53 protein-coding genes (2 of these 53 running past the window's edge) are annotated in these 56,317 nt (G+C 71.7%); 32 read left to right on the forward strand and 21 right to left on the reverse strand.

What is annotated here, in order from left to right:
- The 7 genes from NOCA_RS10315 to NOCA_RS10345 all read left to right on the forward strand — a co-directional run.
- A protein-coding gene (locus tag NOCA_RS10315; RefSeq protein ID WP_011755219.1) for a F0F1 ATP synthase subunit B crosses the window boundary here: on the forward strand, window positions 1–519 show its 3' portion. The gene continues 51 nt to the left of window position 1, outside the view; the window shows 519 of its 570 coding nt (coding positions 52–570); its start codon lies off the left edge, out of view; it ends in the stop codon at window positions 517–519.
- Window positions 519–1,346: a F0F1 ATP synthase subunit delta gene (locus NOCA_RS10320; protein ID WP_011755220.1), complete on the forward strand. Its 828-nt coding sequence runs from the start codon at window positions 519–521 to the stop codon at window positions 1,344–1,346. The genes NOCA_RS10315 and NOCA_RS10320 overlap by 1 nt, the downstream gene beginning before the upstream one ends.
- Before the next feature lie 54 nt (window positions 1,347–1,400).
- Window positions 1,401–3,044, forward strand: coding sequence for a F0F1 ATP synthase subunit alpha (gene atpA, locus NOCA_RS10325; RefSeq protein ID WP_011755221.1), 1,644 nt, complete (start codon window positions 1,401–1,403; stop codon window positions 3,042–3,044).
- Window positions 3,045–3,046: 2 nt separating this feature from the next.
- Complete coding sequence (locus NOCA_RS10330) at window positions 3,047–3,958, forward strand: F0F1 ATP synthase subunit gamma (RefSeq protein ID WP_011755222.1); 912 nt, start codon at window positions 3,047–3,049, stop codon at window positions 3,956–3,958.
- A 4-nt stretch (window positions 3,959–3,962) separates the two neighbouring features.
- Window positions 3,963–5,417 carry a F0F1 ATP synthase subunit beta gene (gene atpD / locus NOCA_RS10335; protein ID WP_011755223.1) on the forward strand — a complete coding sequence of 485 codons (1,455 nt, stop codon included), beginning with the start codon at window positions 3,963–3,965 and terminating at the stop codon, window positions 5,415–5,417.
- A gap of 1 nt (window position 5,418) precedes the next feature.
- Window positions 5,419–5,820: a F0F1 ATP synthase subunit epsilon gene (locus tag NOCA_RS10340; protein ID WP_011755224.1), complete on the forward strand. Its 402-nt coding sequence runs from the start codon at window positions 5,419–5,421 to the stop codon at window positions 5,818–5,820.
- An 80-nt stretch (window positions 5,821–5,900) separates the two neighbouring features.
- Complete coding sequence (locus NOCA_RS10345) at window positions 5,901–6,350, forward strand: DUF2550 domain-containing protein (protein WP_011755225.1); 450 nt, start codon at window positions 5,901–5,903, stop codon at window positions 6,348–6,350.
- A gap of 77 nt (window positions 6,351–6,427) precedes the next feature.
- On the opposite strand, the gene NOCA_RS10350 is transcribed toward NOCA_RS10345, so the two are convergent.
- Window positions 6,428–7,726, reverse strand: a complete 1,299-nt coding sequence (locus NOCA_RS10350) for an ISL3 family transposase (RefSeq protein ID WP_011755226.1) — start codon at window positions 7,724–7,726, stop codon at window positions 6,428–6,430.
- A gap of 211 nt (window positions 7,727–7,937) precedes the next feature.
- On the reverse strand, window positions 7,938–9,392 hold the full coding sequence (locus NOCA_RS10355; RefSeq protein WP_011755227.1) for an FAD-binding oxidoreductase: 1,455 nt from the start codon (window positions 9,390–9,392) through the stop codon (window positions 7,938–7,940).
- A gap of 37 nt (window positions 9,393–9,429) precedes the next feature.
- On the opposite strand from NOCA_RS10355, the gene NOCA_RS27525 reads away from it, so the two are divergent.
- Window positions 9,430–10,209, forward strand: coding sequence for an AfsR/SARP family transcriptional regulator (locus NOCA_RS27525; RefSeq protein ID WP_274378277.1), 780 nt, complete (start codon window positions 9,430–9,432; stop codon window positions 10,207–10,209).
- Window positions 10,210–10,319: 110 nt separating this feature from the next.
- A complete protein-coding gene (locus NOCA_RS10365) occupies window positions 10,320–11,486 on the forward strand; it encodes an MFS transporter (RefSeq protein WP_011755229.1) in 1,167 nt (388 codons plus the stop codon).
- A gap of 38 nt (window positions 11,487–11,524) precedes the next feature.
- Here NOCA_RS10365 and NOCA_RS10370 read toward each other — a convergent pair whose 3' ends face one another.
- Complete coding sequence (locus tag NOCA_RS10370; protein WP_011755230.1) at window positions 11,525–12,100, reverse strand: cob(I)yrinic acid a,c-diamide adenosyltransferase; 576 nt, start codon at window positions 12,098–12,100, stop codon at window positions 11,525–11,527.
- Window positions 12,101–12,334: 234 nt separating this feature from the next.
- On the opposite strand from NOCA_RS10370, the gene NOCA_RS10375 reads away from it, so the two are divergent.
- From NOCA_RS10375 to NOCA_RS10400, 6 genes are all read left to right on the forward strand, one after another.
- On the forward strand, window positions 12,335–12,643 hold the full coding sequence (locus NOCA_RS10375; protein ID WP_011755231.1) for an STAS domain-containing protein: 309 nt from the start codon (window positions 12,335–12,337) through the stop codon (window positions 12,641–12,643).
- 67 nt (window positions 12,644–12,710) lie between these two features.
- Window positions 12,711–14,753 carry a protein meaA gene (locus NOCA_RS10380; RefSeq protein WP_011755232.1) on the forward strand — a complete coding sequence of 681 codons (2,043 nt, stop codon included), beginning with the start codon at window positions 12,711–12,713 and terminating at the stop codon, window positions 14,751–14,753.
- A 31-nt stretch (window positions 14,754–14,784) separates the two neighbouring features.
- Complete coding sequence (locus NOCA_RS10385) at window positions 14,785–14,967, forward strand: hypothetical protein (protein WP_011755233.1); 183 nt, start codon at window positions 14,785–14,787, stop codon at window positions 14,965–14,967.
- A 47-nt stretch (window positions 14,968–15,014) separates the two neighbouring features.
- A complete protein-coding gene (locus NOCA_RS10390; protein ID WP_011755234.1) occupies window positions 15,015–15,539 on the forward strand; it encodes a ferritin in 525 nt (174 codons plus the stop codon).
- A 123-nt stretch (window positions 15,540–15,662) separates the two neighbouring features.
- Window positions 15,663–16,721 carry a phosphatase PAP2 family protein gene (locus NOCA_RS10395; RefSeq protein ID WP_011755235.1) on the forward strand — a complete coding sequence of 353 codons (1,059 nt, stop codon included), beginning with the start codon at window positions 15,663–15,665 and terminating at the stop codon, window positions 16,719–16,721.
- Entirely contained in the window at window positions 16,718–18,529 is a 1,812-nt protein-coding gene (locus tag NOCA_RS10400; protein WP_011755236.1) for a hypothetical protein, read from the forward strand. The genes NOCA_RS10395 and NOCA_RS10400 overlap by 4 nt, the downstream gene beginning before the upstream one ends.
- 22 nt (window positions 18,530–18,551) lie before the next feature.
- Here NOCA_RS10400 and NOCA_RS10405 read toward each other — a convergent pair whose 3' ends face one another.
- The 3 genes from NOCA_RS10405 to NOCA_RS10415 all read right to left on the reverse strand — a co-directional run bounded on the left by NOCA_RS10405 (window position 18,552) and on the right by NOCA_RS10415 (window position 22,137).
- Entirely contained in the window at window positions 18,552–19,130 is a 579-nt protein-coding gene (locus tag NOCA_RS10405) for a hypothetical protein (RefSeq protein ID WP_011755237.1), read from the reverse strand.
- Window positions 19,120–20,940 carry a right-handed parallel beta-helix repeat-containing protein gene (locus NOCA_RS10410; protein ID WP_049774301.1) on the reverse strand — a complete coding sequence of 607 codons (1,821 nt, stop codon included), beginning with the start codon at window positions 20,938–20,940 and terminating at the stop codon, window positions 19,120–19,122. The genes NOCA_RS10405 and NOCA_RS10410 overlap by 11 nt, the downstream gene beginning before the upstream one ends.
- 141 nt (window positions 20,941–21,081) lie before the next feature.
- Window positions 21,082–22,137 carry an alpha/beta hydrolase gene (locus tag NOCA_RS10415; protein WP_140404169.1) on the reverse strand — a complete coding sequence of 352 codons (1,056 nt, stop codon included), beginning with the start codon at window positions 22,135–22,137 and terminating at the stop codon, window positions 21,082–21,084.
- 84 nt (window positions 22,138–22,221) lie between these two features.
- Between NOCA_RS10415 and NOCA_RS10420 the strand changes: the two genes are divergently transcribed.
- Window positions 22,222–23,154, forward strand: coding sequence for an FAD-dependent oxidoreductase (locus NOCA_RS10420; RefSeq protein ID WP_011755240.1), 933 nt, complete (start codon window positions 22,222–22,224; stop codon window positions 23,152–23,154).
- Here the strand turns inward: NOCA_RS10420 and NOCA_RS27955 are convergent.
- Entirely contained in the window at window positions 23,129–23,455 is a 327-nt protein-coding gene (locus NOCA_RS27955) for a DUF952 domain-containing protein (RefSeq protein WP_041546457.1), read from the reverse strand. The genes NOCA_RS10420 and NOCA_RS27955 overlap by 26 nt on opposite strands.
- Before the next feature lie 258 nt (window positions 23,456–23,713).
- On the opposite strand from NOCA_RS27955, the gene NOCA_RS27730 reads away from it, so the two are divergent.
- Window positions 23,714–23,965, forward strand: a complete 252-nt coding sequence (locus NOCA_RS27730; RefSeq protein WP_041546458.1) for a hypothetical protein — start codon at window positions 23,714–23,716, stop codon at window positions 23,963–23,965.
- A gap of 176 nt (window positions 23,966–24,141) precedes the next feature.
- Here the strand turns inward: NOCA_RS27730 and nucS are convergent, their stop codons facing one another.
- Window positions 24,142–24,816, reverse strand: a complete 675-nt coding sequence (gene nucS / locus NOCA_RS10435) for an endonuclease NucS (protein ID WP_083768289.1) — start codon at window positions 24,814–24,816, stop codon at window positions 24,142–24,144.
- Between the two features lie 66 nt (window positions 24,817–24,882).
- Window positions 24,883–26,430, reverse strand: coding sequence for a methyl-accepting chemotaxis protein (locus NOCA_RS25725; protein WP_011755242.1), 1,548 nt, complete (start codon window positions 26,428–26,430; stop codon window positions 24,883–24,885).
- A 171-nt stretch (window positions 26,431–26,601) separates the two neighbouring features.
- Between NOCA_RS25725 and NOCA_RS10445 the strand changes: the two genes are divergently transcribed.
- The 4 genes from NOCA_RS10445 to NOCA_RS10460 all read left to right on the forward strand — a co-directional run bounded on the left by NOCA_RS10445 (window position 26,602) and on the right by NOCA_RS10460 (window position 31,152).
- Window positions 26,602–28,419: a 3-hydroxyacyl-CoA dehydrogenase family protein gene (locus tag NOCA_RS10445; protein ID WP_140404170.1), complete on the forward strand. Its 1,818-nt coding sequence runs from the start codon at window positions 26,602–26,604 to the stop codon at window positions 28,417–28,419.
- A gap of 139 nt (window positions 28,420–28,558) precedes the next feature.
- Window positions 28,559–30,040: an MFS transporter gene (locus tag NOCA_RS10450; protein WP_011755244.1), complete on the forward strand. Its 1,482-nt coding sequence runs from the start codon at window positions 28,559–28,561 to the stop codon at window positions 30,038–30,040.
- A gap of 57 nt (window positions 30,041–30,097) precedes the next feature.
- Window positions 30,098–30,337, forward strand: coding sequence for a hypothetical protein (locus NOCA_RS10455; protein WP_011755245.1), 240 nt, complete (start codon window positions 30,098–30,100; stop codon window positions 30,335–30,337).
- A gap of 47 nt (window positions 30,338–30,384) precedes the next feature.
- On the forward strand, window positions 30,385–31,152 hold the full coding sequence (locus NOCA_RS10460) for a hypothetical protein (protein ID WP_011755246.1): 768 nt from the start codon (window positions 30,385–30,387) through the stop codon (window positions 31,150–31,152).
- Window positions 31,153–31,345: 193 nt separating this feature from the next.
- On the opposite strand, the gene NOCA_RS25730 is transcribed toward NOCA_RS10460, so the two are convergent.
- Complete coding sequence (locus NOCA_RS25730) at window positions 31,346–33,253, reverse strand: S8 family serine peptidase (protein ID WP_011755247.1); 1,908 nt, start codon at window positions 33,251–33,253, stop codon at window positions 31,346–31,348.
- Between the two features lie 2 nt (window positions 33,254–33,255).
- Here NOCA_RS25730 and NOCA_RS10470 point away from each other — a divergent pair, with 2 nt between their 5' ends.
- On the forward strand, window positions 33,256–34,101 hold the full coding sequence (locus NOCA_RS10470; RefSeq protein ID WP_049774302.1) for an endo alpha-1,4 polygalactosaminidase: 846 nt from the start codon (window positions 33,256–33,258) through the stop codon (window positions 34,099–34,101).
- The gene (locus tag NOCA_RS10475; protein ID WP_011755249.1) at window positions 34,092–34,898 is read left to right on the forward strand and encodes an alpha/beta fold hydrolase; all 807 of its coding nucleotides are present in this window, start codon (window positions 34,092–34,094) and stop codon (window positions 34,896–34,898) included. The genes NOCA_RS10470 and NOCA_RS10475 overlap by 10 nt, the downstream gene beginning before the upstream one ends.
- Before the next feature lie 47 nt (window positions 34,899–34,945).
- Here the strand turns inward: NOCA_RS10475 and NOCA_RS10480 are convergent, their stop codons facing one another.
- Window positions 34,946–35,488: a CGNR zinc finger domain-containing protein gene (locus NOCA_RS10480; protein ID WP_011755250.1), complete on the reverse strand. Its 543-nt coding sequence runs from the start codon at window positions 35,486–35,488 to the stop codon at window positions 34,946–34,948.
- Window positions 35,489–35,527: 39 nt separating this feature from the next.
- Here NOCA_RS10480 and NOCA_RS10485 point away from each other — a divergent pair, with 39 nt between their 5' ends.
- The gene (locus NOCA_RS10485; protein ID WP_049774303.1) at window positions 35,528–36,511 is read left to right on the forward strand and encodes an EamA family transporter; all 984 of its coding nucleotides are present in this window, start codon (window positions 35,528–35,530) and stop codon (window positions 36,509–36,511) included.
- A 136-nt stretch (window positions 36,512–36,647) separates the two neighbouring features.
- Here NOCA_RS10485 and NOCA_RS10490 read toward each other — a convergent pair whose 3' ends face one another.
- The 5 genes from NOCA_RS10490 to mce all read right to left on the reverse strand — a co-directional run bounded on the left by NOCA_RS10490 (window position 36,648) and on the right by mce (window position 41,245).
- Window positions 36,648–37,811: an AI-2E family transporter gene (locus NOCA_RS10490; protein WP_011755252.1), complete on the reverse strand. Its 1,164-nt coding sequence runs from the start codon at window positions 37,809–37,811 to the stop codon at window positions 36,648–36,650.
- The gene (locus NOCA_RS10495; protein WP_148217932.1) at window positions 37,808–39,073 is read right to left on the reverse strand and encodes a hypothetical protein; all 1,266 of its coding nucleotides are present in this window, start codon (window positions 39,071–39,073) and stop codon (window positions 37,808–37,810) included. Before NOCA_RS10495 ends, NOCA_RS10490 begins: the two co-directional genes overlap by 4 nt.
- Window positions 39,070–39,249 carry a hypothetical protein gene (locus NOCA_RS27045; protein ID WP_087530580.1) on the reverse strand — a complete coding sequence of 60 codons (180 nt, stop codon included), beginning with the start codon at window positions 39,247–39,249 and terminating at the stop codon, window positions 39,070–39,072. The genes NOCA_RS10495 and NOCA_RS27045 overlap by 4 nt, the downstream gene beginning before the upstream one ends.
- Before the next feature lie 58 nt (window positions 39,250–39,307).
- Window positions 39,308–40,660: a crotonyl-CoA carboxylase/reductase gene (gene ccrA / locus NOCA_RS10500; RefSeq protein WP_011755254.1), complete on the reverse strand. Its 1,353-nt coding sequence runs from the start codon at window positions 40,658–40,660 to the stop codon at window positions 39,308–39,310.
- A 138-nt stretch (window positions 40,661–40,798) separates the two neighbouring features.
- Window positions 40,799–41,245 (reverse strand): methylmalonyl-CoA epimerase, encoded by a 447-nt coding sequence (gene mce / locus NOCA_RS10505; RefSeq protein ID WP_041546460.1) that lies wholly within the window; start codon window positions 41,243–41,245, stop codon window positions 40,799–40,801.
- 147 nt (window positions 41,246–41,392) lie between these two features.
- On the opposite strand from mce, the gene NOCA_RS10510 reads away from it, so the two are divergent.
- The 8 genes from NOCA_RS10510 (at window position 41,393) to NOCA_RS10545 (ending at window position 49,099) form a co-directional block, all read left to right on the forward strand.
- Complete coding sequence (locus NOCA_RS10510) at window positions 41,393–42,583, forward strand: acetyl-CoA C-acetyltransferase (RefSeq protein WP_011755256.1); 1,191 nt, start codon at window positions 41,393–41,395, stop codon at window positions 42,581–42,583.
- Window positions 42,567–43,538 carry a methylmalonyl Co-A mutase-associated GTPase MeaB gene (meaB, locus tag NOCA_RS10515; protein WP_011755257.1) on the forward strand — a complete coding sequence of 324 codons (972 nt, stop codon included), beginning with the start codon at window positions 42,567–42,569 and terminating at the stop codon, window positions 43,536–43,538. The genes NOCA_RS10510 and meaB overlap by 17 nt, the downstream gene beginning before the upstream one ends.
- 142 nt (window positions 43,539–43,680) lie before the next feature.
- Window positions 43,681–43,845, forward strand: coding sequence for a hypothetical protein (locus NOCA_RS27530; protein WP_158305658.1), 165 nt, complete (start codon window positions 43,681–43,683; stop codon window positions 43,843–43,845).
- Between the two features lie 5 nt (window positions 43,846–43,850).
- On the forward strand, window positions 43,851–44,363 hold the full coding sequence (locus NOCA_RS10525; RefSeq protein WP_011755259.1) for a PH domain-containing protein: 513 nt from the start codon (window positions 43,851–43,853) through the stop codon (window positions 44,361–44,363).
- Between the two features lie 70 nt (window positions 44,364–44,433).
- Window positions 44,434–44,922, forward strand: coding sequence for a MarR family winged helix-turn-helix transcriptional regulator (locus NOCA_RS10530; RefSeq protein ID WP_011755260.1), 489 nt, complete (start codon window positions 44,434–44,436; stop codon window positions 44,920–44,922).
- A gap of 176 nt (window positions 44,923–45,098) precedes the next feature.
- Window positions 45,099–46,787, forward strand: coding sequence for an acyl-CoA mutase large subunit family protein (locus NOCA_RS10535; RefSeq protein WP_011755261.1), 1,689 nt, complete (start codon window positions 45,099–45,101; stop codon window positions 46,785–46,787).
- A gap of 90 nt (window positions 46,788–46,877) precedes the next feature.
- Window positions 46,878–48,086: an acetyl-CoA hydrolase/transferase family protein gene (locus tag NOCA_RS10540; RefSeq protein ID WP_011755262.1), complete on the forward strand. Its 1,209-nt coding sequence runs from the start codon at window positions 46,878–46,880 to the stop codon at window positions 48,084–48,086.
- A 68-nt stretch (window positions 48,087–48,154) separates the two neighbouring features.
- Window positions 48,155–49,099, forward strand: coding sequence for a tetratricopeptide repeat protein (locus tag NOCA_RS10545; protein ID WP_011755263.1), 945 nt, complete (start codon window positions 48,155–48,157; stop codon window positions 49,097–49,099).
- A 198-nt stretch (window positions 49,100–49,297) separates the two neighbouring features.
- On the opposite strand, the gene NOCA_RS10550 is transcribed toward NOCA_RS10545, so the two are convergent.
- The 5 genes in view from NOCA_RS10550 to NOCA_RS10570 are tightly spaced (at most 14 nt apart) and all read right to left on the reverse strand, a layout consistent with a single transcriptional unit that may run on beyond the window.
- Entirely contained in the window at window positions 49,298–50,059 is a 762-nt protein-coding gene (locus tag NOCA_RS10550) for an NUDIX hydrolase (RefSeq protein ID WP_011755264.1), read from the reverse strand.
- 9 nt (window positions 50,060–50,068) lie between these two features.
- Window positions 50,069–52,318 (reverse strand): 1,4-alpha-glucan branching protein GlgB, encoded by a 2,250-nt coding sequence (gene glgB / locus NOCA_RS10555; RefSeq protein ID WP_011755265.1) that lies wholly within the window; start codon window positions 52,316–52,318, stop codon window positions 50,069–50,071.
- Complete coding sequence (locus tag NOCA_RS10560; protein WP_238383450.1) at window positions 52,315–53,763, reverse strand: maltokinase N-terminal cap-like domain-containing protein; 1,449 nt, start codon at window positions 53,761–53,763, stop codon at window positions 52,315–52,317. The genes glgB and NOCA_RS10560 overlap by 4 nt, the downstream gene beginning before the upstream one ends.
- A gap of 14 nt (window positions 53,764–53,777) precedes the next feature.
- A complete protein-coding gene (gene treS, locus NOCA_RS10565) occupies window positions 53,778–55,493 on the reverse strand; it encodes a maltose alpha-D-glucosyltransferase (RefSeq protein WP_011755267.1) in 1,716 nt (571 codons plus the stop codon).
- A protein-coding gene (locus NOCA_RS10570) for an alpha-1,4-glucan--maltose-1-phosphate maltosyltransferase (RefSeq protein ID WP_011755268.1) crosses the window boundary here: on the reverse strand, window positions 55,490–56,317 show its 3' portion. 1,185 nt of this gene lie beyond the right edge of the window; 828 of the gene's 2,013 nt are visible here — the last part of the coding sequence; its start codon lies beyond the right edge, outside the window — the gene reads right to left on this strand; it ends in the stop codon at window positions 55,490–55,492. Before NOCA_RS10570 ends, treS begins: the two co-directional genes overlap by 4 nt.

Genomic DNA, 56,317 nt, shown 5'->3' on the forward strand with positions numbered 1-56,317 from the left:
CTCCTCCCGCACGCGATCGAGATCGTCCTCTCGCTCGTGGTGTTCGGCCTGCTCCTCTTCGCTGTCTGGAAGTTCGTGACGCCGAGGTTCGAGCAGATCTATACCGAGCGCACCCAGGCGATCGAGGGCGGCCTGGCCGCGGCCGAGACCAAGCAGGCCGAGGCTGACGCCAAGCTGGCCGACCTCGAGCAGCAGCTCTCCGAGGCGCGGCACGAGGCGGCTCGGATCCGCGAGGAGGCTCGCGAGCAGGGCGCGCAGATCATCGCCGAGATGCGGGAGCAGGCCCAGGCCGACGCCGCGCGCATCGTCGAGCACGGCAAGACGCAGATCGAGGCGGAGCGCCAGCAGGCGGTCACCTCGTTGCGGGCCGAGGTCGGCACGCTGGCGACCAGCCTCGCCGGTCGGATCGTCGGTGAGAGCCTCGAGGACGACGACCGCTCGGCGCGTGTCGTCGAGCGGTTCCTCGCCGACCTCGAGACCATCGAGGCCTCGCAGGCCGCGGGTGGCGGGGAGAGCTGATGGTCCAGCAGCTCAGCTCGCTGCGCGGCTCCTCCGCCGAGGCACTCCAGGTGCTCGGTGAGCAGGTCGACGGCGACCGGTACACCCTCGAGGAGTTCGCGGCGCTCGCCGACGACCTCTTCCGGGCGGCCGCCCTGCTGCGCTCCGAGCCCGCCCTGCGGCGGGCGGTGACCGACGTGTCGACGCCCGCCGAGGCCAAGTCCTCGCTGGTCCACGGCCTGCTCGACGGCAAGCTCGGTGCGCCCGCCGTGGACCTGCTCGCCCAGGCCGTCGGCCTGCGATGGGTCGCGGCCCGCGACCTCGCCGACGCGGTCGAGCACCTCGGGGTGGTCGCGGCGGTGCGCTCGGCAGGACGTCGGGAGTCCGTGCGGCTCTCCGACGAGCTGTTCGTCGTCGCCCAGGTCGTCGAGGAGAACGCCGAGCTGCGCATCGCGCTCTCGGACCCGGTGCGCTCGACCGACGACAAGCGCGAGCTGCTGCGCGGGCTGCTGGCCCAGCGAGCGCTGCCCGCCACCGTCGCGCTGGTCGAGCAGGCCCTCGCCGGATCGTTCCGCTCGTTCCACGCGGCGGTCAGCGAGTACCAGAAGGTCGCCGCGGCGACCCAGGGCGAGGGGGTCGCGCTGGTGCGCGTCGCCCGTGAGCTCACCGAGGCGGAGCGGACCCGTCTCGAGCAGGCATTGAGCACCCAGTACGGCCGGCCGGTGCACCTCAACATCGAGGTGGACCCGAGCCTCCTGGGCGGCATGCGGGTCGAGATCGGCGACGACGTCATCGACGGCACCGTCGTGTCCCGCCTGGACGACGCACGACGGAGACTGGCCGGCTGAGCCGGTCAGCACCCAGACCACATCACGAGAGCCCAGGAGAGTAGGGACAGACAAATGACGGAGCTTTCGATCCGGCCCGACGAGATCCGCGACGCGCTGCAGCGGTTCGTCTCGGAGTACCAGCCCGACGCCGCCAGCAAGGAGGAGGTCGGCACGGTCGCCCAGGCCGGTGACGGCATCGCCCGGGTCAGCGGCCTCCCGTCGGCCATGGCCAACGAGCTGTTGGAGTTCGAGGACGGCACCATGGGCCTCGCGCTCAACCTCGACACCCGCGAGATCGGTGTCGTCATCCTCGGTGACTTCGAGGGCATCGAGGAGGGCCAGACCGTTCGCCGTACCGGCGAGATCCTCTCGGTCCCCGTCGGCGACAACTTCATGGGCCGCGTGGTCGACCCCCTGGGCAAGCCGATCGACGGCCTGGGTGAGATCGAGGCCGAGACCCGGCGCGCGCTCGAGCTCCAGGCGCCGACCGTGATGCAGCGCAAGTCGGTGCACGAGCCGCTCGCCACCGGCATCAAGGCGATCGACTCGATGACCCCGATCGGCCGCGGTCAGCGCCAGCTGATCATCGGCGACCGTGCCACCGGCAAGACCACCATCGCGATCGACACGATCATCAACCAGAAGCAGAACTGGGAGTCCGGCGACCCGGCGAAGCAGGTGCGCTGCATCTACGTCGCCATCGGCCAGAAGGGCTCGACCATCGCCTCGGTGCGCGGCGCCCTCGAGGAGGCCGGCGCGCTGGAGTACACCACGATCGTGGCCTCCCCGGCGTCGGACAGCGCGGGCTTCAAGTACCTCGCGCCGTACACCGGCTCGGCCATCGGCCAGCACTGGATGTACGACGGCAAGCACGTCCTGATCATCTTCGACGACCTCACCAAGCAGGCCGAGGCCTACCGCGCCGTGTCGCTGCTGCTGCGCCGCCCGCCGGGCCGTGAGGCCTACCCGGGCGACGTCTTCTACCTGCACAGCCGGCTGCTCGAGCGGTGCGCGAAGCTCTCCGACGACATGGGCGCGGGCTCGATGACCGGCCTCCCGATCATCGAGACCAAGGCCAACGACGTGTCGGCCTACATCCCGACCAACGTCATCTCGATCACCGACGGCCAGATCTTCTTGCAGTCCGACCTGTTCGCGTCCAACCAGCGCCCGGCGATCGACGTCGGTGTGTCGGTGTCCCGCGTCGGCGGCTCGGCGATGACCAAGGCGATGAAGGCGGTCACCGGCTCGCTGAAGGTCGACCTGGCGCAGTTCCGCGCGATGGAGGCGTTCGCGATGTTCGCGTCCGACCTCGACGCCGCCTCCCGCCAGCAGCTGGACCGCGGCCAGCGGCTGATGGCGCTGCTCAAGCAGCCCGCGTACTCGCCGTACCCGGTCGAGGAGATGACGGTCTCGCTGTGGCTGGGCACCAGCGGCCGGCTCGACAAGGTCCCGACCGAGGACGTGCTGCGGTTCGAGCGCGAGTTCCTCGACTTCCTGCGCCGCTCGCACGAGGGCATCCTCTCGGCGATCCGGGAGACCCTGAAGTTCGAGGACGACACCGAGTCCTCGCTCGAGGACGCCTACAACTCCTTCCTCGACCAGTTCCAGACCTCCGAGGGCGGCTCGATCAAGGTCGGCCACGAGCCCGAGGCCGAGGCGCTGGCGGACGAGGACGTCGAGCAGGAGCAGATCGTCCGGCAGAAGCGGGGCTGACGATGGCCGTATCGCTGCGCGAGTACCGCGCGCGGATCAAGTCGACGGAGTCGATGAAGAAGATCACGCGCGCCATGGAGCTCATCGCCGCGTCTCGCATCATCAAGGCGCAGCAGCGGGCCCAGTCGGCCGCGCCGTACGCCCGCGAGCTGACCCGAGCCGTCTCGGCGGTGGCGACGTACTCCAACGTCGACCACCCGCTCACCCGCGAGCCGGAGAACTCCCAGCGGGTTGCGATGCTCATCGTGACCAGCGACCGGGGCCTGGCCGGTGCGTACTCCTCGAGCGTGCTCAAGGAGGCCGAGCGACTGGCCGAGAAGCTGCGCGGCGAGGGGAAGACCATCGACGTCTACCTCTGCGGCCGCAAGGGCGAGGCCTACCACCGGTTCCGCAACCGCCCGGTCGTCCGCTCGTGGACCGGATTCTCCGACCAGCCTTCGTACGACGCGGCCCTCGAGGTCGGCACCACGCTCATCGACGCGTTCCTCGACGAGGAGGGTGAGCACGCCGTGGACGAGGTCCACGTCGTGTACACCCGGTTCCGCTCGATGCTGCTGCAGGAGCCCACGGCCGTGCGGCTGCTGCCGCTGGAGGTCGTCGAGGGCGAGGAGCGGCCGGCGAGCGACGAGGTGCTGCCGCTCTACGAGTTCGAGCCCTCCGCCGAAGCGGTGCTGGACAACCTGCTCCCGCAGTACGTCCAGAGCCGGATCTTCTTCGCCTTCCTGCAGGCGGCGGCCTCCGAGCTCGCCGCCCGCCAGAAGGCCATGAAGTCCGCGACCGACAACGCGGACGAGCTCATCAAGAAGTACACACGGATCGCCAACCAGGCCCGACAGGCCGGCATTACCCAGGAAATCAGCGAGATCGTCGGTGGCGTCAACGCGCTCGCCGACGCACAAGCCGGGAGTGAGTGAAGACATGACTGCAACGATCGAAGAGACCCAGGAGACCGGCTCCGCTGGCGTCGGTCGGATCGCCCGGGTGATCGGCCCGGTCGTCGACGTCGAGTTCCCGGTGGACTCGATGCCGGAGATCTACAACAAGCTCGAGTGCGAGCTCACGCTCGAAGGCGAGGCCAAGATCCTCTCGCTCGAGGTCGCCCAGCACATCGGTGACGGCATGGTCCGCGCGATCTCGCTGCAGCCGACCGACGGCCTGGTCCGCGGGGCGCAGGTGACGGACACGGGCGGCCCGATCACGGTGCCCGTCGGCGACGCGACCCTCGGCAAGGTGTTCAACACCCTCGGCGAGGTGCTCAACCTCGAGGAGGGCGAGACCTTCGAGGTCAAGGAGCGCTGGGGCATCCACCGCAAGGCGCCCGCGTTCGACCAGCTGGAGTCGAAGACCCAGATGTTCGAGACCGGCATCAAGGTCATCGACCTGCTCACGCCGTACGTGCAGGGCGGCAAGATCGGCCTGTTCGGCGGTGCCGGCGTCGGCAAGACCGTGCTGATCCAGGAGATGATCGCCCGCGTCGCCAAGGACCACGGTGGCGTGTCGGTGTTCGCCGGCGTCGGCGAGCGCACCCGTGAGGGCAACGACCTGATCGTCGAGATGGAGGAGGCCGGCGTCATCGGCCAGACCGCCCTCGTGTTCGGTCAGATGGACGAGCCGCCGGGCACCCGTCTGCGGGTCGCGCTGTCCGCGCTGACGATGGCGGAGTACTTCCGCGACGTGCAGGGCCAGGACGTGCTGCTGTTCATCGACAACATCTTCCGGTTCACCCAGGCGGGTTCGGAGGTGTCGACCCTGCTGGGCCGGATGCCCTCCGCGGTGGGCTACCAGCCGAACCTCGCCGACGAGATGGGCACGCTCCAGGAGCGGATCACCTCGACGCGTGGTCACTCGATCACCTCGATGCAGGCGATCTACGTGCCGGCCGACGACTACACCGACCCGGCACCGGCGACGACGTTCGCCCACCTGGACGCGACGACCGAGCTCTCCCGTGAGATCGCCTCGCTCGGCATCTACCCGGCCGTGGACCCGCTGACCTCGACCTCGCGGATCCTCGACCCGCAGTACATCGGGCAGGCGCACTACGACTGCGCGATCCGGATCAAGCAGATCCTGCAGCGCAACAAGGAGCTCCAGGACATCATCGCGATCCTGGGTGTGGACGAGCTCTCCGAAGAGGACAAGATCATCGTGTCCCGGGCTCGCCGGATCCAGCGGTTCCTGTCCCAGAACACCTACGTCGCCAAGCAGTTCACCGGCATCGAGGGCTCGACCGTTCCCGTGTCGGAGACGATCGAGGGGTTCAACAAGATCGCCGACGGCGAGTACGACCACGTGGCCGAGCAGGCCTTCTTCATGTGCGGCGGTCTGGACGACGTCGAGCAGAAGTGGGCCGAGATCCAGAAGAGCCTCTGACATGGCCGAGTCCGGGGAGCACCTGCACGTCGAGCTCGTCGCCGCCGACCGGACCGTCTGGTCCGGAGAGGCGGAGATGGTGATCGCGCGGACCACCGAGGGAGACGTCGGGGTGCTGCGCGGTCACGCGCCGCTGCTGTCGCTGCTCAGCGACGCGGTCGTCGAGATCTCGTCGTCCGACGGCGGTGTCGTCATCGCGGCAGTCGACGGTGGCTTCCTCTCGGTGGCCAACGACCGGGTGTCGGTGCTCTCCCAGCGGGCGCTCCTGCCCGAGGAGATCGACGTCGACGAGGCCCGGGTCGAGCTGGAGGAGGCGCGCGGCCTGATCGGCGCGAACGACGAGGCGGAGCGGCGGCTGCGCCGTGCCGAGGCGAGGATCCGGGCGGTCGAGCGCGCGTCCTGACCGACCTCGCGTCGGTCGCGCAGTACTGCCCGCTAGGGTGAGCATCCCGGGGATGCACGTGGTCTGACGAAGGGGCTTGGATGCCGGTATGGCAGTGGCTGCTCGACGCAGCCGGTGTGCTGCTCGGCTTCGTCCTGCTCTACGGCCTCGGCCTGGTCTTCCGCCGCCGCCTGCTCTCCCGGCATGGCGGCACGTTCGAGCTCAGCTACCGCGTCCGGTCCACGAGGACCGGGCGCGGTTGGCTTCTCGGGCTCGGCCGCTACTCGGGTGAGTCGTTGGAGTGGTTCCGCTACTTCTCGCTGTGGCCGCGTCCCAAGCGGGTGCTGCTGCGCTCCCGGCTGGTCTTCACCGGTCGGCGCGCCCCCGAGGGCGCCGAGCAGATGTCGCTCTATCCCGACCACGTGGTGATCTCCTGCACCACCCCCGACGGCGTGATCGAGCTCGCCATGTCGCCCGCCTCGCTGATGGGCTTCCAGTCCTGGCTGGAGGCGGGACCGCCGGGCACCGACTGGACCCGCGGCCGCACCTGAGCCACGACTGAGTGCCGAGTCGGCGCAACATGCCCGCGAGAAGGCGCCGAGTCGGGCTCTCCTGTCGTTTGTGTGGGTCATGTTCGGCCCGGTAGTGCGGGTGTGTGGCCGCTGAGGGTGAGCATCAGGAGGCTGATCAGGGCGTCGGGGTCCTTGATGCCGAACGCGATCCGGTTGCGGAGTCGGATGCGGGTGTTGACCGATTCGCTGATCGCGTTGGAGAGGCCGTGCTCGATCGCGGCCAGGATCGGGCCGCGTTGCTCGGCGACCATGCGGGCGAGGTCGACAAACTGGGCGATACGACATCGCCGTGCCGAGCGGCACCAGGCGTCGATCGCGATGCGGGCTTCGGCGGCCGGCAGTCGCAGGACGGCGCGGAGGCCTTCCTTGAGTTGGTAGGCCCGCCACAGTCGGGGGTCGGTCTTGGCGATCCAGTCCAGTCGGGCCTGCTGGTGGGTGGTGAGGTTCTCGGGGTTCTTCCACAGCGCGTACCGCGAACGGGTCAAGATCCGCAGCCGCTGGTAGGCGGGGAACTCCTCCTGGACGTCGGCGGGTGCGCGGCCGCGGCCGCGGGAGTTGGCCCGGGCGATCCGACGGGTCTCGCGCCAGACCTCGAGCCGGACCTCGCCGAGGGCGTCGTTGGCCCACTTCACCACGTGGAAGGGATCGGCGACCCGGACCGCCTGCGGGCAGTTCTTAGCCGTCGACTTGGCGATGTAGGGCGCGGCGTCGGCGCTGATGTGGGTGATCTGTGCGCACCGGTGCGGCCCAAGGGCATCGAAGAACGACTGGACGGTCGCGGTGGTGTTGCCCTTGCCGACCCACACCAAACGACCGGTGTCGTGATTGACGACCGCGAGCAGGTAACGCTGATGACGGCGCCAGGACACCTCGTCGATCCCGATCCGGGTCAACCCGTCGAGCAAGTCGACCCGGGCGGCGATCTGGTTCCAGACCCGGGTCAAGATCCCGCTCACGGTGCGCCACGACACCCGCATCAGCTCAGCCACCGTGGACAGCGAGGTCTTGGTGACCAGCCAGGCGACCTGATCCTCGAACGCGTGCGTCGCCCGGGCTCGATGGCGAGCCCAGGGCACGTGCGCGACGACCACGCCATGCGCGCGGCACCGCACCCGTGGCGAGTCGGCTTCCAGGTAGACCCGCACAGTGGCGCTATCCAGGGCACGCCACCGCCGCCGACCGCGCCCAGCGTCGTACCCGGCCGCCGGCGCGCGACACCGCCCACACCGGCCCCGGCGACGCGCCATCGGCCGAACAGCGACCACGAGCACCCGTTCATCGCGATCGAGCTCGACACCCTCGATCACGGTGTCTTCGAGCCCGAGCAGGCACCGCCATAGGCTGACATCACGCACGCCGCTCTCCTTGACGCCGGTTCTGGTTCCTAGACAGCTCCAAAACCTAGGCAGAGAGCGGCGTGCGCCCGTCTACGGCACGCTCAACCCACCCACACATTCAGCAGGAGAGCCCGAGTCGGCGCGTCCTGCCCGGGTTGCCCGCCGGAGGTGGGCAAGATGCGCCGACTCGGCGTGCGGGGGCGGGCAAGACGCGCCGACTCGGGGTGGCTCAGGCAGTGGGCGCTCCGTTCTCGTACAGGCGCGGCACGGGGTGGTTCGCGGCGAAGATCCCGTGCGGGTCGACCGCGCTGCGGATCCCGGTGAGCTGGGTCCACACATCCGACCCGTACGCCGAGCGGGTGTCGACCGGGTTCTCGGCGAAGTTGAGGTACTGCCGGCCGTTGTCGAACGGCGCGAGCGCCTCGGTCAGCCGGACCGCGTCCGCGTGGGCCTGGGCGCCGATCTCCGGGGTCGCCGCGATGCCGCCACCGAAGGTGACGAACTGCGCGTCGAGCCGGTTCAGCACGCCGCCGCCCTCGTGCGGGCGACCGAGGGCCCCGCCGAGCTGTCGCAGCTCGGCCATCAGCAGGGACGTCCGGGCGTCGGGGCCGGCCTCGGCGATGAACGCGTCGACGGCGGCGTCCGGGAAGGACGCGAGCATCGCGCTGTCGGAGGCGAACGGGGCGCCGCCCTCGGGGTCCATGTGCAGCCGGACCAGCGACTTGGCCGGCACCCGGGCGAACGTGTCGAGCTCGGGCCGCAGCGCGCGGAGCCCGGCCAGCAGCTCCTCGCCGCGCTCGTCGGAGCCGAGCACGGCGCCGTCGATCACGGCCAGCTCGCGGCCGCGCAGGAAGTCCGGCAGGTCGGGCATCTCCGGCAGCCGCATCGCGCGGAACGAGGTGGTGATCTCGTCGGGGGCCGTGGGCGCCCAGGCCGCCCACTCGCGCAGGACCGGCTCGATCCGGGTGAGGTCCCACATCAGGATCCCGGCGTACGCCGTCTCGATGTCGTACATGCGGAACTCCAGGGCGGTGACGACGCCGAAGCTGCCGCCGCCGCCGCGGATCGCCCAGAACAGCTCGCGGTTCGTGGTGTCGTCGGCGCGCACCAGGCTCCCGTCGCCGATGACCAGCTCGACGGCGGTCAGGCTGTTGGTCGCCAGGCCGAGCTTGCGGGCGTACCAGCCGATGCCGCCGCCCAGGGAGTAGCCGGCGATGCCGACGTCGGGGGAGGAGCCGTGCAGCACGGCCTTGCCGTGGGCGGCCGCGGCGTCGACGGCGGGCTCCCAGATCGCGCCGCCCTCGACGCGGACGATGCCCCGGACCGGGTCGGCGATCGCGGTGCCCAACTCCGACGTGCGGACCAGGACGACGTCGTCGAGGCCCTGCGCGGCGAGCGGGCCGGCGTTGTGGCCGGTGCTCTGCGGGGCGACCCGGAGGCCGGCCTCGGCAGCGACCCGGACCACGGTCGCCACCTCGGCGGCGGTGCGGGGCATCGCGACCGCGGCCGGGCGCTGGTCGATGGCAACGTTCCACGGCAGCCGGGCGGCGTCGTACCCGGGATCGCCGGGCAGGTGGACGCGGCCGCCGATGAGGCCGCGGAGGGCCTCGGCGGCCGGGGTGGTGCCGGTGTCCGACCCGGTGGTCGGTCCGGTGCCGTGCTGCGTGTCGAGCTCGATGGTCATGGTGGTGACTCCTGTGTGGGTGATCGGTGGCAGGACCATGCCGGTCGCCACTTGGAGTCGGCTTCGAGTCGACTTGGAGCCGGTGAGACCCGCGAGGGGCGTGCCTTCCCTGTGCTGCGGGCGTGGAGGTCCGCGTCCTCGGCCCGGTCGAGGTGAGGCTGGCCGGCCGGCCAGTGGATCTCGGCACCCCCAAGCAGCTGCCCTGGTGGCCGCGCTGGCGCTCTCGCGCGGCTGGCCGGTCTCGGTCGACGCCATCGTCCAGCTCCTGTGGGACGACACCGCGCCGCCGGGCGTGACCGCCACCCTGCAGGCCTACGTCTCGCAGCTGCGCCGGGTGATCGAGCCGGAGCGGCAGCGTCGCGCTCCGGCGACCGTGCTGGTCACGGTGGCCCCGGGCTATGCCCTGCGGGTGCCCGACGACACCCGCGATGCGCATCGGTTCGAGCAAGCCGTCACGGCCGCCCACCGGCGGTGGCAACCGCTGGCCGGCGGCGGGCGGTCGCCGCTGGGTGCGGCGGTGCTGGCCGAGACAGTCGAGGAGCTCGACGCCGGGCTGGCGCTCTGGCGCGGCACCCCGTACGCCGAGCTGGCGGACGCCTATGCGCGCACGGCGGCGTACGCCGGCCACTGCTGCTCGGCCGGATCCGGGCTCGCGGTCGGCCCGGTCGACGCGTTCTTGGCGATGGCTGCCGCCGCGACCGGCGAGCGGGACCTGGCCGCCCGGCACGCCGAGGACGCGCTGGTGCTCGCCGAGGCCTGGGAGATCCCGTTGGTCGCCGCGTGGGTCCGCGAGCAGCGCGCGGTCTACGACTACTGACCGCGCCGCTCGACCGGGCGACCTGCCGACAGCACCGACCGGACGGTGTCTTCTGGACCGGTCAAGTCGCCGGTTTGGAGCACCGCCCGCCGATCGGGTTGGCTGGTTCCGTGCCCGCCGTCCTCCCCGCCCGCAACGCCGTCGCCGTCGTCTTCATCCTCAACGGCTTCTGCTTCGCGTCGTTCGTCTCGCGGGTGCCCGACATCCGCAGCACCCTGGACCTCAGCAACGGCCGGCTCGGGCTGCTGCTCCTGGCGATCTCGGCCGGTTCGGTGCTGGCGCTGCCCTCCGCCGGACGCCTGATCGACCGGGTCGGGCCGGCCGGCGCCGTCCGGCTCGGGGCGGCGTCCTGCGCCGTCGGCCTCACCGCGGCCACGATCAGCATCGGGGCCTGGCAGACGATGTCGACGGCCGCGGTCGGACTGTTCCTCTACGGCGTCGGGACCGGGGTGTGGGACGTCGCCATGAACGTCGACGGGGCGGCCGTCGAGCGGCACCTCGGCCGCACCGTGATGCCGCGCTTCCACGCCGGCTTCAGCTTCGGCACCATCGCCGGCTCCGCCCTGGGCGTGCCGATGGCCGCCGCGCACGTGCCGCTGGAGATCCACGTGACCGCGGTGGTGCTGCTGTCCTTCGGCGCCGTCCTGGTGGCCGCCCGCTACTTCCTGCCGCCACCGCCCGAGGCGGAGGTCGCGGCTCGGGCCCGCTCGGCCTGGCTCGAGCCGCGCACGCTCGCGATCGGGGTGATGGTCCTCGCGTTCGCGCTGACCGAGGGCAGCGCGAACGACTGGCTCGCCCTGGCGCTGGTCGACGGGTACGACACGGCCCACTGGGTCGGCGTCGCCGGGTTCTCCCTGTTCGTCACCGCGATGACGGCCGGCCGGCTGGTCGGCTCGACCGCGCTCGACCGGTTCGGGCGGGCGCCGGTGCTCTGGGGGACCTCGGCGACCGCGCTCGTCGGCGTGCTCCTCGTGGTCTACGGCCACTGGGCACCGCTGGTCGTCACCGGGATCCTGCTGTGGGGCCTGGGCGCCTCGCTGGGCTTCCCGGTCGGCATGAGCGCGGCCGCCGACGACCCGGTGCGCTCCGCGGCGCGGGTCAGCGTGGTCTCGACGATCGGCTACGCGGCGTTCCTCACCGGCCCACCGTTCCTCGGGTGGCTCGGCGACCACGTCGGCACCCTGCACTCGCTGCTGACCATCGCGGTGCTGATGGCGCCGGCAGCGGTGGCGGTGCTGGCCACCAGGCCGCCGGCCCGCGACCGGCAACCAGCGTGAGCCTCGATCGAGGCTGAGCCCGGGCTCGGGGCCTGGGGTCAGTCGCGCTCGCCGCCCGGCACCCACAGCACGTCGCCGTTCTCCCGGTTGGCGTGCCGGGCGAGGATGAACAGCAGGTCTGAGAGCCGGTTCAGGTAGGTGATGGCCAGCAGGTTCATCGTCTCGCCGTGCACCTCGTACGCTGCCCAGGCGGAGCGCTCGGCCCGCCGTACGACGGTGCGGGCGACGTGCAGCAGCGCGGCGCCGGGGGTGCCGCCGTTGAGGATGAACGACCGCAGCTTGGAGAGGTCCTCGTTGTAGTGGTCGCACCAGCCCTCGAGCCGGTCGACGTAGGCCTGCTCGATGCGCAGCGGCGGGAACTCCGGGTTCTCGACGACCGGGGTGCAGAAGTCGGCGCCCACGTCGAACAGGTCGTTCTGGATCCGGGTCAACACCGCCGTGACGTCCTCGCCCAGCCCGCCCTGCGCCAGCGCTAGGCCGACGTGGGCGTTGGCCTCGTCGACGTCGGCGTACGCCGCCAGGCGGAGGTCGGTCTTCGTCGTCGTGCTCATGTCGCCGAGTCGGGTCTGCCCGCCGTCGCCGGTGCGGGTGTAGATCCGGGTGAGGTTGACCATCCTCCGATCCTAGGGGTGGGGGTGCATGACCCCGATCACACCCGGGTACACCTCGGTCGAGCGAGCGAGCGGACGCGACACGGCGGAATTACCGGGGCCACGGACGCAACCTCGGCGCCGTCACGAGCGTCATAGTGAGTGACAAGCACACCATCGAGGCCAGCACTGACCAGCACTGATCCAGCACTGATGGAGCGACCGGGACTCTCGGATCCCGGAGGACGGGGCACCAGCATGGACATCACCACGGACGGTCCGACACTTCTGCTCAGCGGTGACTTCGACGTGCGCAGCACGTGGGAGGCCCGCAACGCGCTCTACGAGCTCATCGAGGAGCGCGACGAGGACATCGTCGTCGACCTGACCGACGTGACCACCATCGACATGACCGCCCTGAAGGTGCTCGCCGTCGCGACCCGTCAGGCCGGCCGCGAGGGTCACCACCTCACCCTGCGCGGGTGCGGCCCCGCCGTACGCCGGATGCTGCACCTGTCCCGCCTGATCCGCGTCGTGCAGGTCGAGCGGGTCGCCGTCTCGGCGTGAGCCGTGTCGGATAACCCACACCGGTGGGCGGTTACCAAGCGGTAGACCGTCTCCTACCCTCGGACCCATGACTGAGAAGGACGGCGCTCCGACGGATCGTGGCCCCGAGGGTCGTGCCCCGAAGGACCGACCCTGGGTGATGCGCACCTACGCCGGGCACTCGACGGCGGCGGCGTCCAACGCGCTCTACCGGACCAACCTCGCGAAGGGGCAGACCGGGCTCTCGGTCGCCTTCGACCTGCCGACCCAGACCGGCTACGACCCGGACTCGCCGCTCGCGCGCGGCGAGGTGGGGAAGGTCGGCGTCCCGGTGCCGCACCTGGGCGAGATGCGCCGGCTGTTCGAGGACATCCCGCTGACCTCGATGAACACCTCGATGACGATCAATGCCACCGCGATGTGGCTGCTGGCGATGTACCAGGTGGTCGCCGAGGAGCAGAACCCGGAGCTGAGCCCCGAGGAGGTCGCCGCCCAGCTCGCCGGCACCACCCAGAACGACATCATCAAGGAGTACCTCTCCCGCGGGACCTACGCGTTCCCTCCCGAGCACTCGATGCGGCTGATCGCCGATGTCATCTCGTACACGGTCCACCAGATCCCGCAGTGGAACCCGATCAACATCTGCAGCTACCACCTGCAGGAGGCCGGGGCGACGCCCACGCAGGAGCTCGCGTACGCGCTGTGCACCGCGATCGCCGTCCTCGACGCGGTCAAGAGCTCGGGCCAGGTCGACGAGGCGGACTTCGGACGCGTCGTCGGCCGGATCTCCTTCTTCGTCAACGCCGGCGTCCGCTTCGTCGAGGAGACCTGCAAGATGCGGGCCTTCGGCCGGCTCTGGGACGAGATCACCCGGGAACGGTACGGCGTCGAGGACCCCAAGATGCGTCGGTTCCGGTACGGCGTGCAGGTCAACTCGCTGGGCCTCACCGAGGCCCAGCCTGAGAACAACGTGCAGCGGATCGTGCTCGAGATGCTCGGCGTCACGCTCTCCAAGAACGCTCGCGCGCGGGCGCTCCAGCTGCCGGCGTGGAACGAGGCCCTGGGCCTGCCGCGGCCCTGGGACCAGCAGTGGTCGCTGCGTCTCCAGCAGGTGCTGGCCTATGAGTCCGACCTGCTCGAGTACGACGACATCTTCGACGGCTCGCACGTGATCGAGGCGAAGGTCGCGGAGCTGGTCGCGGGCGCCCGCGCCGAGATCGACCGGGTCCAGGCGATGGGCGGCGCGATCGCGGCAGTCGAGTACATGAAGCAGGAGCTGGTCTCCTCGCACGCCGCGCGGCGCGCGCGGATCGAGTCCGGCGAGGAGATCGTCGTCGGCGTCAACAAGTTCGAGACCACCGAGCCGTCGCCGCTGACCTCCGACCTCGACAGCGCGATCATGACGGCGGACCCCGACGCGGAGCAGGCCGCGATCGCCAGCGTCGAGGCGTGGAAGGCGCAGCGCGACGAGGACGAGGTCGCCGCAGCGCTCGCCCAGCTGGCCGAGGCTGCCAAGACCGACACGAACCTGATGGGGCCGACCCTGGTGGCCGCTCGCGCCGGAGCGACCACGGGGGAGTGGTCCGCCACGCTGCGCGAGGTCTTCGGCGAGTACCGGGGCCCGACGGGCGTCAGCGGTGCGGTCGGCGTCGCGGAGGCGGGCGCGGAGCTCGCAGCCGTGCGGGACCGGGTGCGTGAGACGGCGCAGGAGCTGGGTGGCCGGCTGCGCCTGCTGGTCGGCAAGCCCGGTCTCGACGGCCACTCCAACGGCGCCGAGCAGATCGCGGTGCGCGCCCGGGACGCGGGGTTCGAGGTCGTCTACCAGGGCATCCGGCTGACCCCCGAGCAGATCGTCGCCGCGGCCGTCGCCGAGGACGTCCACTGCGTCGGGCTGTCGATCCTCTCCGGATCACACATGGAGCTGGTCCCGGCCGTGCTCGACGGGCTGCGTGAGGCGGGGATGGGGGACGTACCCGTCGTGGTCGGCGGCATCATCCCCGAGTCGGACGGCCGCCGCCTGGGCGAGCTCGGCGTCGCGGCGGTCTTCACGCCCAAGGACTTCGGCCTGACCGAGATCATGGGCGGGATCGTCGACGTGATCCGCGCGGCCAACGGGCTGGACGAAGGTTAGGCTACCCTCACAGTTCTGGTAGGGTGCCTGCGTGCCCAAGGCCCGGAAGCTCCCGAAGACGGAGTGCTGCGCGTCGAAGACGAAGTGCGCTCGCTGCCCGCTGCGGATGCTCAAGGAGGGCACCCTGCCTGCGGGGTATACGGTCAAGAAGCGCAAGCTCGTCCGGGTGGACGGCACGAAGGTCACCAAGAAGAAGCTCGCGAAGGCTGCCTGAGCGCACCCGCCGCCCGAACACTGATCGCCGACCCCGAGGAGCACCCCGTGGCCGCACCCCGCTTCGTCGACCAGCTCAACGCCCAGATCGGCAACGAGCTGGCGGCGCACAACCAGTACCTCGCGTGCGCGGTCTACTACGACGCCCTCACGATGCCGCGCATGGCCGCGTTCTTCTACGCCCAGGCCGTCGAGGAGCGCGCGCACGCCGCGATGATGATCCAGTACCTCCTCGACACCGATGCCGAGGTGGTGATCCCGGCCGTCGAGGCGCCGGTGAACGCCTTCGCCGACGTCGTCGCGCCGGTCGCGCTCGCGCTGGAGCAGGAGAGGCGGGTCACCGAGCAGGTCAACGGGCTGCTCCGGATCGCGCGCGAGGAGGGTGACTTCGCCTCCGAGCAGTTCCTGCAGTGGTTCATCAAGGAGCAGGTCGAGGAGGTCGCGACGATGAGCGACCTGCTCGCGGTCACCACCCGCAACCGTGACGACATCGAGGACATCGAGGAGTACGTCGCCCGCGAGCAGAGCGGCGCCGAGGTCGACTCGACCGCCCCGCGCCAGGCCGGCGCCTAGTCGCACCGGCCGCAGCTGCCGCGGCGGCGACCGGCGTTCGATACGCTGCGGATGCCTGCCGCCCGGCAGTCCAGGTGGACCGTCGGTCTCGCGGGTGGGTGAGTCGTGAAGGCAGGTGGACGGGTGGGTGCTGGGATCTCCGGACGCGAGGCGCTCCGACTGACCGCGTGGGTGTGGGCGCTCACGGCGGTCTTCGCGTCCGTGGCGCTGCTGCGGTCCGAGCACCTCGGGATCCCGTTCCGCGACCCCGGTGGCGCGATGTTCCGCGGCCGGCTCGGCACGGCGTTCACCTTGCTGCTGGTGTTCGCCCTCGCCGACGCGCTGCGAAGAGCGGTGCGGCTGCGGCCCCTGGGCTGGTCGTGGTCCGACGTGGGTCGCCACCTGCGCGAGCGGTGGACGCCCCAGCGGGTGCTGCTCGTGTGCTCCGGGTTGCTCGCCTACCACGTCGTCTACATCTCCTACCGCAACCTGAAGAGCTGGGACGCGTTCAACACCCCGCTGGACCAGGAACTCCTCGCGATCGAGCGATGGTTCCTGCTCGGCCACAGCCCGGCGGTGCTCCTCCACGGGCTGCTGGGGGAGGGCCAGGCCGCCGTGGTCCTCGCGGTCGTCTACCGGTCGTTCACCTACCTGGTGCCGCTGTCGGTGGTCGGCACCCTCGCGCTGCTGCCGCGGGTGCGCGAGGCCTACGTCATGCTGTGCTCCGCGCTGTGGGTGTGGATCCTGGGGGTCGGGTCGTACTACCTCGTCCCGTCCCTGGGCCCGTTCGCCTCGGCGCCCGAGGAGTTCGCCGGCCTGCGGCCGACCGCGATCAGCGCGACCCAGGTGAAGTACCTCGCCGAGCGCGCCCACTTCCTCGCCGATCCGCACGCGGGTGACGCCTTCGTGAGCATCTCGGCCTTCGCCAGCCTCCACGTCGGGTTCACCTGCACGGTGCTGCTGGTCGCCCGGTACTACCGGTGGCGACGTACGACGCTCGCGTTGGCCACCTTCCTGTCGGTCACCATGGTCGCCACCGTGTACTTCGGCTGGCACTTCGTCGTCGACGACATCGCGGGGGTCGTGCTCGCCCTCGCAGCGTTCACGCTCGGCCGGCTGATGGTCTACCCGGTCCGGAACGGGGATCGCTCGGTCGCGGACGGCTCCCACGCCGGTGAGGACGACGTCGTGGCCTCGACATGAGCACGGTCGCCCGCTCCCTCGCCGCCGAGCCCGCCGACCTCGGCGGGGTCGCCGGCGGGTGGCAGCCCTCGCTCCGGCCGCCGCTGCGCCGCTGGTCGCGCTCGCCCGTCGCGGTGGCGGTCGTCGTCTCCGCGACCCTGCAGATCCTGTGGTGGCGGATCGTCGCCACGGGCGGGGGGGACCTCGCCGCCCAGGACGCGTGGGCCGAGTTCGCCCGGTTGCACCCCGGCAGCGCCTACAACCTGTCCTGGTACGGCGGCATGCACCCGGTGTCGTACAGCGTGCTCTCGCCGTACCTGATGGCCGCCGTCGGCGTCCGGCCCACGCTCGTCGTCGCGGGGACGCTCTCCGCCGGGCTGCTGACGTGGGCGCTCGTCGGCCGGCACGGCCGGACCGACGCCCGCGCGCTGGCCGTCGGCGGGTACGCCGCGCTGGCCCTCGTCGGCAACGCCGTGTCCGGCCGGGTCACGTTCGCGGTGGGCACGGTCTTCGCGCTCGTCGCGATCTGCCTGCTGCTCGGGTGGCCCTACCAGAGGTCACCGGTGCTCACCCTCCGGCCGGCCCGCGCCATCGCCGTGGCGGTCGCCTCCGGGCTCGCGACCGCCGCGAGCCCGGTCGCCGGGTTGTTCCTCGGCCTGGTGGCGGCGACCCTGTGGCTCGCCCGACAACGCTGGGCGGCGTACGCCCTCGGGGTGACGCCGGTCGTGGTCGTCGCGCTGTCCGCGCTCCTGTTCCCCTTCTCCGGCACGCAGCCGATGCCGTGGTACTCCACGATCCTGCCCGTGCTCGTCGGTGCCGCCGTGACCGTGACGGCACCCGCGAGCTGGCGGGCCGTGCGGCTGGCGGCCGCGCTGTACGCCCCGGCCGTCCTCCTGGTGTGGCTCGTCCCCTCGCCGATCGGCACGAACATCTCGCGGCTCGGGCTGCTGTTCGGCGGCGTGCTGATGGTGGGGGCCGCGGCCGGCGGGTGGCGGACCTCGGCCCTCGCCCGGCGCCGGGGGCCGCGGGCCGCGCGGGGGTTGCTGGTCGTGGCCGTCCTGACGGCGTCGATCTGGCAGGTCGCGACCGCCGCTCGCGACGTGGTCAACGCCAGCGGCCAGACGTCCTGGGGGCCGGACGTCGCCCCGATCCTGACGGAGCTCCAGCACCGTCGCGCCGATCGCGGCCGGGTCGAGGTGGTGCCGACCCGGAGCCACCGCGAGGCCGCGGTGTTCGCGCCCCACGTCCCGCTCGCCCGCGGCTGGAACCGCCAGGCCGACGCGGTGCGGAACCCGCTGTTCTACCGCGACCAGCCGCTCACCAAGGTCGCGTACCGGCGGTGGCTGCACCGGTGGGCCGTGCAGTACGTCGTGCTCTCCTCGGCGGAGCCCGACGGCGCGGCGGTCGCCGAGACCGAGCTGATCACGAGCGGCCTGCCGTACCTCTCGCCGGTGTGGTCGGACGAGAACTGGACGCTCTACGCCGTCCGCCGGCCCACGCCGCTGGTCAGCCCGCCGGCGAAGGTGGTGTCCTTCGGCGCCGCCCACCTGACCGTGTACACCCCGCGCTCGGGGGACGTCGTGATCCGGGTCGCGGACTCGCCCTGGCTGAGCCTGGTCGAGGTCGATCCGCTGCCACCCGCCTCCCGGTCGTCGGTCGCCTCGTGGTTCGCGGCCCCGGCGTGCCTGTCCGGGCTGGAGACCGAGGACCAGGCGAACGCGGAGGCCCATCCGCACCGGCCCGACTGGCTGGTCCTGCACGCGCCGCGAGCCGGCACCTACCGGATCTCCGCGCCGTACAAGCTGCCCAGGGGCAGCTCCTGTCCCTAGCGGTGACCAGTAGCCGTCTCGGTCATCCCGGGGGCCGGGAGGTGGCCGTCGAGTTGGGGCAGAACGCCTCGCGCGGCGAGCCGGTGTGCAGTTCCTCGGGCAGGGTGACGGTGACGTTGTCAGCAGGGAGTCCGGTGAGCATGCCGGCGCGCTCGATGCGCAGCACCACCGCGGTGACGAAGGCCCCGGCCCGCGCCGAGAGCGTCTCGCAGCCGCCCATCAGCAGGGACAGGGTGACCGGAACGGACTCGCCGGGGGACAGCCGCAGCGTCGAACGGCCGGCGGCGTCGGCCAACCCGGAGTAGGTGAACAGCCGGCTCGGCGGCTGGTCGGCCGCCAGGCCGTGGACGGTGACCGGGAACCGGTCGTCGTTGGTCAGCTCGAAGGTGTAGCGCAGCGTCCCGCCGTCGTCGTACCGGACCTGCCGCACGGTACGGTCGGCGATCTCGAACACGCCGGTCGCCTCGGTGCCGGCGACCGAGGTCGGGCCGCCTGCGCTCAACGACGGAGCGGAGCGGGCCAGGGCGAACCCGCCCGCCGCCAGCAGGCCGAGGAGTGTGACGAGGACCAGACCGATCCGTCGCCCGGCCCTAGTCCGCACGCGACCACCGGCGGCGCAGGCCCAGGACCAACGCGAGCGCGCCGGCCGTCATCGCGATCGGGGCCACCAGCACCGTGCCGGAGGCGGGCCGACCCGGAGCGGCCACGGCCCGCGCGGGCTTGCTGGGGCTGTCGAACCACTCGCACGCGGGCGGGTGCTTCCAGGTCGGGTCGCTGCGGTCGTACTGGCTGCAGCTGAGGAAGCCGGCGTCCTTCACCGTCGCGCCGGGCAGGAAGACCGAGCCGCCGTCGGCGCAGGAGGGCGGCGGAACCGTGAAGTTGTCGGTCTGGCCGGCCGAGCCGTAGTGGTTGTCCTCCCAGCAGTTGCCCACGCCCTGGTCGTCCCACCAGTGGTCCATCCCGTTCGGCTGCTCGTGGCCCTGCGGGTCGATGCCCATCTGGTTCTCGAAGGTGTGGTTGTGGTTCGACGTGTCGTAGAGGTGCGACGGGTCGTAGTCGTCGCGCAGGGGGGCGGGCACCCAGAACTGCATGGTGCCGTAGCGCCAGTTGTCGTAGATCCAGTTGTGGTCGGTCGAGTCGTAGTTGCCGCCCGCGATCAGGACGCCGGTGCCGACCGGCGTCGGCACCACCGGGCAGACCGTGCCGTCCATGTAGCCGCGCTGCTCCATCGGCTTGTCGCAGACGCCGGTGTCGACGAACTCGGTGTACCAGTTGGAGTTGTTGGAGTAGATCCGGTTGCGGTTCCAGCGCGCGTGGTCCTGCGGCAGGCCCGGGTGTCCGGGGAACAGCGAGTCGGTCGCGATGCCGGTGGCGTTGTCGTGGAAGTCGTTGTCGTGGGCCCAGATCGAGTTGCCGGCCGTGCCGGAGTAGCCCAGCGTGTTGTCGTGGCTGTTGTTGCCGCGGATCTCGATCGCGTAGCGGGTCGCCTCGAACTCCGTGTTGTCGGCGTTGAGGTCGGATCCGGAGCCCGGGTAGATGCCGGAGTCGCCGTTGTAGTACGCCTCGGAGTCCTCGATCAGGCCGTGGTCGCTCGCGAACGCGAGGACGCCGTACTCGTCGTTGCCGCGGGCGACCACCCGGTCGATGACGAAGCCGTCGGTCTCCAGGACGTAGATCGCGTTGAACTCGGCCTGCTGGAAGGTCATGTTGCTCAGGTAGAAGCCGCCGGCCCGGTCCGCGCGGATCGCGTTGAGCTTGGCGAACCGGTTGTCGACGACCACGTCGGCCGGTGTCTGCCCGGTGCCGACCAGCTGGAGGCCGCAGAACCGGCTGTCGCAGCGGATGCTGTCGTTGCCCGGTGTCCGGTCACCGAAGACCGCGATCAGGTTCAGGTTGTGGGCGCAGCGCCGCTGGTCGGCGTAGGACAACGCGATCGGGTTGGACTCGCCGGAGTCCGCGGCGGCCTGCTCGGCACCGGGGTCGGGCGAGGACAGGCTGCCGATGTACTCCGAGAACGGCAGCGGCGAGGTCGACGAGGTCTGCAGGTGCGAGCAGTAGTCGCTGCGCTCCGCGCGCGCCCACTTCGCCTCGTGGTAGGTCCCCGGCAGCACGTACACGGAGGTCTGCCGCTTGCGGACCGAGTCGATCGCGTCCTGGATGGACCGGTACCGGCACGAGTCGAGCAGCCGCTCGTTGCGGTCCTTGACCGCGCCCTCGGGAAGCGCCGCGATCAGCCGGCCGCTGTCGGACCCGCACACGACCCGCTGGCGGGGGTTGTCGAAGCCGAGGAACGACGGCCGGTGCCCGGTGCCGTCGGGGAACTGCGCGGGCCGCTCCTCGTGGGCGCCGGCGGGTGGTGCTCCGGCGAGCATCGTCAGCACGGTCGCCGCGGCGACCAGGAGGACGGCCACGCAGGCCGGGATGGGGGCCGGGGGGGAGACCGGGAGGGGGGCAGCAGCTCGGCGCGTCATCGCAGGACCTTTCCGTCGGATCCCCCAACGACCCCGCGCTTCCCGGGGTTACGCGCCGGTCATGGTGGCGCCGGCGCCCGCTCAGGAGCGCAGCCAGCGCAGCACGGCGGCCCGGACCTTGTCGGCCGAGCGCTCGAGGGGCAGCGCGCTGCCGGCGCCGGCGAAGGTGCGGGTGGTGACCGGCGTCGGGTACGCCGCGGCCTGCTGCTCGCGCGCGGCCGGCCGATTGAGCGCGTCCTCGGCCCCGTAGAGGAGGAGGACCGGCGCGTCCACCTGGGTCGCGGCCAGGTTCGAGGCCACCAGCATCGGGCTCAGGCTGCTCACGTCGCCGCACGGGTCGTCGACGCGGAGGCGGGCCGCGGTGCGCTGCACGCCGGACGGGGCACTGGCGAACATCAGCTTCCGGTAGTCGGCGCCGGTCCTGGTCAGCGGGGCGTAGTCCGGCCCGCTCAGGCAGGCGGCGCTCTGCCGCGCGGCCGTCCGGGTCGCTAGGGAGGTGGCGCCGCGGTCGGTCCAGGACATCAGCACCAGGCCGTCGACGTCGTCGAAGGTGGCCGCCTCGATCTGGGCGATGGCGGCGCCGACGGAGTGACCGTGGGTGACGACGTGCGCGGCCGCGGGCGTGGTGTCGCCGTCGGGCTCGGCGAACGTGTAGCGCCCCGAGCGGACGTGCTGGACGACCTGGTGGAGCATGTCGGCCTGCGCGCCGAGGCAGGTGGCGTCGCCGTTCGCGAGCGGGCTGGCGCCGTAGCCGAGGCGGTCGAGGACGAGCGAGGTCTCGCCGCGCCGGGCGAGCTGGCGGGCGTAGTCGTAGGCCGGGTGCCCGGGCAGGCTCCAGAACCACGAGCCGGCCGCGAGGTCGTGGACCAGCACGTTGATCCGGATCGGGCCGCTGTGGCCGAGCACGGCCGGCCGCGGCCCGACCAGGCGGCCGCGGACCTCGTAGCTCTGGTTGTCCGGCACGCAGAGCACGGACGTGGCGTTGGTGTTCTCGAGCTCGAAGACCACCTCGCGGGCGACGACGGTGGCGCGGGCGCCGGCGGCGGTGGCAGCGCCGGCCGCAGCGGCCGGCGGCGGGGGAGCCGCCAGCAGCGCGCCGAGCAGGGCGGTCAGGACTCCGAGCAGCGTCAGTCTCACGCTGTTGAACATACGTCAATAAGCCGCGGCGGCGAAATGTGAGGTTGTTCGCGCCCGGACGGCGTTTCAGGCCAGACTGCAGCCATGACGGACCGGGTGATCGTGGTCGGGGCGGGCGTCATCGGCCTGACCTGTGCGGTGCGGCTGCTCCAAGCCGGGCACCGCGTCGACGTGGTCGCCCGGGACCTCCCGCTGGAGACGACCTCCGCTGTCGCCGGGGCGTTCTGGTATCCGTACCGCGCCCTTCCACAGGACCGGGTCGCGGCCTGGTCGGCCACGTCGTATGCCGTCTTCGACGCCCTCGCCGACACCGACCCGGAGTCCGGGGTGCGGATGGTGGCGGGCACCGAGGTGTTCATGGCGCCCGAGCCCGACCCCTGGTGGGGTGCGGCGGTGCCGGGCCTGACCCGCACCCGCGACGTCCCGCCCGGATGGGTCGACGGCTGGACGTTCACCACGCCGGTGGTCGACACCGGCGTCTACCTCGCCTGGCTGGCCGGTCGCGTGGAGCAGCTGGGCGGGACGATCACCCGGCTCAACCTCTCCGCCCTGCCCTCCGGCCCCGGGCTGGTCGTCAACTGCGCCGGGCTCGGCGCCCGCCTCCTCGGCGCGGACCGGACCGTGGTCCCCGTGCGCGGGCAGGTGGTCGTGGTCGAGCAGACCGGCATCGACCGCTGGTGGCTGGACCGCTCGGGACCGACGTACGTCGTCCCCCGGGAGCACGACGTCGTCGTCGGCGGCACCGACGTCGAGGGCGAGTGGAGCCGGACGCCGTCCCCGGCGACCGCCGAGGCGATCCTCGAGCGCGCCACCCGGTTGGTGCCCGGGCTCCGTGGCGCGCGGGTGCTGCGGCACCGGGTCGGCCTGCGTCCGGTGCGCCCGGCCGTGCGGCTGGACCGGGTCGGGGACGTGGTCCACTGCTACGGGCACGGCGGCGCCGGGGTCACCCTGAGCTGGGGTGCGGCCGACGAGGTGGTCGCGCTGGCCGCGGTCAGCGCGGCGGCTCCAGGCGGGTGACGGCGACGACCGCCGGCACCCGGATCGCGCCGTACACGTGCGGGAAGGTCTCGGCGACGTCCGGTGCCGGCGGCTCCTCGGCGACGGGTACGCCGAGCAGGTCGGTGTCGATCTCGAGCAGCACCAGCGGCTCCTCGACGTCTGCGTAGAACGCGGCCAGCACCCGCTCCCACTGGTCGGCGCGGCTGGCGTGGATGAAGCCCTGCTGGGCGAGGCTCACCCCGCGGGTCGAGGTGGTGTACTCACCGGTCCGGTGGGCCCCGGCCCAGTCGGCCAGGGTCGCGACGTGGAAGATCCGCACCCGCTCATCGTCACATCGGCCGGCCGGGCCGGTCTCACGCCGGGTCGGCCAGGAAGTCGACGGTCGGCCCGAGCACCGCGGCCGAGAACATCGGGTCGTCCGGGTCGTCGTACCGCTCGGCGACCTCGGTGTCGAAGTGGTTCGCGCGCATGGTCGCCATCGTGCCCAGCCGGCCCGGTGGGTACCACCGGATATCCGCCGGCTCGGGGATCTGCGAAGCGGGGCGTGACCTGGCCGGCCCGGGCGCGTTGACCGGGTATGCACGTCACGACCCTGGTCCGTCCCACGCCGCGGCCGCAGTTCGCGGTCGAGCCGGTCGCGGGTGCCGTGCCGGCGGAGCGCCGCGACGCCGGTCGCCAGGGCCACCAGGGCCATCGGGGCAACCCGGGCCATCAGGAACCGATCGTCGTGCACGTCCCGATGCCCCGCGGCCCGTCCGACCGGTCCTCCGCGATCCGGGACGCCTACCGCCTCGAGCGCGACCGGCCCGCCGTCGACCTGTACCTCTGATCGCTGGTGCCCGCCCGCCGGGCGGTTTCCCCGGTGAACCGGGGAAACCGGAACTGTTGGGCCGAAACTTCGGGCCAGAAGTTCCAACATCCCCGGTGAACCGGGGAAACCGACCCCCGGCTACCCGACCCGGAGCCGGGCCCTGCTGCCGGGCGGACCGGTCAGGGGAGTCGGCTTCAGAACAGTCGGTGGGTCGGGTCGTCGAGGCCGCGCAGCGCGTCGTAGTCGACCACCGCGCAGGCGATGCCGCGGTCGGTGGCGAGGACCCGCGCCTGGGGCTTGATCTCCTGTGCGGCGAAGATGCCGCGCACGGGTGCCAGCAGCGGGTCCCGGTTCAACAGCTCGAGGTAGCGGGTGAGCTGCTCGACGCCGTCGATGTCGCCGCGGCGCTTGATCTCGACGGCGACGTTGCGGCCCTCGGCGTCCTTGCACATCAGGTCCACCGGCCCGATCGCGGTGGGGTACTCCCGCCGGACCAGCGTGAGGCCGGGGGAGAGGGTCGCCGGGTGCTCGGCCAGCATCTCCTGGAGGTGCTTCTCCACGCCGTCCTTCTGGAGGCCCGGGTCGACGCCCAGCTCGTGGATCGACTCGTGGAGGACCTCTTCGATCAGGATCCGCAGCGTGTCGTCGTTCTTGGAGATCACGGTCCACTCGACCCGGCCGTCGTCGGTCGTGCCCTCGCGCAGGATGCACGGCGGGGACATCCAGTTCAGCGGCTTGTACGAGCCGCCGTCGGAGTGCACGAGCACGGAGCCGTCGGCCTTGATCATCAGGACCCGGGTCGCCATTGGCAGGTGGGCGGTCAGCCGCCCGGCGTAGTCGACCTGGCAGCGGGCAACGACCAATCTCACGAGCACACCTCAGCACACCTTCGCACCCAACGGCTTCCGACCGGAGCAGCGTAAGGGACGGGGTGCTCAGAGGCGGCAGGCGCGGCGGGCGATCTCCTCGGCCTCGGTCATGGAGGCGACCTCCACCATCTGGAAGCCCAGGCCGTCCTGGCCCTCCTGCCAGCCCTTGTTCGCCAGGTCGGCCACCGCGCTGCGGGGGACGACGGTGACGAACGCCTTCATGGTGGTCCGTTCGAGGAGCGGCACGAACTCGACCCCGATCCAGTGGTTCATCTCGGCCGAGTAGGCGCCGACCGCCTCGCGGGAGTCGACGACCACCGTGCGCAGCGAGTGCTTCCGGATCAGCTCCAGCTGCATGCCCAACGCCGGCTTGACGGCCTGGTCCTGGTAGCGCAGCCAGCGCACGATCACGGCCTGCAGCTTCGGGTCGTGCGTGACCGAGACGACGCCCTCCACCTCCAGGGCGACCCCGCCGTTCGCCCCGATGTCGTGCACGACCACCACGGGTTCGGGCAGCCGGAACCGGCCGGTCACCGCGCCGAGGTCGGAGGAGAGGCCGGAGAGCTCGCCGGCGGCGCGCCGGGTGTGGGTGAGCTGCTCCATGGCCTGGGCGGTCGAGGTGGCGACGCTGCGGACGGTCTCGGCGATCTGCTGGGACCCGTCGGCGGCCTCGAGCAGGCGCCGGCTCATCTCCGCGGTCGTGGCGGCCTGCTCCTCGATCGCGCTCGAGATCGTGGCCTGGTAGTCGGCGAAGCGGCTGATGACCTCCTGGGTGCGCTCGAGCGAGGCGACAGCGGCCCGGCTGCCGCCCTGCAGGGCACCGACCTGCTCGGTGATGTCCTCGGTGGCGCGGGCCGTCTCCTGGGCCAGGGTCTTCACCTCGCTGGCGACGACCGCGAACCCCTTGCCGGCCTCGCCTGCGCGCGCCGCCTCGATGGTGGCGTTCAGCGCCAGGAGGTTGGTCTGCCCGGCGATGGCGGTGATCAGGCGGACGACGTTGCCGATCCGCTCGCTCGCGCTGTCGAGCTCGGCCATGACGGCGGCCGCCTCGGCCGCCATCGACACCGCCTCCTCGGCGACCGCGACCGCGTCGGTGACGTTGCGCGCGATCTCGGTGACCGAGTCGCTCATCTCGCGGGCGCCGGTGGACACGGCCGCGACGTTGCTGGACACGACACCCGCCGCGCTGCTGACCTCGGCCGCCCGGGTCGAGGTCTCGGCGAAGGTCTGGCCCATGGCCTCGGTGGTGGCAGCGACCGACTCGGCGGTGCCGTTGAGCGAGCCCACGGAGTCGGCGACGTCGCGCATCGCCGTCCGGGTGCGCTCGCCGACCGCGGCCAGGGCGCCGGTGAGGGGTACGTCGGCGCCGGCGCCCGGGCTGCCGGTCAGGTCGCCGGCGGCGAGCGCCTCGACGTACGCCGAGGCCCGGCCCAGGGGCGCGAGCACCCGCCGGTGCAGCAGCGCGGTGGCGGCAGCGGTCAGCACGCTGGTGACCAGCAGCAGGGCGAGCGCCGCCCGGTCGCCGCGGACGACCACGGCGGCGAGCAGCTGGAGCCCGAGGGCGACGCCCAGGAGCGTCCGGAGCGGGACAGCGGCCGACCCGTTGCGCGGCATCTGGGACCCCTTCGTTCGCGGTGGCGTCGGAGGGCAGACACCGACGTCCCTCTTTCGGCACCAGGAGCCTCGAGTTGAGCAGAAGGCACGGATTCGTGGCGCCGGTAAGTTACTGGCGGGTGAACTAAGTCACGGTGACCGGCGCGAACCCCGCGTGGCACGATGCCCCGCATGACCAGCACCTCCCCCGAGACAGCCGCTCCCGGAGCCGGGCGCGAGTTCCGCACGATCGGCGTCATCGGCCTGGGCACCATGGGTGCCGGCATCGCCGAGGTCTTCGCCCGGGCCGGCCACGCCGTGGTCGGCGTCGAGAAGGACGACGAGTCCCTGGCCCGTGGCCGCCAGTACCTCGAGCACTCGACCTCCCGCGCCGTCAAGCGCGAGAAGATGACCGAGGCGGACCAGGCCGAGCTGCTGGGGCGGATCACGTTCACCACCTCGCTCAAGGACCTCGCCGAGGCGGACTTCGTCGTCGAGGCGGTGGTGGAGTCGCTCGAGACCAAGAAGGCGATCTTCCGCGACCTCGACGAGATCGTCTCGCCCGAGACGATCCTGGCCACGAACACGTCCTCGCTCTCGGTCACCGAGATCTCGACCGCCAACGGCAGCCCGGGCCGCGTGGTCGGCGTGCACTTCTTCAACCCGGCGCCGGTGCAGGCGCTGGTCGAGATCGTGCGCACCGTCGTGACCGAGCAGAGCGTCCTCGACGAGACCACCGCGCTGGTCACCAGCCTCGGGAAGGCCCCGGTCGTCTGCGGCGACAAGGCGGGCTTCATCGCCAACACGCTGCTCTTCGGCTACCTCAACCACGCGGTCGCCATGTACGAGGGCCACTACGCCTCGCGCGAGGACATCGACGCCGCGATGCGGTACGGCTGCGGCTACCCGATGGGCCCGCTCGCGCTGCTCGACCTGATCGGCCTGGACACGGCGTACGAGATCCTCGAGACCATGTACCACCAGGGCCGCGACCGGCTGCACGCGCCGCGCCCGATCCTCAAGCAGATGGTCACCGCGGGCATGCTCGGCCGCAAGACCGGCCGTGGGTTCTACTCCTACGAGGCCGCGGACAGCCCGGTCGTCGTCGCCGACGAGCTGACCCCGTCGGTGGACCAGAAGCCCCAGCTGCGACACGACATCAAGCTGGTCGGGGTGGTCGGCACCGGCACGATGGCCACCGGCATCGTCGAGGTCTTCGCCAAGAGCGGGTACGACGTGCTCTACGTCGGCCGCTCCGCCGACAAGGTCGCGGGCGTCCGCGCCGCGATCGAGAAGTCGCTCGACAAGGCCATCCAGCGCGGCAAGCTCGAGGAGTCCGCCAAGGCGGAGGTGCTCGGCCGACTGACCGGCAGCACCTCGCTGGACGACCTCGCGCCGGTCGACATCGTGGTCGAGGCGATCGCCGAGGACCTGGCGATCAAGTCCACGCTCTTCGCGAACCTCGACGAGATCTGTCGACCGGGCGCGATCCTGGCGACCACCACCTCCTCGCTGCCGGTCATCGAGTGCGCCCAGGCCACCGCGCGCCCGCACGACGTCATCGGGATACACTTCTTCAACCCGGCGCCGGTGATGAAGCTGGTCGAGGTCGTCTCGACGGTCGTCACGTCCGACGAGGTCACCGAGACGACGCGGGCGCTGTGCGACCGGGTCGGCAAGGTCGCCGTCTCGTGCGGCGACCGGGCCGGCTTCATCGTCAACGCGCTGCTGTTCCCCTACCTCAACGACGCGGTGAAGATGCTCGAGGCGCACTACGCCACCGCCGACGACATCGACCTCGCGATGAAGCAGGGCTGCGCGCTGCCGATGGGCCCGTTCGAGCTGCTCGACGTGGTCGGCAACGACGTGTCCCTCGCGATCCAGCGCGAGCTCTACCTCGAGTTCCGCGAGCCCGGCTTCGCCCCCGCGCCGTTGCTGGAGCACCTGGTCACCGCCGGCTACCTCGGCCGCAAGACCAAGCGCGGGTTCCGCGACTACTCTGCTCGCTAGCCGCGTCTGGCGTGTCGGCTTCGCCGCCACGCCGGCCGCGGGGTCGTTCCTGGGCTGATGGTCCGACGTCGTGGTTGCGGTCCGCGCGTGGGCGGTGGGTCAGGAGTGACGGCCGTCACCGGTGGGTACGGCACCCGCCATGGCAGTCGAAACCGGTCGGATCACCACCGACATCCCCGCGCGTCTGGACCGGCTCCCGTGGGCCCGGTGGCACTGGCTGGTCGTGATCGGACTCGGCACGGTCTGGATCCTGGACGGCCTCGAGGTCACCATCGTCGGCTCGATGTCGGACGCCCTCAAGCCCGACGGCACCGGCCTGGGCATGAACAACTTCGACATCGGCCTCGCGGGCTCGATGTACGTCGCCGGTGCCTGCCTCGGCGCCCCCTTCTTCGGGCAGCTCACCGACCGGCTCGGCCGCAAGAAGCTGTTCATCGTCACGCTCGCGGTCTACACCGTGGCCACCGTGCTGACGGCGTTCTCGATGAACCCGATGTGGTACTTCGCCTGCCGCTTCCTGACCGGTTGCGGCATCGGCGGTGAGTACGCCGCGATCAACTCCGCCATCGACGAGCTGATCCCCGCGAAGTACCGCGGTCGCGTCGACATCGCCATCAACGGCTCGTTCTGGGTCGGTGCGGCCGGGGGCGCGCTGCTGACGATCCCGCTGCTCGACCCGACGATGATCGACCAGTCCTGGGGCTGGCGGCTCGCCTTCGGCCTGGGCGCGATCCTCGCCGTCGGCATCCTGGTCGTCCGGCGCAACGTCCCGGAGAGCCCGCGCTGGTTGTTCATCCACGGCCGCGAGGACGAGGCGGAGCAGATCGTCCGCGACATCGAACGCACCGTCTCCGAGGAGTCCCACCACCAGCTGCACGACGTGCACGACACGATCACGGTGCGGCAGCGCACGTCGATCGGCATCGGCCTGATCGCGAGGACGGTCTTCACCCTGTACCCGAAGCGGACGATCCTGTGCTTCTCGCTGTTCGTCGGGCAGGCGTTCTTGTACAACGCCTTCTTCTTCACCTACGGCGACACCCTGACGACCTTCCTCGGCGTGGAGCAGACCGGCTACTACATCGCGGTGTTCGCGGCGAGCAACTTCGCCGGGGCGCTGCTGCTGAGCCCGCTGTTCGACACCCTGGGCCGGGTCAAGATGATCACCGCGACCTACATCGGGTCCGGGGTCCTGCTCGCCGTGACCGGCTTCTACCTGGGCAGCTTCGACGCCACCACCCTCACGCTGATGGGCGCGATCATCTTCTTCATGGCCTCGGCCGGCGCGAGTGCGGCGTACCTCACCGCCAGCGAGGTGTTCCCGATGGAGACCCGGGCCCTGTGCATCGCGTTCTTCTACGCGATCGGCACCGCGGCCGGCGGCATCTCCGGCCCGCTGTTCTTCGGCTGGCTGATCGAGCAGGCCTCGGCGGACAAGGACATCACGCAGATCGCGGTCGGCTACTTCCTCGGCGCCGCGCTGATGATCATCGGTGGCATCGTCGAGGCGTTCCTGGGCGTCAAGGCGGAGGGCAAGTCGCTGGAGAGCATCGCCCAGCCGCTCACCGCCGAGGACACCGACACCGGTAGCACCGGCTCCACGCAGCCACAGCACGCCTGACTCAGCACACCCGATCCACCGCCCGGGTCGCTCCGGGCGGAGCAGAGGAGACACCCGATGCCGATGCCGCCGCCGAAGCCGTCGACCGAGGGCAAGCGCGACCGCCAGGTCTTCCACGAGATGGGTCAGATCGTGCGGGCCCTGGAGGTCGAGGGGCCACAGCCGCCCGAGGAGCTCGCCCGGATGGTGGGGGCGTCGTACTGGGAGCGGGACCGTTTCGACCGCGCGCTCGCGTACGCCGTCGCCGACGGGCTGGTCTACCGGACCGCGGAGGGCGCGCTGGCGGCGGCCGGCTGACGCCGGCGACCCGTTCCGGGGTTGCCGGCGCTCCGTAGGCTGGGTCCATGGATGGCCTGGTGATCCTCCTCCTGCTCGCCGCGATCGTGGCGGCGGTGGTGCTCGCGCGGCGCAGCAGCAAGGCGCGTGAGCGCGAACGCCAGCGCGCCGAGCTCGAGCCCGTGAAGAAGCTCGCCTTCGAGGACATCACCGCCCTCGGGGAAGAGCTCCAGGCACTCGACCTCGATCTCGCGGGGCACGAGCTCGGGGCGGGGGAGAACGCCGACTACCAACGCGCCCTCGACGCCTACGAGTCGGCGAAGACCGCCGGTGACGCGATGTCGCGTCCCGACGACGTCCGGCATGTCACGCAGATCCTCGAAGACGGGCGCTACGCGATCGCGTGCGTCCGCGCGCGGGTGGCGGGCGATCCGCTGCCGACCCGCCGCCCGCCGTGCTTCTTCGACCCTCGGCACGGCCTGTCCGTGACCGAGGTGCCGTGGACCCCGCCCGGTGGCGCGACCCGCGACGTCCCCGCCTGTGCCCTCGATGCCGAGCGGGTCGCAGCCGGCGCCGATCCCGACGCCCGGATGGTGATGGTCGGCGCCCAGCGGGTGCCCTACTGGCAGGGCGGGCGCGCCTACCAGCCCTACGCCTCGGGCTACTTCGGCGCCTTCACGCCGATGGACTGGATGTTCGCCGGGCTGCTGTTCGGTGGTTTCGGCGGCTTCGACGCGCTCGGTGAGGGGATCGGCGCCCTCGGCGAGGGCATCGGTGACGGGATCGGCAGCATCGGCGACGGCATCGGCGACCTGTTCGACGGGTTCGACTTCTAGTGTCGCGTCTCGGAAGTTGTTGAACGGTTGGCGTTCTCAGGGTGTGTGCATCGCAAGGCGCCGGCGCGCCGCCATACCCGCTCGTCTCGCAAGCGTCGGCAACGCAGCGAGGCGCGTGCCATGTGGGCGCGAAGCGCCCAAGAACTTGTGGGACGCGGCACTTGAGGGCCCTGCCGTCTCGAGGGGCCCTCTCCTAGCGCCGGCTGCTCCGCAGCTGGGCCACGTGCAGGGTGACGAACCGGCCCAGCAGCGAGTCGCTGTCGACGGTGTCCGGGTCGGAGGCGGCGTAGTCGCCGGTGACCTCGAACGTGTACGTCCCGGCCTCCGCGCCCTGGGGCAGCCGGACCGTCGCCAGCGCGGTGCCCGAGCCCGCGACCGGGTCCGAAGTGGTCGTCGCGATCACCTTCCCGCTGGGGTCGAGGACCTGCACGGTGTAGCTGAACAGGCTGGCGCCGACGCTGCCGCCGGACGGGAACGCCAGGCTCACGGCGAGCCCGCGGGTGCGCGCGGACACGGGCACGTCGTACGACGCGCTGTCACTGCCGCCCGCGGTCGCCGGGGGCGCCTCGTGGACGAAGAAGTCGGATCGGACGACCGCGGTGCCGTCCGCGGCGAGCACCCGGCGGTCCGCCCGGTGGGCGGCGGCACGCAGCCGCCCCTGCCAGCCGTCGGAGCGCACCAGCTGGACCGCGCGGTCGAGGTTGGCGTAGCCGTACCCGACCTCCCAGAACGGCAGCGCGGCCGGGCCGCCCGTCGCCTGGACCGGCGTCGCCGTCGCCTGCAGGGCGAGCCGCACCTGCTCCGGGCTGAGCCGGGGCTGGGCCTGCAGCAGCACCGCGGCCGCGCCGGCGATGTGCGGCGAGGCCATCGAGGTGCCCGAGGCCGAGGCGTTCTCGTCCGGTCCGCACGGCCCGATCAGGGTGCCGGCGCTGTCGCAGGTCGAGCCGATGTCGACGCCGGGGGCGGTGAGGTCCGGGTGCACCAGCCCGATCCGGTCGCCGGTGTAGGTGGTGTGTCCCTCGGTGCCGATGGCCGTGGGTTGCGAGTTGTCGTGGACCAGGCCGTTGGAGGAGAAGTCGCCGCGGTGCCGGTCCAGGGTGCCGGCCGCCACGGAGATCACCCAGGGCGACTGGGAGAACGGGTTCAGGCTCATCGGGACGTCGCCGCTGCCGGAGTTGCCGGCGGCGAACACCACGGTCACGCCACGGTCGGCCACGGCCTTGGTGGCGACGGCGACCGGGTCGGCGGGGTCGAACTGGCGGTAGCTGTTGCCCCAGGAGTTGTTGACGACGTCGATGCCGAGCAGGTCCGGCTGGTCGAGCATGTAGTCGTAGGCGGTGACGACCGCGGTCGTGAACAGCACTGCGCCGATCGCGAAGCAGGCGAGGTCGGCGTCCGGGGCGACGCCGTACCGACTGCCGTCCTCGGCCGAGGAGGAGTCGGCGGCGATGATGCCCGCGACGTGCGTCCCGTGGCCGCTGCCGAGGTCGGTGTTGCTCACCGGGCCCTGGTCGACGGGTACGACGATCGCCGGGTCGGTGCCGGCGTTGGCGTACTCGGGGCTGAGCAGGCTCACGTTGTGCACGACGTGGTCGGCGAGGTCGGAGTGCGTCGCGTCGCAGCCGGAGTCGACGACGCCGACGGTCACGCCCTTGCCGGTGAAGCCGCGGGTGCGCAGGGCCTGGGCCGCCGCCGGGCTCGACGACATCGCGTTGGTCGACGGGGTGTCGAGGAGCTGGAGCCGCTCGTCGGGGTAGACGTCGAGGCCGATGCCGGCCGTGACCGCCTGCACCATCGCGGGCACCGGGCCCTCGACGAGGGCGAGCGGCAGGTGGGACATCGGCTGCACGACGAGGCCGAGGGCCTGCAGCGCGCCGATCTGGGTGCTGGTCGGCACGGCGGCGAACGTGACGATCGCCCGGTGGTTCGGCGTACCGTCGGCGAGCAGGCGGTCCAGGCCGCGGTGCGCGCCCTGGAGGTCGGAGCCGACCGTGGCGGCCGCAGGTGCCGCCGGCGCCGCCGCGGAGGCGACGCCGGTGAGGGAGAGGACGGCCGCGAGGGCGCTGGTGAGCGCGAGCAGCCGGGTGCGCGAGGATGGCATGGATGATCCGATCTCGTGAGGTGCCCGGACAACGCCGCAACCGCGCGGCGGGTTACGTCGTCGCCCGGCTTCTGGTCGCGCTGCTTCTGGTCGACCTGCTGGTGCTCGCCCTGGTCGCGGTGATCCCGGCCACGGCCAGCGCCGACCCGCCACCCGTGACACCGCTGCCCACCGGCACCGACGTCGACTACCAGCTGGGCGGCGCCGCCGAGATGCCCGACCACGTCGGGATCGTGGTGCGGGACCGGACGGACAGCCCCGCGGACGGGCGGTACAACGTCTGCTACGTCAACGGCTTCCAGACCCAGCCGGACCAGCGCAGGTTCTGGAAGCGGCACTGGCGCCTGGTGCTGAAGGACGGCGGCGAGCCGGTCGCGGACGAGGCGTGGGGCGAGTGGCTGCTCGACGTACGAACCGAGGCGAAGCGGGCGGACCTGGCCCGTGTCGTCGGGCGCTGGGTCCGCGGCTGTGCCGCCGACGGCTTCGACGCCGTCGAGTACGACAACCTGGACTCGTTCACCCGCAGCCACCGGCTGGTCGCGCGCCGGCAGGCGCTCGCCTACGCGCGCCTGCTCGTCCGCGCGGGGCACCGGGCCGGCCTCGCGGTCGGGCAGAAGAACCTCGCGGGGTACGACGGCACCGCGATCGGCTACGACTTCGCCGTCGCCGAGGAGTGCGGCCGCTACCGCGAGTGCGCCTCGTACGTGCGGCACTACGGTGACCGGGTGCTGGCGATCGAGTACCGGCGCGCCAACTTCCGGTGGACCTGTGCCCACGTCGGCGATCGGCTGGCGGTCGTCCTCCGCGACCGTGACCTGACCCCGACGGGAGTGCACGAGTGGTGCTGAACGAGTCCGGCCCCCACCAGGGGCTGCACGTCACGAGCCTGGGGGAGCGCGGTCCGCTGGTCGCCTTCTGCCACGGGCTGTTCGGGCAGGGCAAGAACTGGACGACGGTCGCGAAGGCTGTCGCGGAGGACCATCGGGTGCTGCTGGTCGACATGCCGCACCACGGCCGCTCGGAGTGGGTCGACCACTTCGACTACGTCGACGTCGCCGACCGGGTCGCCGGCCTGTTCGAGGCGGAGGACCCGGTGGCGCTGGTCGGCCACTCGATGGGCGGGAAGGCCGCGATGGTGCTCGCGCTGCGCCACCCCGAGCTGGTCGAGCGGCTGTGCGTGGTGGACGTGTCGCCGGTCGACTACGAGGAGCGGGGCGAGTTCGCCGGCTACATCGACGCGATGCTCGCGCTCGACCTGGCCACGCTCGAGCACCGGCGCGACGCCGACGCGGCGCTGGCCGACGCGGTGCCGAGCCCGACCGTGCGCAGCTTCCTCCTGCAGAACCTGCACCACCACGCGGGGCGGTGGACCTGGCGGCCCAACCTGGCCGTCCTCGGTCGCGACCTGGAGGCTCTCGGCGGCTGGCCCGAGGACGCGCTCGCCGGACGGCCGCCGTACCAGCGCCCGACGCTGTGGATCGCCGGGCAGCGCTCCGGCTACGTCCGCGACGAGTACGCCGCGGCCATGGACCGGTGGTTCCCCCTCAACCGCCGGGTCGTGGTCAAGAACGCCGGCCACTGGGTGCACTCCGAGCAGCCGGAGGTCTTCATCGAGGTGCTGCGCCGCTTCCTCGCCCAGGCCTGACCCCGTCGAGTCGGGACTTCCGTCGGTTCATGCGTCAGAACCGACCGTCAGAACTCCCGACTCGACCGGCGGGCGCGGTAGGCGGCCACGGCGTTGCGGTTGCCGCAGGCGGTGGAGCAGAAGCGCTTCGAGCGGTTGCGGGAGAGGTCGAGGACCACGCCGTCGCAGGAGTCGTCGGCGCACACCCCGAGGCGCGACATCTCGTCCGCGCGGATCACGTCGATCATCGCCATCGCGGTCTCGACCAGGATCCGGGTCGGCAGGTCCTGCTCGGGTGCGACCGCGTGCAGGTGCCAGTCCCAGACGTCGTGGCGCACCAGCTGGGGCACCGCGGCGGCCTCGGCGAGCATCGCGTTCACCATCTCGACCGCGTGGTCGCGATCGGCGGTGAGCAGGTCGTAGAGCGCCGGCCGGATCGCTCGGACCGCGTCCAGCTCGGCGCGGTCGCGGTCGTGCCGGCCGGTGTACTCGAACTCGGCGTAGAACGCGTCCAGGTCCTCGACCCTGGTCAACGTGTCCGGCTCCAGCCTCGAGTTCGCCAGGATCGCCGCCGCCTGGAGGGACGCCTCGGTGTCATGGGTGAACGGCACGTTGACAGGTTACACGACGTGGCACTAGCGTCATGTGTCATGGCGACGTTGGCCCATGACGAGGCATCCGATCGGCTGGTGCCCGCCACGGGCGGCTCCCGGCTGCTGAGCGGGCTGGGCTTCGCGTTGCTCTCGGCCGTCTCCTTCGGGATGTCCGGCGCCCTCGCTCGGGAGCTCCTCGACGCCGGCTGGAGCGCCGGCGCGATCGTGCTGGTGCGCGTCGGCCTGGCCGCGCTGGTCGTCGTCCCGTTCGGCCTGGTCGCGTTGCGCGGCCGGTGGGGCCTGCTGCGCCGCAACGCCGGCGTGGTCGCGGTGTACGGCGCGCTGGCCGTCGCGGGGGCGCAGTTCTGCTACTTCTCGGCGGTCGCCCACATGCAGGTCGGGCCGGCGCTGCTGATCGAGTACACCGCACCCGCCGCGGTGGTGGTGTGGCTGTGGCTGCGGCACGGGCAGCGCCCCGGGTCGATCACCCTCGTGGGCGCCGCCCTCGCCGCCGCCGGGCTGGTGCTGGTGCTCGACCTGCTCTCCGGGGCCGACCTGAGCGTCCCCGGGGTGCTCTGGGCATTGGCGGCGATGGTCGGCGCGGCGACGTACTTCGTGATCTCCGCCGACGAGCGCAGCGGCCTGCCGCCGATGGTGCTGGCCGCGGCCGGGCTGGTGCTCGGTGCCGCCGTGCTCGCCGCGCTCGGGGTCGTCGGGCTGCTGCCGATGCGCGCGTCGACCGACGCCGTCACCTACGCCGGCCGCACCGTCGACTGGTGGGTGCCGCTGCTCGTGCTCGGCGTGGTGACGGCCGCCATCGCCTACACCAGCGGGATCGCCGCGGCACGGCGGCTCGGCTCGCGGCTCGCGTCCTTCGTCGCGCTGATCGAGGTCCTGGCCGGCGTGGGGTTCGCCTGGCTGCTGCTCGACGAGCTCCCGCGGGCCGTACAGCTGGTGGGCGGCCTGCTGATCCTGGCCGGGGTCGTCGCCGTCAAGCTCGGCGAGCGCACGACCGCGGCCGTCCCCACACCGGTTCCCTGACGCGGCGCCGGCTCGGAGAGGCCGCGCGGCCGGTGAACCGGAAAGTCGTGCCGTTTGGTCACCAACGGCGGTGTGGGAGCGTTCCCGGCTTGCGGTTGGTGACCAAACGACAACCGGTCGGCGCGCCGGAGACCGCTCAGCGGGCGTCCTGGCGGCGGACGACGACCTCGCGGGTGAGCATCAAGATGGCGGCGGCGGTGGGGATGGCGAGCAACGCGCCGACCACGCCGAGCAGGGCCGCGCCCACGAGCGCGGCGATGACGGTGACGGCGCCGGGGACGTCGACGGAGCGGGACATCACCCGGGGGTAGATCACGTAGTTCTCCACCTGCTGGTAGATGACGTAGAAGACGATGCAGGCGATCCCGATCCTCGGGTCCTCGGCGAAGCCGATCGCCGTCACGACGACCGCGCCGATGGTCGCGCCGATCATCGGGATCACGTCGAGCAGCGCCACCACGAAGGCCAGCGCGACGGCGTACTGCCCGAGCCCGACGATGAACAGGAAGACCAGGGACGAGATGCCGGCGCACATCGCGACGATGAAGGCGCCGGAGACGTAGCCGCCGACCCCGCGCAGCACCCGGTCGCCGAGCAGGGCGACCCGCTCGCGGCGCGAGGCCGGAGCGAGCTGGTAGAGCGCCTTCTTGGTCTTGTCGAGGGAGGCGAGGAAGTACAGCGTCAGCACGATCACGATGAAGGCGTTGGCCAGCGCGGACAGCACCGCCAGACCGATGCCGAGCACCCCGCCGAACAGCGTGCTGACGTAGTTGCCGTCGCTGACGTACTCCTTGACCTTGTCGATCACGTCGTACTCGGCGTCGAGCTCTTGGATCCGGCGGTTCTGCTGCAGGCTGTCGAGCCAGTCCGGCGCGTTGTCGGTGATCGACTGCACCTGGTCGGTGATCACGGGCACGATCGCGACGAGGAACAGTCCGAGCGCGGCGAGCGCGGCCACGATGACGGTGAGTACGGCGTACGGGCGGCGCATGCCGTGCCGCTCGAAGAACTCGACCGCCGGGTTGAGGCCCGCGGCGAGGAACAGCGCCACGACCACCAGGACCAGCGTGGGGCCGATCGAGACGACCAGCCCGCCCAGCCACCAGGCGACGAACAGGCCCAGGCCGCCGAAGAATCCCCACACGAACGGCGAGTGCCGGGAGAGCGGCGCGCCGAGCTCGCCGAGGTACTCGCCACTGCCGGCGGGGTCCGCCTCCAGGGCGGCGTCGGCCGGGTCCTCTGCCGCCTCGGTCGTGGCGGCGAGGTCTCCCTCCGGGGTGTCCCGGGGGGAGTCGGTCACGCTTCGTCCTTGGTGAAGCCGGTGATCACCTCGTGCAGCGAGGCGAGCTGGGCGGTGATGGCCTCGCGCCGCTTGGCGAGCCGCTCGACCTCGGCGCGAACGGCGGCCAGCTCGCGCTCGGCCTCGGCGTTGCCGGTGGAGGTGATCGCCTCGGCCTGGGTCCGCGCGGAGGTCACGATCTGCTCGGCCTCGCGGCGGGCCCGGCTGAGCAGGGCCTCGGCCTCGGTCGCCGCCTGGTTGCGGTGCTCGGTCGCCTGGGTCATCGCGTCGTGGGCGCGCTGCTCCGCGGCACCGGCGCGCTCCTCGGCCTCCTCGACCAGGCGCCGGGTCTCGGCGGTCGCGCTGGCGTGGTGGTCGGTGGCCTCGCGCGCCAGCCGCTCCTTCTCGACGGCGAGCGAGCGGCGGGCCTCCTGCACCTCACGGTCGGCGGCGGCCCGCATCTGCTCGGCCTCGCGCTTGGCCGAGGTGCGCAGCTCGTTGGCCTCCTGGGCAGCGGCCAGGCGGAGCTGCGCCGCCTGCCGGTTGGCCGACTCGACCAGGTCCTGCGCCTCGCTCCTGGCCAGCGCCCGCTCCTGCTCGGCGTCGGCCATCAGCCGGGAGCGGTTCTCGTCGAGCTCCTTGAGCTGGACCAGCCGCATGTCCTCGGTCTCGCGCGCGGCGTCGGCGCGCATCGCCTTCGCGTCGCGCGCGGCCTGCTCGCGGATCTCGACGGCGTCGCGCTGTGCGGTCTCGCGGACCTCGGCGGCCTCCTCCTCGGCGAGCCGCAGCATCGCGCTCGCCCGGCCACCCAGCCCGGCGTACGACGGCGCCTCGTTCTCGGCGAGCTCCTGGCGCATCCGCTCGGCCTGCTCCTCCAGCTCGAGGACCCGGCGCTCGGACTCGGTGAGGCTGGTGCTGAGCCCGGCCTTCTCGGTGGTGAGCTGGCGGACCCGGGCGTCGACCGCGTCGCGGTCGTAGCCTCCGCGGCGGACCACCGGGAAGCCCGCGGGCGCGGCGGGCGCACCGCCGCCGACCGGCTGGCCGGCGGGTCGGGACCCGCTGGGCGGCGGCACCGGACCGCGCTGGGCCGGGCGCGCCGGGGCCGGGGCCGGAGCCGCGGCGGCCGGCGCCGCGGACGGCTGCTGCGGCTGCTCGCCCTGTGCCGGACGGGACGGCTTGGGCGGGACGGTCGGCAGCACCTGGGTCGCCTCCTCGTCGGAGGGCGTCGAGGCGTGCTCCTCGGGCTCGTTGTCGTCGAAGATGGACAGTCCCTGGTCGCTCATGAAACGTGCTTCCTCTTCCCGGAGTCGGTCGTGGCCTCGTCGTGGACAGTCTTGCCGATCGGGCCCGCGCAACACACCCCGGCCTCCGACCAAATGTCGGTGACCGGGGTGGTGGCCGGCTGGGACCCGCGCAGCTCGGTCTCGGTGCGCCGGTCGCGACCTCGTCCGTCGGTCACGCGGCTGCTCGACCCGGCTGCTGCCGTCCGAGCCTGCACGAGCTCAGGCGCGGGCAGCTCACAGGTCGCGGAAGCGGTTGATCTCCTCGAGGTGGCGCGCGCGCATCTCGTGGTCGCGGACGCCGAGGCCCTCCTCGGGGGCCAGGCAGAGCACGCCGACCTTGCCCTGGTGGAGGTTCTGGTGGACGTCGAGGGTGGCCTGGCCGACGTCGTCGAGGGCGTAGGTCTTGGACAGGGTCGGGTGGATCTTGCCCTTGGCGATCAGCCGGTTGGCCTCCCAGGACTCGCGGTAGTTGGCGAAGTGGGAGGAGATGATCTTCTTGAGGCTCATCCACAGGTAGCGGTTGTCGTACTCGTGCATGTAGCCCGAGGTCGACGCGCAGGTGGTGATCGTGCCGCCCTTGCGGGTCACGTAGACCGACGCGCCGAAGGTCTCGCGGCCGGGGTGCTCGAAGACGATGTCGATGTCCTCACCGCCGGTGAGCTCGCGGATCTTGGAGCCGAAGCGCTTCCACTCCCGCGGGTCCTGGGTCTGCTCGTCCTTCCAGAACCGGTAGCCCTCCTCGTTGCGGTTGATGATCAGCTCGGCGCCCATCTTGCGGCAGATCTCGGCCTTCTCCTCACTCGAGACCACGCAGATCGGGTTGGCGCCGCCGTTGAGGGCGTACTGGGTCGCGAAGCCGCCCAGGCCGCCCGAGGCGCCCCAGATCAGCACGTTGTCGCCCTGCTTCATGTCGCCGCCGTTCTTGGAGACCAGCTGGCGGTACGCCGTGCAGTTGACCAGACCGGGGGAGGCGGCCTCCTCCCAGGTCAGGTGGGCGGGCTTGGGCATCAGCTGGTTGGCCTTGACCAGTGCGATCTGGGCCAGCCCGCCGAAGTTCGTCTCGAACCCCCAGATCCGCTGCTCGGGGTCGAGCATCGTGTCGCTGTGGCCGTCGGGGTGCTCCAGCTCGACCGAGAGGCAGTGCGCCACGACCTCGGTGCCCGGCTTCCACAGATGCACGCCGGGCCCGGTGGCGAGCACCACGCCGGCGAGGTCGGAACCGACCACGTGGTAGGGCAGGTCGTGCCGCTTGGCCAGCGGCGAGAGCCGCCCGTAGCGCTCCAGGAAGCCGAACGTGGAGGCGGGCTCGAAGATCGAGGTCCACACCGTGTTGTAGTTGATCGCCGACGCCATCACCGCGACGTAGGCCTCGCCGGGGCCGAGCTCGGGCAGCGGCACGTCCTCGACGTGCAGCGACTTGCGCGGGTCCTTCTCCTTCGTGGCGAGGCCGTCGAACATGTCGACCTCGTCCTTGTGCACCGTCACCGCCCGGTAGGACTCGGGCAGGTCGAGGCCGGCGAAGTCGGCCTCGGTGGCACTCCGCGGGTCGTCGGAGGCGGCCATGATCGCGTCGAGGATGTGCTGCACATCGGCTCCTGGTGAGGTCGGTTCGCGTCGGGGGATGGCCGGACCTTACCCACGGGTAACAGGGGGTAACACCCCCTGTGATGTGTTCCTCAGTGCGAAAACGGGGTGTGGGGGCGCGGCGCGCGCCCCCGCCGGGGGTCAGTCTGCGGGCTCGGTGGCCGGCTCGACAAGCTCGACCAGGATGCCACCCGCGTCCTTGGGGTGGATGAAGTTGACCCGCGATTTGGACGTGCCGCGCCGCGGCTCGTCGTACAGGAGCCGCAGCCCGCGCTCGCGCAGGATCGCGGCCACCGCCTCCACGTCGGTGACCCGGTAGGCCATCTGCTGGATGCCCGGACCGGAGCGGTCCAGGAACTTCGCGATCGTCGAGTTCTCGTCGAGCGGGGCCAGCAGCTGGATGTGCGACCCGGAGTCGCCGACGGCCATCATCGCCTCCCGGACACCCTGTTCCTCGTTGGTCTCCTGGTGCGCCAGGCGCATCCCGTAGACCTCCTCGTAGAACGTGATCGCGGCGTCCAGGTCGGGGACGGCCACGCCCACGTGGTCGATCGCGGTGAACAGGTGTGCCGGTACGTCGAGACTCATGGGTCCATGGTGGCAAGCGGTGCAACCGGCCCGACAGGCCATGTGACATGTGTCCCACGGGACCAAAGTCTCGGCCTCTCGCCCCTGCGATGACCCGTGGGTAAGGTCGGCCAGAGATACCCCTGTCGTACTTCCTGGAGGCTCCCCATGTCCGGTTCTGTCATCGTCGCGGGGGCACGGACCCCCATCGGACGCCTGCTCGGCGGGCTCAAGGGGCTCTCCGCGGCCGACCTCGGCGGCGTCGCCATCAAGGCCGCGCTCGAGAAGGCCGGCGTCACCGGCGACCAGGTCGAGTACGTGATCATGGGTCACGTGATCCAGGCCGGGGCCGGCCAGATCACCGCCCGTCAGGCCTCGGTCAAGGGCGGCATCCCGATGAACGTTCCCGCCATCACGATCAACAAGGTGTGCCTGTCCGGCATGAACGCGATCGCGCTCGCCGACCAGCTGATCCGGGCCGGCGAGCACGAGATCGTCGTCGCGGGCGGCATGGAGTCCATGACGCAGGCGCCGCACCTGCTCCCCAAGTCCCGTGAGGGCTTCAAGTACGGCGACACCGCCCTGGTCGACTCGATGGCCTACGACGCCCTCTACGACCAGTTCACCGACCAGCCGATGGGCACGCTGACCGAGGCCTGCAACACGGGGGCCCGCGAGCTGACCCGCGAGGAGCAGGACGCGTTCTCGGCGCGCTCCCACCAGCTCGCCGCTGCCGCGTGGAAGAACGGCGTCTTCGACGACGAGGTGGTCCCGGTCGAGATCCCGCAGCGCAAGGGCGATCCGGTCGTGATCGCGAACGACGAGGGGATCCGCGGCGACACCACGGCGGAGTCGCTCGGCAAGCTGCGCCCGGCGTTCAGCAAGGACGGCACGATCACCGCCGGCTCCTCCTCGCAGATCTCCGACGGCGCCTGCGCCGTGGTCGTGATGAGCAAGGCCAAGGCCGAGGAGCTGGGCCTCACCTGGCTCGCCGAGATCGGCGCCTCCGGTCAGGTCGCGGGCCCGGACTCCAGCCTGCAGAGCCAGCCGGCCAACGCGATCAAGAAGGCCGTCGCCAAGGAGGGCATCTCCGTGGCGGACCTGGACCTGGTCGAGCTGAACGAGGCCTTCGCGGCCGTCGGGATCGTGTCCGCCCGCGAGCTCGGGATCCCCGAGGAGCAGGTCAACGTGAACGGTGGGGCGATCGCGCTGGGTCACCCTGTCGGCATGTCGGGCGCCCGGATCGTGCTGCACCTCGCGCTCGAGCTCAAGCGCCGCGGTGGCGGGGTCGGCGCGGCCGCCCTGTGCGGCGGCGGCGGGCAGGGCGACGCCCTGATCGTGCGTGTCCCGAAGAGCTGACGACGCCGGCGCCGTCCCGGGCCTCGTCGAGCGCGCCCGCGCCGGCGAGGCCCGGGCGGTCGCCCGGCTGATCTCGCTCGTCGAGGACGAGTCTCCGCTGCTGCGCGAGGTGATGGCGGCGCTCGCGCCCCACACCGGGCACGCCCAGGTCATCGGCATCACCGGCTCCCCGGGTGTCGGCAAGTCGACCTCGACCAGCGCGCTGGTCGCCGAGCTGCGCCGCGCCGACAAGCGGGTCGGCGTACTGGCGGTGGACCCGTCCTCGCCGTTCTCCGGCGGCGCGCTCCTCGGCGACCGGGTCCGGATGCAGGACCACGCGCTGGACCGCGACGTCTACATCCGGTCGATGGCCTCGCGCGGGCACCTCGGCGGCCTCGCCTGGAGCACCCCGCAGGCGCTGCGGGTCCTCGACGCCGCCGGCTGCGACGTGGTGCTCGTCGAGACCGTCGGCGTCGGCCAGAGCGAGGTCGAGATCGCGGGCCTCGCCGACACCACGATGGTGCTGCTCGCGCCCGGGATGGGCGACGGCATCCAGGCCGCGAAGGCCGGCATCCTCGAGATCGGCGACCTGTACGTCGTCAACAAGGCCGACCGCGACGGTGCCGACCAGGTGCGCCGTGACCTGCGCTCGATGCTGGCGCTCGCCGACCGGCCGGAGGGGGCGTGGAAGCCGCCGATCGTCAAGACCGTCGCCCACCGCGGCGAGGGGCTCGACGAGGTCGCGGCCGAGATCGACCGGCATCGGGAGTGGCTGGAGTCCAGCGGCGAGCTGGAGCGGCGCCGTCGGCGCCGGGCCCGCGACGAGATCGAGGCGATCGCGGTGACGGCGCTGCGACAGCGGTGGGGCGACGTGCACGGGCGCTCCGAGCTCGACGACCTGGCGGCCGCGGTGGTCGCCGGCGAGACCGACCCGTACGCCGCGGCCGACGAGCTGCTGGGCACGCTCACCGACTGACCGGCAGCTCCACGACCGGCCAGGGCTCGCACCGAGATCCGGTCTAGACCGGCGCGCCTGCGTGCATCTCGCGCCGACGCTCGGTAGACACGACCCGGTCAACGCCGTGACTCCGGGTGTCACCGAGATGGAGCGCTTCCCCATGCGAAAAGCCGTCCTCGTCCTGCTCGCCGTGTTCGGTGTCTTCTGGATGGTCACCGACCCGCACGGGCTCGCGCAGTCCGCCCAGACCGCCGGCGGTCACGGCGCGGCACTCACCGGAGACTTCTTCACCGCGCTGATCACGTTCGTGCGAGACCTGGAGTAGCGCGGGTGCCGCGCTGGGTGGACCCCGACATCGCCCGGCACCTGCTGCGCGAGGAGGGCGAGGTCATCGTCGACGAGGTCCGGCACCACTGGTGCGCGTTCGTGCGGCCGATGGCTGAGGTCGCGGTCGCGGTGTGGCTGCTCGCGGTCATGGGTGTGGTGCCGCTGGCCGTCGCGTGGGTGCCGGAGCTGCTCTCGTTCGGGCTCTTCGGGCACGCGGCCTGGTTGGCGTTGCGCGAGCACCGGGACCGGTTCGTGATCACCAACATGCGGGTGTTCCGCGTGCACGGCGTGCTCGGCCAGAGCCTCGCCACGATGCCGCTGAGCCGGATCCTCGACATCACGGTGCGGCGGCCGATGCTCGGGCGACTGCTCGGGTACGGGCACTTCTGCTTCGAGTCCGCCGCCCAGAAGCAGGGCATCCGCGACATCCGCTACGTGTCCCGCCCCTACGCCCGCGACCTCGCCATCCAGCGGGTCGTGCAGCGTGCGGGGCTGCGCGGCGGCCGGGTCAACTGACGCCGAGCCGGGCGCGCCGCTCGGCCTCGGGATCGCCAGGGCGCGGAACCACGACGAGTAGGGTCCGGTCGTGGCCCTTCCCTTCGACCCCATCGACGAGGCCGCCCGACAGTGGGGCACGCACTGGGACCGGGTGCCCGCGATGCACGCGGTCACCTCGCTGATGCGGGTCCAACAGCTGGTCATCGGGCGCCTCGACGCCCTCTTGAAGCCGCACGGCCTGACCTTCGCCCGCTACGAGGCGCTGGTGCTGCTCGTCTTCTCCTCCCGGGGCGCGCTTCCGCTGGGCAAGATGGGCGAGCGGCTGCAGGTGCACCCGACCTCGGTGACCTCGATCGTGCGGCGGCTCGAGGCCGCGGGTCTCGTCGTACGCCGCGCACACCCGGAAGACGGGCGCGCCGTGCTCGCCGAGATCACGCCCGAGGGCCGGGCCCTGGTCGAGGCCGCCACCGCGGACCTGCTCGGCGCCGACTTCGCCCTCGGCGCGCTCTCCGAGGCCCAGCTCGGCCAGCTCTCCGAGCTGCTCCGCCCGGTGCGCCGGGAAGCCGGGGACTTCTGAGGTCTTTGGTCCGGTCGTGGTCCGCTGAGCGTGCCGGCGGTTTCCCCGGTTCACCGGGGAAACCGGAACTTATCGGCCGAAGTTTCGGCCCAACAGTGGCAACTTCCCCGGCTAACCGGGGAAACCGATGGCGGCGCCCGCTTGGCGCATTTACTAGGACGTCCTAGTATTTCTCCATGACCGAGAGCGCACGTTCCCGCTGGCAGGCCAGGTACGACGCGGCGCGCACCCGCGACGCCGACTTCACGACCCTGAGCGGGCTGGAGGTGGCGCCGGCGTACGGCACGGACGACTCCGAGTGGCCGGGCGCGTTCCCTTACACCCGCGGGCTGTACCCGACCGGCTACCGCGGCCGTACCTGGACGATCCGCCAGTTCGCCGGCTTCGGCAACGCGCGCCAGACCAACGAGCGCTACCGGATGATCCTGGGCCGCGGCGGCGGCGGGCTCAGCGTGGCCTTCGACATGCCGACCCTGATGGGCCGCGACTCCGACGACCCGCGCTCGCTCGGCGAGGTCGGCCACTGCGGCGTCGCGGTCGACTCCGCCGCCGACATGGAGGTCCTCTTCGACGGCATCGACCTGGGCGACGTCACGACCTCGATGACGATCAGCGGGCCGGCCGTGCCGGTGTTCTGCATGATGCTGGTCGCGGCGGAGCGCGCCGGCGTCGACACCAGCGTCCTCAACGGCACCCTGCAGACCGACATCTTCAAGGAGTACATCGCCCAGAAGGAGTGGATCTTCGGGCCCGAGCCGCACCTGAAGCTGATCGGCGACCTGATGGAGTACTGCGCGGAGAAGATCCCCGCCTACAAGCCGCTCTCGGTCTCCGGCTACCACATCCGCGAGGCCGGCTCGACGGCCGCGCAGGAGCTGGCGTTCACCCTCGCCGACGGGTTCGGGTACGTCGAGCTGGGGCTCTCCCGCGGCCTCGACGTCGACGTGTTCGCGCCGGGCCTGTCGTTCTTCTTCGACGCCCACGTGGACTTCTTCGAGGAGATCGCCAAGTTCCGCGCCGCGCGCCGGATCTGGGCCCGCTGGATGCGCGACGTGTACGGGGCCACCACGGAGAAGGCGCAGTGGCTCCGGTTCCACACCCAGACCGCCGGGGTGTCGCTGACCGCGCAACAGCCCTACAACAACGTCGTACGCACGGGCATCGAGGCGCTCTCCGCCGTGCTCGGCGGCACCAACTCGCTGCACACCAACGCGCTCGACGAGACACTCGCGCTGCCGAGCGAGCAGGCCGCCGAGATCGCGCTGCGCACCCAGCAGGTGATCATGGAGGAGACCGGCGTCGTCAACGTCGCGGACCCGCTCGGCGGCTCGTGGTACGTCGAGGCGCTCACCGACCGGCTCGAGGAGGAGGCGGTCGCGATCTTCGACAAGATCCTCGCGATGGGCGGCTCCGCGCTGACCTCCGACCAGCCCGAGGCGCTCGCCGCCGCGGTGCGCCGCGGGGAGAACCCGATCACCCGCGGCCTGCTGCGTGGCATCGAGGAGGGCTGGTTCATGTCGGAGATCGCCGAGGCCGCCTTCCAGTACCAGACCGCGCTGGAGAAGGGCGACAAGCGGATCGTCGGGGTGAACTGCCACGAGGAGTCGGTGACCCACGACCTGGAGATCCTGCGCGTCTCGCACGAGGTCGAGGTCGAGCAGGTCCGCGAGCTCGACGTACGTCGCCAGGGGCGCGACGACGCGGCCGTGCAGGCCGCGCTGGCCCGGATGGTCGAGGCGGCCCGCGCGGACGAGAACCTGATCGAGCCGATGCTCGACGCGGTGCGTGCGGAGGCGACCCTGGGCGAGATCTGCGACGCACTGCGCGCCGAGTGGGGGGAGTACCGCGAACCCGCCCGGTTCTGACGGCGCGCGGCGATCCCGAGACCGTCGGCCCGACGGTGCAGGACTTCCGGCCCGGGTGACGCGCTCGGACGCTCTGGTGGAATCGGAGGCGTGGATCTCGCCCGCGCACTCGCGTCCTTGCCCGCCAACCCGCGGATCGTCATCACCGGCAACCACGCCACGCCCTGGCACACGCTGAAGCTCGTCGACGACGCGCTGGACGACTACCGCCTCTGGACGCTCAACGGCCAGCCCGGCCTGCCCGACCGGGAGGGCGTGGTGCTCGAGACGTCGTTCGTCGGGCCGGCCCAGCGGCGCAACCCGCGGCTGAGCTACGTGCCCTCGCGGCTGTCGATGGTGCCATCTCTGTTCGGCAAGCAGCTGCCTCCCGACGCGGTGGTCCTGCACACGACCCGGCCGCGGGACGGCAAGCTCTCCCTCGGCGTCGAGGTGAACGTGCTCCCGGCGGCGATCGAGGCGGTACGCCGCAACGGCGGCGTCGTGATCGCCCAGGTCAACGACAACATGCCGTGGACGTTCGGGGACGCGCTGATCGACCTCGACCTGGTCGACGTGCTGGTCGACGGGGACGAGCCGATGCCGGTCGCGCCGGTCTCCTCGATCGACGCGGCCTCCGCGAAGATCGGCGAGCTGGTCGCCGCCCGGGTCTCCGACGGCTCGACGCTCCAGGCCGGCATCGGTGCGGTTCCCGATGCGACCATGCACGGGCTCACCGACCGCTCCGGGTTGCGGGTCTGGACCGAGATGTTCTCCGACAGCGTGCTGGCCCTGGAGAAGGTCGGGGCCCTGGACCGCAACATCCCGATCTCCGCGTCCTTCCTGTTCGGCTCGCCCGAGCTGCTCGAGTGGGTCGACGGCAACGAGCGGGTCGAGATGGTCCGCACCGAGGTCACCAACAGCCCGGCCCGGATCGCGCGGAACCCCAAGATGGTCAGCGTCAACACCGCGCTCCAGGTCGACCTGTTCGGCCAGGCCAACGCCTCGCGGATCAACGCGCGCATCCACTCCGGCTTCGGCGGCCAGACCGACTTCATCGTCGGCGCGATGCACAGCGCCGGCGGGCAGGCGTTCATCGCGCTGCGCTCCTGGCACCCGAAGGCCGACTGCTCGACGGTCGTGCCGATGGTCGACGAGCCGATCACCTCGTTCCAGATGAGCGCGATCGTCACCGAGCAGGGCCTGGCCACGGTGTTCGGCAACGACCAGCGCGAGCAGGCTCGCCAGATCATCGAGCACGCCGCCCACCCCAGCGTCCGTGAGGAGCTGCGCGAGGAGGCCGTCGCCCTCGGTCTGGCCTGAGCCCCGGCGCACCTGCCGCCCCGGGCCTCCGGTGAGGCCACGCCCGGCTCCTCCCTAGGATGGAGCCCATGACGCAGCAGCCGTTCTCGCGCCCTGGGGCGTTCGACCTCTCCGGCCTCAAGGGCCCGGCGACGCCCGCGCCCGGAGCACCCGGCGGAGCACCCGACGGAGCGCCCGTCGGTGGTTCGTCGTACGCCGTGCAGGTGAGCGAGCAGAACTTCCAGTCCACCATCGAGGCGTCCACGACGGCACCGGTGCTGCTGGTGTTCTACTCGCCCGGCCGGATGCCCGAGAGCGCCCAGCTCGCCACGGACCTCGCGACGCTGTCCAGCGAGTTCGAGGGCCGGTTCCTGGCCGGTCTGGTCGACATCGACGCCGTGCCGGCGATCGCCCAGGCGATGCAGATCCCGTCGGTGCCGCTGGTGGTGGCGGTGCTGGACGGCCGCCCGGCGCCGCTCTTCCAGGACGTGTTGCCGCTCGAGGAGCTGCGCGCCGCGCTGACCCAGGTGATGCAGCAGCTGACCGTCAACGGCGTCGCGGGTCGGCACCAGCCGCGGCACGCAGCTGCGGCCGAGGGCGCCGAGGGCGACGAGCCGGCCGTCGACCCGCGCTATGCCGCCGCCCAGGAGGCGCTCGGCGCGGGCGACATCGGCGCAGCGGTCGCGGAGTACCAGCGCCTCGTCGACGCCAACCCCGCCGATACCGAGGCGGTCGCCGGCCTCGCGATGGCCACCGTCCTCCAGCGCACCCAGGGCGTCGATCTCAACGCCGCGCGTGCGGCGGCGGCCGCGGCGCCCGACGACGTCGACGCGCAGACGATGGTCGCCGACCTCGACCTGCTCGGTGGGCACGTCGAGGACGCGTTCAACCGGCTGGTGGATCTGGTCCGGCGCACGGCCGGCGACGACCGCGATCGTGCTCGCGAGCACCTGATCGGCCTGTTCGGCGCGGTCGGCAACGGGGACCCGCGGGTGCTCAAGGCCCGCCAGAACCTGGCTTCCGCCCTGTTCTGAGCTGCCCAGCCTGAGCTTGCGAAGGCTGGGAATCGGCAGCTCGATACGCTCGCTGGCGCTCGCTACTCGACCAACATCGGCGAGGTGGTGCGGTTGGCCGCGAGTTTCATCGGCCGGCCGACAAGACTCGTGCCTGGACGATAAGGCTTCATCGTCCAAGCGAGAGGTTCATCGGCCGGCCGATGAAACTGGCCACGCCTAGCGTCCGCCCGACTCCGTGTACGCCGGGCCCGGGCCGGCGAGGTTGGCGACGGCGGAGCCGATCCGGCGGGCGGTGAAGTCGGCGCAGCGCTCGCGCACCTGGTCGGGCGTGCAGAACTCGGTGGCGCGGATCTCGCGGGTCTGCCGGACGATCGTCTCGGTGATCGCGGCATCGTGCTGTCCGCCGTCGAACACCAGGCACAGTGCGTCGTCCCAGCCGCTCCACGGCGGCAGCCAGTCGGTGAGCAGCAGCCGCCCGGTCTCGATGTGCAGCCCGAGCTCCTCTTCCACCTCCCGGGTGACCGCGAGCTGGGGCGACTCGCCCACCTCGACCACGCCGCCGGGCAGGTCCCAGTCCTGCTTGTAGGTCAGCTGGCACAGGAGCACCCGCTCGTCGCGGTCGCGCAGCAGCATCTGGCTGATCGCGCGCTTGCGGGGGAGGAAGGAGTTGAGGAGGGCGCGGAAGCCCTCGGGCTCGTGCACGGGCAGGTCGGTGGCGAGCCGGGCGTAGACGATCCGGTCGACGGTCCGGCCCTCGACGGTGACCCCGCGCATCACGCCCTCGCGGCGCAGTCCCGACCACGTGGCGACCCGCTGGGCGGTCTGGTCGTCGGGGTCGACCAGCGCCTCGACCCGCGCGTGCTCGACCAGCGCGGCGGCGACCTGGTGCCGGACGACGTCGACCGGCTGGTCGGGCGCCCAGGAGATCCGGGCGATCCCCTCCGCGACGGTGGTCACGGCTGTCGTCGGCTCGGTCACGGGGAGACTCTAGTGTCGTCGGCGCAACCACACCGTCGCCAGCGGCGGCACCACGAGGGTGGCGTGGGCGGGCTGGCCCGACCACTCGCCCTCGACCGCGGTGACCGAGCCGAGGTTGCCGACCCCGGAGCCGCTGTAGGTCTCCGCGTCGGTGTTGAGCACCTCGTCCCACACGCCGGCGGCGGGCAGCCCCAGCCGGTAGTCGTCGTGGGGGACGGCCGCGAAGTTCGACACGCACACCAGGTCGGCGTCGCCGCCGCGCCGGACGAACGAGAAGACGTTGCGGCCGGCGTCGTTGGCGTCGATCCAGGTGAAGCCCTCGGGCTCGTGGTCGCGGGCCCACAACGCCGGGGAGTCGACGTACGTCGCGTTCAGGTCGCGCACCAGGGCCTGCACGCCGCGGTGCTCGGGGTGGTCGAGCAGCCACCAGTCCAGCTCGCGCGACTCCGCCCACTCCGACTCCTGGCCGAGCTCGGCGCCCATGAACAGCAGCTGCTTGCCGGGGTGGGCCCACATGAAGCCGAGGTAGGCGCGCAGGTTGGCCAGCTGCTGCCAGCGGTCGCCGGGCATCTTGCGCAGCAGCGAGCCCTTGCCGTGGACGACCTCGTCGTGGCTGATCGGCAGCACGTAGTTCTCCGACCAGGCGTAGACGAGCGAGAACGTCATCTCCCCGTGGTGGTAGGCCCGGTGCACCGGCTCGCGGGCGAGGTAGTCCAGCGTGTCGTGCATCCAGCCCATGTTCCACTTGAAGCCGAACCCCAGCCCGTCGGCCGAGGTCGGCCTGGTCACGCCGGGCCAGGACGTCGACTCCTCGGCGATCGTGGTGATGCCCGGGACCCGCTTGTAGACGGTGGCGTTCATCTCCTGGAGGAACTGCACCGCCTCGAGGTTCTCGTGGCCGCCGTGGATGTTGGGCGTCCACTCCCCGGGCTCGCGGGCGTAGTCCAGGTAGAGCATCGACGCGACGCCGTCGACCCGCAGGCCGTCGGCGTGGAACTCCTCGAGCCAGTACAGCGCGTTCGCGTAGAGGAAGTTGCGGACCTCGCGGCGCCCGAAGTTGAAGATGTGCGAGCCCCACTCCTTGTGCCAGCCGCGCTGGGGGTTGGGATCCTCGTAGAGCGGCGTGCCGTCGAAGCGGGCCAGCGCCCACTCGTCGGTGGCGAAGTGCCCGGGCACCCAGTCCAGGATCACGCCGACGCCGGCCTGGTGCAGCCGGTCGACGAGCAGCCGGAAGCCGTCGGGGTCGCCGAACCGCGCGTCCGGGGCGAAGTACGACGTCACGTGGTAGCCCCACGAGCCGCCGAACGGGTGCTGCATCACCGGCATCAGCTCGACGTGGGTGAAGCCCAGGCCCGCGACGTACGCCGGCAGCTCCTCGGCGAGCTCGGCCCAGGACCAGTACCGGCCGTCGGGGTGCTTCTTCCAGGACCCGAGGTGCATCTCGTAGATGCTCATCGGGGAGGCGACCGGCGCGCGGCGCGCCCGGGCCTCGAGCCAGACGTCGTCGTTCCAGGTGTAGCCGGACTCGAAGACCCGCGAGGCCGTGTCGGCGGGCTTCTCGGCCCAGCGGGCCATCGGGTCGGCCTTCTCGCGCCACTGCCCGTCCGGGCCCAGGATCGTGTACTTGTACGACGTCCCGGCGCCGACGTCCGGCACGAACAGCTCCCACACACCGGAGGTCCCGAGCTGGCGCATCGGGTGCTCGCGCCCGTCCCAGCTGTTGAAGTCGGCCTTGATCCGGATCGCCCGCGCCGAGGGCGCCCACACCGCGAACGACGTGCCGGTCACCGGCCCGAGCGCGCCCGGATAGCGGTGCACCCGGGCGCCGAGCACGGTCCAGAGCAGCTCGTGGCGGCCCTCGTTGATCAGGTGCAGATCCATCTCGCCGAGAGTCGGCAAGAAGCGATAGGGGTCGTCGACCACGTGCTCGTCGGGGCCGTAGCTGACCGCCACCCGGTAGTCGGGCACGTCGGGCAGCGCGATCACGCCCGCCCAGATGCCCTCGTGCTCGTGGGCCAGCTCGGCCTCGCCGGAGGTGCCGGACCCGTCGCTCCACCGCACGACGACACGGGAGGCCAGGGGCCGGAGCACCCGCACGGTGACGCCGCCGTCGTGCGGATGGGGGCCGAGCACGCCGTGCGGGTTGCCGTGCTCGCCGTGCGCGACCTGGTGCAGCTCGGCGGTCGACACCGGATGCAGCGCGGGGCCGCTCGCCGGGGCCGGCTCGGAGGTGGTCCGGGGGGTGGACTTGTCGCTCATGCCGCTCCGATCCTCGCCACGGCCTCGAGCGGGATGGCCACCCAGGTCGGACGGTTTCGTGTCTCGTACACGGTCTCGTACACCGCCTTGTCCACGACATAGGCGTCGAGCAGCGCCTGCTGCTCCTCGGTGAGCTCGCCGCCGGCGTACGCGGTCAGGAAGTGGTTGCGGTTGCGGTGCGCCCACTCCTCCGCGCGGTAGGCGCGCTGGCTGGCGCCCTCGGGCTGGTCCTCGGCGAACTGGCGCTCGACCACCCGGGGCACATAGTCGAAGGAGCGCAGCATGCCCGCGACGTCGCGCCACACCGAGTCCGGTCGCAGCCGCTCGGCGAGCGGCTTGGCCGGCTCGCCCTCGAAGTCGACGATCTTCCAGCCCAGGCTGGTGCGCAGCGTCTGGCCCAGGTGCAGGTCCCCGTGGATCTGCTGGACCTCCAGTCCGCCGAGTCCACGGACGCGGTCGTACGTCGCCCGTAGCGTCTCGGTGTGCGCGGCGAGCTCGGGCACCACCTCGAGCGCGGCGTCGAGCCGCGCCGACATCGCGTCGGCCAGCTCGGTGAGCGCCTCGGGGCCGCGGCGCTCGACCGGGAAGTGCTCGGCGAGGTCCTCGTGGACCTCGCGCAGCGCGGTCCCCAGCCGGGCCGCCTCGGCGGCGAAGTCTCCGCCGGCCTCGTGGGCATGCAGGTCGGCCTCGGCGAACAGGTCGCGGGCGCTCGTCAGCGCCAGGTCCCAGCCGTCGCTCGCGGTCCGCAGGAACTGCTGGAGCATGGCCAGCTGCATCGTCGTGCCGGCGCGCTCCTCGGCCTCGGGGTCGGCCTCCCAGTCGACCCAGTCCAGCCAGCCGTACAGCGCCGCGATGTGGTCGGAACCGGCGTTGGTGAGCACCTCGTGGACGCTGATGTCCGGGTTCACCCCGGGGGTGATCTTGCGGAACACCTTCATCAGGCAGTCCTCGCCGAACGCCACCGAGGAGTTCGACTGCTCACCGGAGAACAGCGTCGAGTGCGCGTCGAGGTCGAGGTCGTGCCCGGGCAGGCGGTGGAACCGCAGCCCGCTGTCGTCGTCGCTGAGGTTGCCGCCCGGCTCGCGGGCCGCCCGGTCGAAGGCACGCAGCCAGCCGTCCATCGCGTCGCGGTCGTGGAGGGCGTCGTACGCGTGCACCCAGCCGTAGCCGGGCTCGTCCCACCAGCCGATGAACGCGTGGTCGAGCCGGCTCTCCGGCTCGGTGTAGAACGACATCGGGACCTGGTAGACCTCGGTGCCGCCCGGGCCGTCGCTGTAGGCGACCTCGATCAGCTCGATGACGACACGGGGGCCGCCGTCCTCCTCGTCGCGGGGCACCTCGCCGATCCGGCGCACGGAGGCGACCTCGAAGGGGCGGCCCTTGCCGCCGAACCACCGGGTGCGCTCGAGGTAACGCACGAACACGTCCGGCTCGATGTGGGTCACTCGTCCGTCCGGGGTCACAGCAGCAGCCCCTCCTCGCTGGTCTCGGGAGCGGTCAGGCGGAACCAGTAGAAGCCGTACCCCGCCAGGGTGAGGAGGTAGGGCAGCTCGCCGATCTCCGGGAACGGGACTCCACCGATCAGCTCGACGGGCCGCCGGCCCTCGAACCGGCGCAGGTCCAGCTCGACCGGCTGGGGGAACCGGGAGAGGTTGTTGACGCACAGGATGATGTCCTCGGAGCCGTCCTCGGTGGTGTACTCCCGCACGTAGGACAGCACGGTCGAGTTCGAGCCACCCAGGTCGTGGAAGGTCCCGAGCCCGAACGCGGGGTGGTTGCGGCGGGCGTGGATCATCCGGCGCATCCAGTGCAGCAGGGACGAGGTGTTCTCGAGCTGGGCCTCCACATTGACCGACTGGTACCCGAAGACCGGGTCCTGGATGAGCGGCAGGTCCAGCTTGCCGGGGTTGGCCGAGGAGAATCCGGCGTTGCGGTCCGAGGTCCACTGCATCGGGGTGCGCACCCCGTCCCGGTCGCCGAGCCAGATGTTGTCGCCCATGCCGATCTCGTCGCCGTAGTAGAGGACCGGGGAGCCCGGCAGCGAGAACAGCAGCGCGTTGAAGAGCTCCATCTGGTTGGTGTCGTTGTCGAGGAGGGGCGCCAGCCGCCGGCGGATGCCGATGTTCGCCTTCATCCGGGGATCCTTGGCGTACTCGCCCCACATGTAGTCGCGGTCCTCGTCGGTGACCATCTCGAGGGTGAGCTCGTCGTGGTTGCGCAGGAAGATGCCCCACTGGCAGTTCTCGGGGATCGCGGGGGTCTGCTCGAGGATCTCCGAGATCGGGAACCGGGACTCCCGGCGCACCGCCATGAAGATGCGCGGCATCACCGGGAAGTGGAAGGCCATGTGGCACTCGTCACCGCCCACCGCGAAGTCGCCGAAGTACTCCACGACGTCCTGCGGCCACTGGTTGGCCTCGCAGAGGAGGATCCGGCCCGGGTACTCGTCGTCGACGACCTTGCGGACCTTCTTGAGCATCTCGTGGGTCTCAGGGAGGTTCTCGCCGTTGGTGCCCGGCCGCTCGTAGAGGTAGGGCACCGCGTCGAGGCGGAAGCCGTCCAGACCCATGTTGAGCCAGAACCGGATCGCGTCGAGCATCGCGTCGTGGACGGCGGGGTTGTCGAAGTTGAGGTCGGGCTGGTGGGAGAAGAAGCGGTGCCAGAAGTACTGCTGGCGGACCGGGTCCCACGTCCAGTTCGACGGCTCGGTGTCGACGAAGATGATCCGCGCCTCCTCGTAGAGCTCGTCGGTGTCGGACCAGACGTAGAAGTCGCCGTACGGCCCCTGCGGGTCGGACCGGGAGGCCTGGAACCACGGGTGCTGGTCGCTCGTGTGGTTCATGACGAAGTCGATGATGACCTTCAGGCCGCGCTGGTGCGCCTCGTCGAGGAAGTAGCGGAAGTCCTCGATCGTGCCGATCTCCGGGAGCACCCCGGTGTAGTCCGCCACGTCGTAGCCGCCGTCGCGCAGCGGGCTCGGGAAGAACGGCGGGATCCACAGGCAGTCCACGCCGAGCCACTGGAGGTAGTCCAGCTGCTCGACCAGCCCGCGGAAGTCGCCGGTGCCGTCGGCGTTGGAGTCGCGGAAGGACCGGACGAGGACCTCGTAGAAGACCGCGCTCTTGAACCAGTCGGGGTTGTTCTCAGGAGGGTCCGGCGTGAGCCCCTGGGTCACCGGGGCCTCCTCACGCTCAAGATGTGCGCCGGCTCGTGGTACGGGTCGAGCCGCACGTAGTTGTGCTCGCCCCAGCTCCAGTCGGCGCCGGTGATCTCGTCGTGCACCAGGAACGAGTCGGTCGGCGACAGCCCGAGTGCGCCCAGGTCGAGGTGGACCGTGGTCTCGCGAGCTGCGTGCGGGTCGACGTTGACGACCACGATCACGACATCGTCGGGGCCGTCGGGGAGCGCCCGCCGCTTGCTGAACACCAGGATGTTCTCGTCGTCGCTCCAGTGGATCGACACGTTGCGCAGCAGCTGGAGCGCCGGGTGCCGGCGGCGGATCTCGTTGAGGCGCGTCAGGTACGGCGCGAGCGTGCGGTGCTCGCGCTCGGCGGCGTCCCAGTCGCGGATCCGGATCTGGTACTTCTCCGAGTCGAGGTACTCCTCGCTGCCGGGGCGGACCGCGACGTGCTCGTACAGCTCGTAGCCGGCGTAGACGCCCCAGCTGGGCGACCCGGTCGCGGCAATCGCGGCGCGGATCTTGAACGCCGCGGGCCCGCCGTACTGCAGGTAGGCGTGCAGGATGTCCGGCGTGTTCACGAAGAAGTTCGGCCGCATCAGGTGGTCGGTCTCGCGGGACAGCTCGCGGAGGTACTCCTCGAGCTCCCACTTCGCGTTGCGCCAGGTGAAGTACGTGTAGGACTGGTGGAAGCCGATCGCGCCGAGGCCGCGCATCATCGCCGGCCGGGTGAACGCCTCGGCCAGGAAGATCACGTCGGGGTCGGTGCGCCGGATCTCCTTGAGCAGCCACTCCCAGAACGCCACCGGCTTGGTGTGCGG

The organism is Nocardioides sp. JS614, from assembly GCF_000015265.1.
Taxonomy (GTDB): Bacteria; Actinomycetota; Actinomycetes; order Propionibacteriales; family Nocardioidaceae; genus Nocardioides.

Excerpts from the sequence above, each read along its gene's own strand:
- atpD (WP_011755223.1), top strand. The coding sequence starts at position 3,963 with ATGACTGCAACGATCGAAGAGACCCAGGAGACCGGCTCCGCTGGCGTC.
- NOCA_RS10320 (WP_011755220.1), top strand. The coding sequence starts at position 519 with ATGGTCCAGCAGCTCAGCTCGCTGCGCGGCTCCTCCGCCGAGGCACTC.
- NOCA_RS10535 (WP_011755261.1), top strand. The coding sequence starts at position 45,099 with ATGACCGAGAGCGCACGTTCCCGCTGGCAGGCCAGGTACGACGCGGCG.
- atpA (WP_011755221.1), top strand. The coding sequence starts at position 1,401 with ATGACGGAGCTTTCGATCCGGCCCGACGAGATCCGCGACGCGCTGCAG.
- NOCA_RS10375 (WP_011755231.1), top strand. The coding sequence starts at position 12,335 with ATGGACATCACCACGGACGGTCCGACACTTCTGCTCAGCGGTGACTTC.
- NOCA_RS10460 (WP_011755246.1), top strand. The coding sequence starts at position 30,385 with ATGGATGGCCTGGTGATCCTCCTCCTGCTCGCCGCGATCGTGGCGGCG.
- NOCA_RS10345 (WP_011755225.1), top strand. The coding sequence starts at position 5,901 with ATGCCGGTATGGCAGTGGCTGCTCGACGCAGCCGGTGTGCTGCTCGGC.
- NOCA_RS10445 (WP_140404170.1), top strand. The coding sequence starts at position 26,602 with ATGACCAGCACCTCCCCCGAGACAGCCGCTCCCGGAGCCGGGCGCGAG.
- NOCA_RS10510 (WP_011755256.1), top strand. The coding sequence starts at position 41,393 with ATGTCCGGTTCTGTCATCGTCGCGGGGGCACGGACCCCCATCGGACGC.
- NOCA_RS10485 (WP_049774303.1), top strand. The coding sequence starts at position 35,528 with ATGGCGACGTTGGCCCATGACGAGGCATCCGATCGGCTGGTGCCCGCC.
- NOCA_RS10450 (WP_011755244.1), top strand. The coding sequence starts at position 28,559 with ATGGCAGTCGAAACCGGTCGGATCACCACCGACATCCCCGCGCGTCTG.
- NOCA_RS10355 (WP_011755227.1), bottom strand. The coding sequence starts at position 9,392 with ATGACCATCGAGCTCGACACGCAGCACGGCACCGGACCGACCACCGGG.
- mce (WP_041546460.1), bottom strand. The coding sequence starts at position 41,245 with ATGAGTCTCGACGTACCGGCACACCTGTTCACCGCGATCGACCACGTG.
- NOCA_RS10370 (WP_011755230.1), bottom strand. The coding sequence starts at position 12,100 with ATGGTCAACCTCACCCGGATCTACACCCGCACCGGCGACGGCGGGCAG.
- NOCA_RS27730 (WP_041546458.1), top strand. The coding sequence starts at position 23,714 with ATGCACGTCACGACCCTGGTCCGTCCCACGCCGCGGCCGCAGTTCGCG.
- NOCA_RS10380 (WP_011755232.1), top strand. The coding sequence starts at position 12,711 with ATGACTGAGAAGGACGGCGCTCCGACGGATCGTGGCCCCGAGGGTCGT.
- NOCA_RS25730 (WP_011755247.1), bottom strand. The coding sequence starts at position 33,253 with ATGCCATCCTCGCGCACCCGGCTGCTCGCGCTCACCAGCGCCCTCGCG.
- NOCA_RS10495 (WP_148217932.1), bottom strand. The coding sequence starts at position 39,073 with ATGAGCGACCAGGGACTGTCCATCTTCGACGACAACGAGCCCGAGGAG.
- NOCA_RS10470 (WP_049774302.1), top strand. The coding sequence starts at position 33,256 with ATGATCCGATCTCGTGAGGTGCCCGGACAACGCCGCAACCGCGCGGCG.
- NOCA_RS10400 (WP_011755236.1), top strand. The coding sequence starts at position 16,718 with ATGAGCACGGTCGCCCGCTCCCTCGCCGCCGAGCCCGCCGACCTCGGC.
- glgB (WP_011755265.1), bottom strand. The coding sequence starts at position 52,318 with ATGAGCGACAAGTCCACCCCCCGGACCACCTCCGAGCCGGCCCCGGCG.
- NOCA_RS10545 (WP_011755263.1), top strand. The coding sequence starts at position 48,155 with ATGACGCAGCAGCCGTTCTCGCGCCCTGGGGCGTTCGACCTCTCCGGC.
- NOCA_RS10455 (WP_011755245.1), top strand. The coding sequence starts at position 30,098 with ATGCCGATGCCGCCGCCGAAGCCGTCGACCGAGGGCAAGCGCGACCGC.
- NOCA_RS10420 (WP_011755240.1), top strand. The coding sequence starts at position 22,222 with ATGACGGACCGGGTGATCGTGGTCGGGGCGGGCGTCATCGGCCTGACC.
- NOCA_RS27530 (WP_158305658.1), top strand. The coding sequence starts at position 43,681 with ATGCGAAAAGCCGTCCTCGTCCTGCTCGCCGTGTTCGGTGTCTTCTGG.
- NOCA_RS10340 (WP_011755224.1), top strand. The coding sequence starts at position 5,419 with ATGGCCGAGTCCGGGGAGCACCTGCACGTCGAGCTCGTCGCCGCCGAC.
- NOCA_RS25725 (WP_011755242.1), bottom strand. The coding sequence starts at position 26,430 with ATGCCGCGCAACGGGTCGGCCGCTGTCCCGCTCCGGACGCTCCTGGGC.
- NOCA_RS10330 (WP_011755222.1), top strand. The coding sequence starts at position 3,047 with ATGGCCGTATCGCTGCGCGAGTACCGCGCGCGGATCAAGTCGACGGAG.
- NOCA_RS27525 (WP_274378277.1), top strand. The coding sequence starts at position 9,430 with ATGCCGGTCGCCACTTGGAGTCGGCTTCGAGTCGACTTGGAGCCGGTG.